The 52,733-nt window shown below is 65.5% G+C and carries 63 protein-coding genes and 1 tRNA gene (2 of these 64 only partly in view); 26 read left to right on the top strand and 38 right to left on the bottom strand.

Annotated elements, in window-relative coordinates:
- A protein-coding gene (gene leuD / locus VGU00_RS00915) for a 3-isopropylmalate dehydratase small subunit (protein WP_327464550.1) crosses the window boundary here: on the bottom strand, positions 1 to 295 show its beginning. It extends 296 nt beyond the left edge of the window; the window shows 295 of its 591 coding nt (coding positions 1-295); it begins with the start codon at positions 293 to 295; its stop codon lies beyond the left edge, outside the window.
- Positions 292 to 1,722, bottom strand: a complete 1,431-nt coding sequence (leuC, locus tag VGU00_RS00910) for a 3-isopropylmalate dehydratase large subunit (protein WP_327464548.1) — start codon at positions 1,720 to 1,722, stop codon at positions 292 to 294. Before leuC ends, leuD begins: the two co-directional genes overlap by 4 nt.
- A 92-nt stretch (positions 1,723 to 1,814) precedes the next feature.
- Here leuC and VGU00_RS00905 point away from each other — a divergent pair, with 92 nt between their 5' ends.
- Positions 1,815 to 2,333 (top strand): sterol desaturase family protein, encoded by a 519-nt coding sequence (locus tag VGU00_RS00905; protein ID WP_327464546.1) that lies wholly within the window; start codon positions 1,815 to 1,817, stop codon positions 2,331 to 2,333.
- On the opposite strand, the gene VGU00_RS00900 is transcribed toward VGU00_RS00905, so the two are convergent.
- From VGU00_RS00900 to VGU00_RS00870, 7 genes are all read right to left on the bottom strand, one after another.
- The gene (locus tag VGU00_RS00900; RefSeq protein WP_327464544.1) at positions 2,330 to 3,010 is read right to left on the bottom strand and encodes a glutathione S-transferase family protein; all 681 of its coding nucleotides are present in this window, start codon (positions 3,008 to 3,010) and stop codon (positions 2,330 to 2,332) included. The genes VGU00_RS00905 and VGU00_RS00900 overlap by 4 nt on opposite strands.
- Positions 2,998 to 3,975: an NAD(P)-dependent oxidoreductase gene (locus VGU00_RS00895; RefSeq protein WP_327464542.1), complete on the bottom strand. Its 978-nt coding sequence runs from the start codon at positions 3,973 to 3,975 to the stop codon at positions 2,998 to 3,000. The genes VGU00_RS00900 and VGU00_RS00895 overlap by 13 nt, the downstream gene beginning before the upstream one ends.
- A 49-nt stretch (positions 3,976 to 4,024) precedes the next feature.
- Positions 4,025 to 5,305: a serine hydrolase domain-containing protein gene (locus VGU00_RS00890; protein ID WP_327464540.1), complete on the bottom strand. Its 1,281-nt coding sequence runs from the start codon at positions 5,303 to 5,305 to the stop codon at positions 4,025 to 4,027.
- Positions 5,306 to 5,387: 82 nt separating this feature from the next.
- Entirely contained in the window at positions 5,388 to 5,837 is a 450-nt protein-coding gene (locus tag VGU00_RS00885) for a hypothetical protein (protein WP_327464538.1), read from the bottom strand.
- Positions 5,830 to 6,465, bottom strand: coding sequence for a CoA transferase subunit B (locus VGU00_RS00880; RefSeq protein WP_327464536.1), 636 nt, complete (start codon positions 6,463 to 6,465; stop codon positions 5,830 to 5,832). The genes VGU00_RS00885 and VGU00_RS00880 overlap by 8 nt, the downstream gene beginning before the upstream one ends.
- Positions 6,465 to 7,346 carry an HAD family acid phosphatase gene (locus VGU00_RS00875; protein WP_327464534.1) on the bottom strand — a complete coding sequence of 294 codons (882 nt, stop codon included), beginning with the start codon at positions 7,344 to 7,346 and terminating at the stop codon, positions 6,465 to 6,467. Before VGU00_RS00875 ends, VGU00_RS00880 begins: the two co-directional genes overlap by 1 nt.
- Positions 7,346 to 8,056, bottom strand: coding sequence for a CoA transferase subunit A (locus VGU00_RS00870; protein ID WP_327464532.1), 711 nt, complete (start codon positions 8,054 to 8,056; stop codon positions 7,346 to 7,348). The genes VGU00_RS00875 and VGU00_RS00870 overlap by 1 nt, the downstream gene beginning before the upstream one ends.
- A 91-nt stretch (positions 8,057 to 8,147) precedes the next feature.
- Between VGU00_RS00870 and VGU00_RS00865 the strand changes: the two genes are divergently transcribed.
- A complete protein-coding gene (locus VGU00_RS00865) occupies positions 8,148 to 9,041 on the top strand; it encodes a LysR family transcriptional regulator (RefSeq protein ID WP_327464530.1) in 894 nt (297 codons plus the stop codon).
- Between the two features lie 33 nt (positions 9,042 to 9,074).
- Here the strand turns inward: VGU00_RS00865 and VGU00_RS00860 are convergent, their stop codons facing one another.
- Complete coding sequence (locus VGU00_RS00860; protein ID WP_327464528.1) at positions 9,075 to 10,415, bottom strand: acyltransferase; 1,341 nt, start codon at positions 10,413 to 10,415, stop codon at positions 9,075 to 9,077.
- Positions 10,416 to 10,513: 98 nt separating this feature from the next.
- Between VGU00_RS00860 and parC the strand changes: the two genes are divergently transcribed.
- Positions 10,514 to 12,811 (top strand): DNA topoisomerase IV subunit A, encoded by a 2,298-nt coding sequence (gene parC / locus VGU00_RS00855; protein WP_327464526.1) that lies wholly within the window; start codon positions 10,514 to 10,516, stop codon positions 12,809 to 12,811.
- Between the two features lie 89 nt (positions 12,812 to 12,900).
- Complete coding sequence (locus VGU00_RS00850; protein WP_327464524.1) at positions 12,901 to 14,580, top strand: bifunctional diguanylate cyclase/phosphodiesterase; 1,680 nt, start codon at positions 12,901 to 12,903, stop codon at positions 14,578 to 14,580.
- On the opposite strand, the gene VGU00_RS00845 is transcribed toward VGU00_RS00850, so the two are convergent.
- From VGU00_RS00845 to VGU00_RS00830, 4 genes are read right to left on the bottom strand one after another with little or no spacing between them, the layout of a single operon-like run.
- A complete protein-coding gene (locus tag VGU00_RS00845) occupies positions 14,553 to 15,749 on the bottom strand; it encodes a CCA tRNA nucleotidyltransferase (protein WP_327464522.1) in 1,197 nt (398 codons plus the stop codon). The two genes, VGU00_RS00850 and VGU00_RS00845, sit on opposite strands and share 28 nt — an antisense overlap.
- Positions 15,746 to 16,330, bottom strand: coding sequence for a CoA pyrophosphatase (locus VGU00_RS00840; RefSeq protein WP_327464520.1), 585 nt, complete (start codon positions 16,328 to 16,330; stop codon positions 15,746 to 15,748). The genes VGU00_RS00845 and VGU00_RS00840 overlap by 4 nt, the downstream gene beginning before the upstream one ends.
- Complete coding sequence (locus VGU00_RS00835; RefSeq protein WP_327464518.1) at positions 16,330 to 16,914, bottom strand: DUF1285 domain-containing protein; 585 nt, start codon at positions 16,912 to 16,914, stop codon at positions 16,330 to 16,332. Before VGU00_RS00835 ends, VGU00_RS00840 begins: the two co-directional genes overlap by 1 nt.
- Positions 16,915 to 16,960: 46 nt before the next feature.
- Complete coding sequence (locus VGU00_RS00830) at positions 16,961 to 17,464, bottom strand: GNAT family N-acetyltransferase (RefSeq protein WP_414713469.1); 504 nt, start codon at positions 17,462 to 17,464, stop codon at positions 16,961 to 16,963.
- A gap of 79 nt (positions 17,465 to 17,543) precedes the next feature.
- Between VGU00_RS00830 and VGU00_RS00825 the strand changes: the two genes are divergently transcribed.
- Both VGU00_RS00825 and VGU00_RS00820 read left to right on the top strand, forming a co-directional pair.
- Positions 17,544 to 17,915, top strand: a complete 372-nt coding sequence (locus VGU00_RS00825; protein WP_327464514.1) for a dihydroneopterin aldolase — start codon at positions 17,544 to 17,546, stop codon at positions 17,913 to 17,915.
- Positions 17,912 to 18,673 carry an SDR family oxidoreductase gene (locus tag VGU00_RS00820; protein WP_327464512.1) on the top strand — a complete coding sequence of 254 codons (762 nt, stop codon included), beginning with the start codon at positions 17,912 to 17,914 and terminating at the stop codon, positions 18,671 to 18,673. The genes VGU00_RS00825 and VGU00_RS00820 overlap by 4 nt, the downstream gene beginning before the upstream one ends.
- 1 nt (position 18,674) lies before the next feature.
- On the opposite strand, the gene VGU00_RS00815 is transcribed toward VGU00_RS00820, so the two are convergent.
- The gene (locus VGU00_RS00815) at positions 18,675 to 20,108 is read right to left on the bottom strand and encodes an NAD-dependent succinate-semialdehyde dehydrogenase (protein WP_327464511.1); all 1,434 of its coding nucleotides are present in this window, start codon (positions 20,106 to 20,108) and stop codon (positions 18,675 to 18,677) included.
- Between the two features lie 49 nt (positions 20,109 to 20,157).
- Positions 20,158 to 20,757 (bottom strand): TIGR02466 family protein, encoded by a 600-nt coding sequence (locus VGU00_RS00810; RefSeq protein ID WP_327464509.1) that lies wholly within the window; start codon positions 20,755 to 20,757, stop codon positions 20,158 to 20,160.
- A gap of 46 nt (positions 20,758 to 20,803) precedes the next feature.
- Here VGU00_RS00810 and VGU00_RS00805 point away from each other — a divergent pair, with 46 nt between their 5' ends.
- From VGU00_RS00805 to VGU00_RS00795, 3 genes are read left to right on the top strand one after another with little or no spacing between them, the layout of a single operon-like run.
- Positions 20,804 to 21,724 carry an SMP-30/gluconolactonase/LRE family protein gene (locus tag VGU00_RS00805; protein ID WP_327464507.1) on the top strand — a complete coding sequence of 307 codons (921 nt, stop codon included), beginning with the start codon at positions 20,804 to 20,806 and terminating at the stop codon, positions 21,722 to 21,724.
- Positions 21,725 to 21,750: 26 nt separating this feature from the next.
- On the top strand, positions 21,751 to 22,215 hold the full coding sequence (locus tag VGU00_RS00800) for a heme-binding protein (RefSeq protein WP_327464505.1): 465 nt from the start codon (positions 21,751 to 21,753) through the stop codon (positions 22,213 to 22,215).
- A gap of 36 nt (positions 22,216 to 22,251) precedes the next feature.
- A complete protein-coding gene (locus tag VGU00_RS00795; protein WP_327464503.1) occupies positions 22,252 to 22,941 on the top strand; it encodes a VIT family protein in 690 nt (229 codons plus the stop codon).
- Here the strand turns inward: VGU00_RS00795 and VGU00_RS00790 are convergent.
- Complete coding sequence (locus VGU00_RS00790; protein ID WP_327464501.1) at positions 22,938 to 23,321, bottom strand: DUF488 domain-containing protein; 384 nt, start codon at positions 23,319 to 23,321, stop codon at positions 22,938 to 22,940. The genes VGU00_RS00795 and VGU00_RS00790 overlap by 4 nt on opposite strands.
- Before the next feature lie 57 nt (positions 23,322 to 23,378).
- Between VGU00_RS00790 and VGU00_RS00785 the strand changes: the two genes are divergently transcribed.
- The 5 genes from VGU00_RS00785 to VGU00_RS00765 all read left to right on the top strand — a co-directional run bounded on the left by VGU00_RS00785 (position 23,379) and on the right by VGU00_RS00765 (position 27,456).
- On the top strand, positions 23,379 to 24,488 hold the full coding sequence (locus tag VGU00_RS00785) for a DUF2855 family protein (protein WP_327464499.1): 1,110 nt from the start codon (positions 23,379 to 23,381) through the stop codon (positions 24,486 to 24,488).
- The gene (locus VGU00_RS00780) at positions 24,482 to 25,222 is read left to right on the top strand and encodes a glutathione S-transferase family protein (protein WP_327464497.1); all 741 of its coding nucleotides are present in this window, start codon (positions 24,482 to 24,484) and stop codon (positions 25,220 to 25,222) included. The genes VGU00_RS00785 and VGU00_RS00780 overlap by 7 nt, the downstream gene beginning before the upstream one ends.
- Positions 25,223 to 25,253: 31 nt before the next feature.
- Positions 25,254 to 25,916 carry an HAD-IA family hydrolase gene (locus VGU00_RS00775; protein WP_327464495.1) on the top strand — a complete coding sequence of 221 codons (663 nt, stop codon included), beginning with the start codon at positions 25,254 to 25,256 and terminating at the stop codon, positions 25,914 to 25,916.
- A gap of 242 nt (positions 25,917 to 26,158) precedes the next feature.
- Positions 26,159 to 26,641, top strand: a complete 483-nt coding sequence (locus VGU00_RS00770; protein WP_327464493.1) for a hypothetical protein — start codon at positions 26,159 to 26,161, stop codon at positions 26,639 to 26,641.
- Positions 26,641 to 27,456 carry a ferredoxin--NADP reductase gene (locus VGU00_RS00765; RefSeq protein ID WP_327464491.1) on the top strand — a complete coding sequence of 272 codons (816 nt, stop codon included), beginning with the start codon at positions 26,641 to 26,643 and terminating at the stop codon, positions 27,454 to 27,456. Before VGU00_RS00770 ends, VGU00_RS00765 begins: the two co-directional genes overlap by 1 nt.
- Here the strand turns inward: VGU00_RS00765 and VGU00_RS00760 are convergent.
- Positions 27,453 to 28,865, bottom strand: coding sequence for a M20/M25/M40 family metallo-hydrolase (locus tag VGU00_RS00760; RefSeq protein WP_327464489.1), 1,413 nt, complete (start codon positions 28,863 to 28,865; stop codon positions 27,453 to 27,455). The genes VGU00_RS00765 and VGU00_RS00760 overlap by 4 nt on opposite strands.
- A gap of 122 nt (positions 28,866 to 28,987) precedes the next feature.
- Here VGU00_RS00760 and VGU00_RS00755 point away from each other — a divergent pair, with 122 nt between their 5' ends.
- From VGU00_RS00755 to VGU00_RS00740, 4 genes are read left to right on the top strand one after another with little or no spacing between them, the layout of a single operon-like run.
- Positions 28,988 to 29,620, top strand: coding sequence for a lysophospholipid acyltransferase family protein (locus VGU00_RS00755; RefSeq protein WP_327464487.1), 633 nt, complete (start codon positions 28,988 to 28,990; stop codon positions 29,618 to 29,620).
- Positions 29,617 to 30,435: a DUF1295 domain-containing protein gene (locus tag VGU00_RS00750; protein ID WP_327464485.1), complete on the top strand. Its 819-nt coding sequence runs from the start codon at positions 29,617 to 29,619 to the stop codon at positions 30,433 to 30,435. Before VGU00_RS00755 ends, VGU00_RS00750 begins: the two co-directional genes overlap by 4 nt.
- Positions 30,411 to 30,815: a ribose-phosphate pyrophosphokinase gene (locus tag VGU00_RS00745; protein ID WP_327464483.1), complete on the top strand. Its 405-nt coding sequence runs from the start codon at positions 30,411 to 30,413 to the stop codon at positions 30,813 to 30,815. Before VGU00_RS00750 ends, VGU00_RS00745 begins: the two co-directional genes overlap by 25 nt.
- Before the next feature lie 26 nt (positions 30,816 to 30,841).
- Positions 30,842 to 31,513 (top strand): site-2 protease family protein, encoded by a 672-nt coding sequence (locus tag VGU00_RS00740; protein ID WP_327464481.1) that lies wholly within the window; start codon positions 30,842 to 30,844, stop codon positions 31,511 to 31,513.
- Between the two features lie 10 nt (positions 31,514 to 31,523).
- On the opposite strand, the gene VGU00_RS00735 is transcribed toward VGU00_RS00740, so the two are convergent.
- Entirely contained in the window at positions 31,524 to 32,453 is a 930-nt protein-coding gene (locus tag VGU00_RS00735) for an isopenicillin N synthase family dioxygenase (protein WP_327464578.1), read from the bottom strand.
- 133 nt (positions 32,454 to 32,586) lie between these two features.
- Here VGU00_RS00735 and VGU00_RS00730 point away from each other — a divergent pair, with 133 nt between their 5' ends.
- Positions 32,587 to 33,012 (top strand): EVE domain-containing protein, encoded by a 426-nt coding sequence (locus VGU00_RS00730; RefSeq protein ID WP_327464479.1) that lies wholly within the window; start codon positions 32,587 to 32,589, stop codon positions 33,010 to 33,012.
- A 21-nt stretch (positions 33,013 to 33,033) separates the two neighbouring features.
- On the opposite strand, the gene VGU00_RS00725 is transcribed toward VGU00_RS00730, so the two are convergent.
- The 9 genes from VGU00_RS00725 to VGU00_RS00685 all read right to left on the bottom strand — a co-directional run bounded on the left by VGU00_RS00725 (position 33,034) and on the right by VGU00_RS00685 (position 38,370).
- Positions 33,034 to 33,357, bottom strand: a complete 324-nt coding sequence (locus tag VGU00_RS00725; protein WP_327464477.1) for a PilZ domain-containing protein — start codon at positions 33,355 to 33,357, stop codon at positions 33,034 to 33,036.
- Between the two features lie 88 nt (positions 33,358 to 33,445).
- The gene (locus VGU00_RS00720) at positions 33,446 to 34,033 is read right to left on the bottom strand and encodes an SOS response-associated peptidase family protein (RefSeq protein WP_327464475.1); all 588 of its coding nucleotides are present in this window, start codon (positions 34,031 to 34,033) and stop codon (positions 33,446 to 33,448) included.
- A 53-nt stretch (positions 34,034 to 34,086) separates the two neighbouring features.
- Positions 34,087 to 34,257 (bottom strand): hypothetical protein, encoded by a 171-nt coding sequence (locus VGU00_RS00715; protein WP_327464473.1) that lies wholly within the window; start codon positions 34,255 to 34,257, stop codon positions 34,087 to 34,089.
- A gap of 58 nt (positions 34,258 to 34,315) precedes the next feature.
- Entirely contained in the window at positions 34,316 to 34,717 is a 402-nt protein-coding gene (arfB, locus tag VGU00_RS00710; RefSeq protein WP_327464471.1) for an alternative ribosome rescue aminoacyl-tRNA hydrolase ArfB, read from the bottom strand.
- Positions 34,710 to 35,393, bottom strand: coding sequence for an RNA pseudouridine synthase (locus VGU00_RS00705; RefSeq protein ID WP_327464469.1), 684 nt, complete (start codon positions 35,391 to 35,393; stop codon positions 34,710 to 34,712). The genes arfB and VGU00_RS00705 overlap by 8 nt, the downstream gene beginning before the upstream one ends.
- Positions 35,394 to 35,490: 97 nt before the next feature.
- Positions 35,491 to 36,291 carry a class III extradiol ring-cleavage dioxygenase gene (locus VGU00_RS00700; RefSeq protein WP_327464467.1) on the bottom strand — a complete coding sequence of 267 codons (801 nt, stop codon included), beginning with the start codon at positions 36,289 to 36,291 and terminating at the stop codon, positions 35,491 to 35,493.
- 4 nt (positions 36,292 to 36,295) lie between these two features.
- The gene (gene wrbA, locus VGU00_RS00695; protein WP_327464576.1) at positions 36,296 to 36,898 is read right to left on the bottom strand and encodes an NAD(P)H:quinone oxidoreductase; all 603 of its coding nucleotides are present in this window, start codon (positions 36,896 to 36,898) and stop codon (positions 36,296 to 36,298) included.
- A gap of 67 nt (positions 36,899 to 36,965) precedes the next feature.
- Positions 36,966 to 37,562 (bottom strand): FMN-dependent NADH-azoreductase, encoded by a 597-nt coding sequence (locus VGU00_RS00690; RefSeq protein WP_327464465.1) that lies wholly within the window; start codon positions 37,560 to 37,562, stop codon positions 36,966 to 36,968.
- A gap of 112 nt (positions 37,563 to 37,674) precedes the next feature.
- Positions 37,675 to 38,370, bottom strand: coding sequence for a pirin family protein (locus VGU00_RS00685; protein ID WP_327464463.1), 696 nt, complete (start codon positions 38,368 to 38,370; stop codon positions 37,675 to 37,677).
- 141 nt (positions 38,371 to 38,511) lie between these two features.
- Here VGU00_RS00685 and VGU00_RS00680 point away from each other — a divergent pair, with 141 nt between their 5' ends.
- Both VGU00_RS00680 and ctrA read left to right on the top strand, forming a co-directional pair.
- A complete protein-coding gene (locus VGU00_RS00680; RefSeq protein WP_327464461.1) occupies positions 38,512 to 39,459 on the top strand; it encodes a LysR family transcriptional regulator in 948 nt (315 codons plus the stop codon).
- Between the two features lie 185 nt (positions 39,460 to 39,644).
- On the top strand, positions 39,645 to 40,352 hold the full coding sequence (ctrA, locus tag VGU00_RS00675) for a response regulator transcription factor CtrA (protein WP_058804653.1): 708 nt from the start codon (positions 39,645 to 39,647) through the stop codon (positions 40,350 to 40,352).
- 73 nt (positions 40,353 to 40,425) lie between these two features.
- Here the strand turns inward: ctrA and VGU00_RS00670 are convergent, their stop codons facing one another.
- From VGU00_RS00670 to VGU00_RS00640, 7 genes are all read right to left on the bottom strand, one after another.
- On the bottom strand, positions 40,426 to 40,881 hold the full coding sequence (locus VGU00_RS00670; RefSeq protein WP_327464459.1) for a PilZ domain-containing protein: 456 nt from the start codon (positions 40,879 to 40,881) through the stop codon (positions 40,426 to 40,428).
- Between the two features lie 500 nt (positions 40,882 to 41,381).
- The gene (locus VGU00_RS00665) at positions 41,382 to 41,936 is read right to left on the bottom strand and encodes a hypothetical protein (protein WP_327464457.1); all 555 of its coding nucleotides are present in this window, start codon (positions 41,934 to 41,936) and stop codon (positions 41,382 to 41,384) included.
- 183 nt (positions 41,937 to 42,119) lie between these two features.
- Positions 42,120 to 42,650, bottom strand: a complete 531-nt coding sequence (locus tag VGU00_RS00660) for a hypothetical protein (protein ID WP_327464455.1) — start codon at positions 42,648 to 42,650, stop codon at positions 42,120 to 42,122.
- Between the two features lie 193 nt (positions 42,651 to 42,843).
- Complete coding sequence (locus VGU00_RS00655; RefSeq protein ID WP_327464453.1) at positions 42,844 to 43,680, bottom strand: glycine zipper 2TM domain-containing protein; 837 nt, start codon at positions 43,678 to 43,680, stop codon at positions 42,844 to 42,846.
- A gap of 197 nt (positions 43,681 to 43,877) precedes the next feature.
- Positions 43,878 to 44,297 (bottom strand): addiction module antidote protein, encoded by a 420-nt coding sequence (locus VGU00_RS00650; RefSeq protein ID WP_327464451.1) that lies wholly within the window; start codon positions 44,295 to 44,297, stop codon positions 43,878 to 43,880.
- A gap of 233 nt (positions 44,298 to 44,530) precedes the next feature.
- Positions 44,531 to 45,013 (bottom strand): bacterioferritin, encoded by a 483-nt coding sequence (gene bfr, locus VGU00_RS00645; RefSeq protein ID WP_327464449.1) that lies wholly within the window; start codon positions 45,011 to 45,013, stop codon positions 44,531 to 44,533.
- A gap of 101 nt (positions 45,014 to 45,114) precedes the next feature.
- On the bottom strand, positions 45,115 to 45,288 hold the full coding sequence (locus tag VGU00_RS00640; protein WP_327464574.1) for a (2Fe-2S)-binding protein: 174 nt from the start codon (positions 45,286 to 45,288) through the stop codon (positions 45,115 to 45,117).
- A 179-nt stretch (positions 45,289 to 45,467) separates the two neighbouring features.
- Here VGU00_RS00640 and purS point away from each other — a divergent pair, with 179 nt between their 5' ends.
- The gene (gene purS, locus VGU00_RS00635) at positions 45,468 to 45,698 is read left to right on the top strand and encodes a phosphoribosylformylglycinamidine synthase subunit PurS (protein WP_327464447.1); all 231 of its coding nucleotides are present in this window, start codon (positions 45,468 to 45,470) and stop codon (positions 45,696 to 45,698) included.
- A gap of 13 nt (positions 45,699 to 45,711) precedes the next feature.
- Positions 45,712 to 46,377 carry a phosphoribosylformylglycinamidine synthase subunit PurQ gene (gene purQ / locus VGU00_RS00630; RefSeq protein WP_327464445.1) on the top strand — a complete coding sequence of 222 codons (666 nt, stop codon included), beginning with the start codon at positions 45,712 to 45,714 and terminating at the stop codon, positions 46,375 to 46,377.
- On the opposite strand, the gene VGU00_RS00625 is transcribed toward purQ, so the two are convergent.
- Positions 46,339 to 46,728 (bottom strand): hypothetical protein, encoded by a 390-nt coding sequence (locus VGU00_RS00625; protein ID WP_327464443.1) that lies wholly within the window; start codon positions 46,726 to 46,728, stop codon positions 46,339 to 46,341. The genes purQ and VGU00_RS00625 overlap by 39 nt on opposite strands.
- 4 nt (positions 46,729 to 46,732) lie before the next feature.
- A complete protein-coding gene (locus VGU00_RS00620; protein ID WP_327464441.1) occupies positions 46,733 to 47,482 on the bottom strand; it encodes a queuosine precursor transporter in 750 nt (249 codons plus the stop codon).
- A 71-nt stretch (positions 47,483 to 47,553) separates the two neighbouring features.
- On the opposite strand from VGU00_RS00620, the gene VGU00_RS00615 reads away from it, so the two are divergent.
- Positions 47,554 to 47,630 (top strand) — tRNA-Arg (locus VGU00_RS00615).
- Positions 47,631 to 47,689: 59 nt separating this feature from the next.
- On the opposite strand, the gene VGU00_RS00610 is transcribed toward VGU00_RS00615, so the two are convergent.
- The gene (locus tag VGU00_RS00610; protein ID WP_327464439.1) at positions 47,690 to 49,405 is read right to left on the bottom strand and encodes a hypothetical protein; all 1,716 of its coding nucleotides are present in this window, start codon (positions 49,403 to 49,405) and stop codon (positions 47,690 to 47,692) included.
- Positions 49,406 to 49,587: 182 nt separating this feature from the next.
- Here VGU00_RS00610 and VGU00_RS00605 point away from each other — a divergent pair, with 182 nt between their 5' ends.
- The gene (locus VGU00_RS00605) at positions 49,588 to 50,943 is read left to right on the top strand and encodes an EAL domain-containing protein (protein ID WP_327464437.1); all 1,356 of its coding nucleotides are present in this window, start codon (positions 49,588 to 49,590) and stop codon (positions 50,941 to 50,943) included.
- A 62-nt stretch (positions 50,944 to 51,005) separates the two neighbouring features.
- Positions 51,006 to 52,733, top strand: partial view of an FdhF/YdeP family oxidoreductase gene (locus VGU00_RS00600; protein WP_327464435.1) — the 5' portion only. It continues 546 nt past the right edge of the window; 1,728 of the gene's 2,274 nt are visible here — the first part of the coding sequence; it begins with the start codon at positions 51,006 to 51,008; its stop codon lies off the right edge, out of view.

The raw sequence follows: 52,733 nt of genomic DNA, 5'->3' as shown, positions 1-52,733 counted from the left end.
CCGAATAGCTGGGAGCGATCACGACGCGGATACCAAGGTCGCCAAGCGCCCAAGCGGCATGCTCGCGGCTCGACCCGCAACCGAAATTGTCGCCCGCGATCAGGATCGGCGCGCCCTTATATTCGGCGCTGTCGAACAGATTGTCGGGATCCTTGCGGATCGCCTCGAACGCGCCGCGGCCCATGCCCTCGCGCGTCGTCGTCTTCAGCCAATGCGCCGGGATGATGACGTCGGTGTCGATATTCTTGAGCCCGAAGGGGATCGCGCGGCCTTCGACCTTGTCGAGCGGGGTCATGCCAGGAGCTCCCGTACATCGGTGAGCTTGCCGGTGACCGCCGCCGCCGCCGCCATCGCGGGGCTGACCAGATGCGTGCGTGCGCCGGGCCCCTGACGGCCGACGAAATTGCGGTTGCTCGTCGAGGCACAGCGTTCGCCAGCAGGCACCTTGTCGGGGTTCATCGCAAGGCACGCCGAACAGCCGGGTTCGCGCCATTCGAGCCCCGCGTCGGTGAAGATGCGGTCGAGCCCCTCGGCCTCGGCCTGCGCTTTCACCAGCCCCGAACCTGGGACGACGATCGCCCATTTGACATTGTCGGCTTTGTGGCGGCCCTTGATCACCGCCGCGGCGGCGCGCAGATCCTCGATGCGGCTGTTGGTGCAGCTGCCGATGAAGATATTCTCGATCGGGACGTCCTGCATCCGCGTGCCCGGTTCGAGCCCCATATAGGCGAGCGACTTGGCGGCCGCGGTCTGCTTCGACGGATCGGCGAAGCTGCCGGGTGCAGGGACGACGCCGGTGATCGGCACGACATCCTCGGGGCTGGTGCCCCAGGTCACGCTCGGTGCGATGTCGGCGGCGTCGATAACGACGGTCTTGTCATAGGTCGCGCCTGGATCGGTCGCGAGGCTCTTCCAGTACGCGACCGCCGCATCCCAGTCGGCGCCCTTCGGCGCATAGGGGCGGCCCTTGAGATAGGCGAACGTCGTTTCGTCGGGCGCGATCAGGCCCGCGCGCGCGCCGCCCTCGATCGCCATGTTGCTGACAGTCAGACGGCCCTCGATGCTGAGCGCGCGGATCGCGCTGCCGGTATATTCGATGACATGGCCGGTGCCGCCCGCAGCGCCGATGACGCCAGTGATGTGGAGGATGATGTCCTTCGCCGACACGCCGGGGCCGACCTCGCCCTCGACGCGCACTTCCATCGTCTTCGACGGCTGGAGCAGCAAGGTCTGCGTGGCGAGGACATGCTCGACCTCGCTCGTCCCGATCCCGAAGGCGAGCGCGCCGATCCCGCCGTGGCAGGCGGTGTGGCTGTCGCCGCAGACGATCGTCGTGCCGGGCAGCGAAAAGCCTTGTTCGGGACCGACGACATGGACGATGCCCTGCTCGGGCGCGACCGCGTCGATGTAGCGGATGCCGAACTCGGGCGCGTTCTTTTCAAGCGCCGCCAGTTGCGCCGCGCTCTCGGGATCGGCGATCGGCAGCTTGTTGCCGTTCGCGTCGAGCCGCGCGGTGGTCGGCACATTATGGTCGGGCACGGCAAGCGTCAGGTCGGGGCGGCGCACCGTACGGCCGCTCGCGCGAAGCCCGGCGAACGCCTGCGGGCTGGTGACTTCATGGACAAGGTGACGGTCGATGAAGATCAGGGCAGTACCATCGGGGCGCTGTTCGACGACATGCGCGTCCCAGATTTTCTCATAAAGGGTGCGGGGCCGAGTCATGCGGGTTCACTTACGCCTGTGGAACAACAATGCAAGCGAGTGGCGATCAAAAACGCAATTTTCGGTCGCGCCTGATCGGGTATAACAGGACCATGTCGACGCCCGCCATCATCCTTCTTGTGCTCGCCACCGTCGTGGCGATGGAGGGGGTCGCGTGGGCGAGCCACAAATATATCATGCACGGCTTCGGCTGGGCGTGGCACCGCGACCATCATGAGCCGCATGACAAGCTGCTGGAAAAGAACGACCTGTTTGCGATCTTCGGCGCCGCGATGAGCATTTCGATGTTCGTTATCGGCAGCCCGATGATCATGGGCGCCGATGTGTGGGAGCCGGGTACATGGATCGGGCTCGGCATCCTCTTTTACGGCATCATCTATACGCTCGTGCACGATGGGCTCGTTCATCAGCGCTATTTCCGCTGGGTGCCGCGGCGCGGCTATGCGAAGCGGCTCGTGCAGGCGCACAAGCTCCACCATGCGACGATCGGCAAGGAGGGCGGGGTCAGCTTCGGCTTCGTCTTCGCGCGCGATCCGGCGAAGCTGAAGGCTGAATTGAAGGCGCAGCGCGAGGCCGGCGTTGCCGTCGTGCGCGAGGCGCTTGCCGACTAGGCGGTGCGATAGTCGGCGGTAATCGCGCCCGCCGCCATCAGCTCGGCTTCATGGCTCTCCTCGCGCCAGCTTTCGGCGAGCGCCTGCCGTTCCCAATCCTGCATCGCGGGATGCGCGAGCAGATGATCGACCCATGCCTGTCCGGCGCCGACATCGAGGCCATAGGTGCGGATACGAAAGGCGACGGGCGCGAAGAACGCGTCGACCGCGGTAAACCGGTCGCCGGCGAGGAAGGGCCCGCCGAAACGCGACAGGCCTTCGGCGAACAATTCGCGAATGCGCGCAATGTCGAGCCGAAGCGCGCCCGACGGCGGCTTGGGTATGACGCGAACGCCGACATTCATCGTGCAATCATTGCGTAATGCCGAAAAACCGCTGTGCATTTCCGCCGCCGCGCATTGCGCCCAGGCGCGGGCATCGGGATCGGTCGGCCACACGCCCTCATGCCGGTCGGCAAGATAAAGCGTGATGCCGAGCGAATCATAGACCGTGCGCCCTTCGTCGAGCAGCGCGGGTACCTGTCCGGTCGGCGAAAAGCTCCGGAACTCGTCATAGTTGATCGGGTTGCTGAACGGTTCGATCTGGTCCTCGAACGCGATCCCAAGCGCGTGCATCAGCACCCACGGGCGGAGCGACCAGCTCGAATAATTGCGGTTGGCGGTGATCAGCACATACATGGCTGCTGCTCCTGTGCGATGATGGGGGAGGTATAATCGGGATCGTGCGCGAAAGGCAGCGCTGTGCCGTCGCGAAGGGCGGCAAGCACGCTGCCGAAGTCGCTCGCGGCGCGCCAGCCGAAGCGGCGTTCGGCGCGCGACGGGTCGTAAACACGGTCGATGCTATCGGGAAGCACCCAGCCCTTGGCGGCATAGAGATCGGCCGCGTCGGGATGGTAGCGCGCGATCACCGCGCGGGCGTCGCGGGCAAGTTCCTCGGCGTCTTCGCGCGCGAAGGGCGGCGGTGCCGAGAGGATGAAGGTGTCGCAGCCGATCTGCGGTGCAGCCTCCAGCGCGGCGAGATGCGCCGCGGCGGCATCTTCGACCGTCAGGCGGCGGTTGAGCAGTTCGTTCGCCTTCAAATTCTCGCCCGCCGGGGCTTCGTGCGTATCGTCATCCTCGGGGAAGAAGCGCCCGGTACGCAGGATCGCTAGGTTGATGCCATGTTCGCGGTGAACCAGCCGGCATGCTTGTTCGGCGGCGAGCTTGGTGATGCCATAGATGTTGCGCGGTTCGATCGGGCCGAAATCCTCGTCCATCCACCATGCGCCCTCTGCGCCCGCGCCGGCGCGCACGTCGCTGCGGATCATCAGCGAGGTCGTCGAGGTGAAGAGGAAACGGTCGTTCCCCGCCGCGACCGCCGCTTCGATCAGGTTCAGCGTGCCGGTCACATTGACGTCGACGAACGCCTGCCGCGGGTAGCGCACGATGTCGGGTTTGTGCAGCGCGCCGCCGTGGATCACCGCTTCGATGCCATATTCGCTCATCGTTCGGTCGATGAGCGCGCGGTCCGCGACGGTCCCGACGACCTGCGTATGTCGGCCGGGAACGACATCGAGCCCTGTGACTTCATGGCCGTTCCGGGCGAGCAGCGGCGCGAGACAGCGCCCGAGCCAGCCCGACGATCCGGTCAGCAGCACGCGCATCGATGATTCTCCCCTCGGGTTCGAATGCGCGCCTGATACACAGCGGCCGCTATTCTTTCAAATTCACGGTGGCGGGGCCGGTAGCGGCCGCGCTACCCGTCACCGGTGGCAATTCGCCGAGATCGAGCCAGCGGGAATCGGCGCGCTTGTGATAGCTGTCGATCACGGTGAACGGGATACGAAAGGGAAAGCCCCAGTCGCTGTTCCACAGCGCAACGACACCCGTCCGCGTCGACGGTTCGAAAATCATCGTTGCGCGATAGCCCGAAACCGCCCCCGAATGGCCGGCGAGCCGGTGTCCGGCATAGGTGAAATTGCGCCAGCCGAGCGCATAGGAGGCATCGCTGGTGGCCTGGCGCAGCGCCCCGCCATAGAGACGCGCGGTCCCGACGCGTGGCCGGTGGGCCAGTTCGAGTACCGGCGACGGCAGCACGTCGGGACGGGCGCCCATCATCGCCTGCATCCATGTCGCGAAATCGACGATATCGCTTTCGACGCCCGCGGCAGCCGGAACGCGCCAATAGGCTTCCTTGACCGGGCGAACCTGCAAGCCGCGATGCGGCCTTGCCCAATCCCTGGCATCGGTCAGCCGCTGCATCCCGTAGCCCGCGCTGACCATGCCGAGGGGCAGGAAAAAGCGATCCTCGACGGTTTCGGAAAAGGATTTGTGCGCCGCCTCGCCCAGTATCTCGCTCGCGGCGTCGAACGCTACGTTCTGATAAGTGTGGCAGGTGCCGGGGTCGCATTGCAGCGGCGCGAGCGCGAGGCTTGCGCGCAGCAGTTCGGGGCTTTGTCCCTCCTCCAGCTTTTCGTCATAGGCATTTTTGGTGAGGCCCGTGCGCTGGGCGAGCAGATCGTCCAGCGTCACCCGCTCCTCGCCGCCGCCCGGCAGACGCAGCGAGGTGTTCCAGCGCGTGAGGGGCCGATCGAGATCGATGCTGCCGTCACTGGCCAGCGCGGCGGCCAGAACACCCGTCGCGGTCTTGGAAACCGAGGCCCAGCGGAACAGCGTATGCGGCGTGACCGGCGCCCCGGTCGAGGCATCGGCGACGCCATAGGTGCGAACGAAGCGCAGTTCGCCGTCTTCGACCACCGCAACCGCCAGCCCCGCCATTTCGGGGCGCTGCGCCAGATCGGACAATTGGCGGTCGAGCGCCTTATAGTCGATTTTCCCGCGCCATTCCGCTGGCGTGTCGGGCAGGTCTTTGGGGGCTTTGATCGGGATCGCGACGCTCGCGAGCATGTGCCCGCCGCCGGAGACGTGAAGGCCGAACCAGCCCGTCAGGACCAGCGCGGCGACAGCGATCAAAACGATAAAAAAGCGCTTCATGGACTCGTGGCTGGACTGCGACCTTATATATGGGCGCCGTCTTAACCGCGACTTCGCCCGCCGTCACCCCCGGCGGGCGCATTCAGGGCACAAGATGGCGCCACGCCTTGCACATCCCGACAGCATATACGGCGCCATAGGCAAGCACGATCAGCGACGACCAGATTGCGAAGGCATCGCTATGTTGCGGCCGCCACAGATGGAGCGGCACAAAAACCAGTCCGCGGAGCAGATAAATGGCGGTGATGGCGACCAGCCCGGTCCTGAGCAGCGGCAGGCGCGGGAGCAGGCCGGCACCCGAAAAGGCATAGGCGCCCCAGACCAGCAGCACGGCGGCAATGGTCAGCGTGATCAATGTCGGTTGCAGGTCGCCGCGCGCCGCGGAGCGCGCCATCCTTTCGCCGGCACCGAAGAAACGGTACCAGTCGGGGCCGCCGAAGATGCAGGCGATATGCAGCAGCGCGGCCAGAACCGACAGCCACCCGCCGACGATCAGCCAGGTGGTGCCGGGATTGGTCGCGACATTATGCAATATAATGCGCCGTGGTCTTCTCGGCGACTTCCTCGGCCGTGACGCCCGGCGCAAGCTCGATCAGACGGAACGGGCTGTCATGGTCGTCGCGCTTGAACACGGCGAGGTCGGTGATGATCATGTCGACGACATTCTTGCCGGTCAGCGGCAGCGTACATGCGGGGATGAACTTCGGGCTGCCGTCCTTGGCATTATGTTCCATCACGACGATGATCTTCTTCACGCCGGCGACGAGGTCCATCGCGCCGCCCATGCCCTTGATCATCTTGCCCGGGATCATCCAGTTGGCAATGTCGCCATTTTCGGCGATCTCCATCGCACCCAATACGGTCAGGTCGATATGGCCGCCGCGGATCATCGCGAAGCTGTCGGCCGAGCTGAAATAGGCCGATTGCGGCACTTCGCTGATCGTCTGCTTGCCCGCGTTGATCAGGTCGGCGTCCTCGTCGCCCTCGAAGGGGAAGGGGCCGATGCCGAGCATGCCGTTCTCCGACTGCAGCGTCACCGTCATCCCGGCGGGAATATGGTTCGCCACCAGCGTCGGGATGCCGATGCCGAGGTTGACGTAATAGCCGTCCTGCAGTTCCTTCGCGGCGCGCGCCGCCATGTCATCACGCGTCCAGGCCATTATTTCGGCTCCCATTGCTTGTCGGAGGGGAAGGCGTCGTCCCAGCCCAGTTTTTCCCATGGGCCGTAGACGGGGTTGGGGAACAGGAACCAGCCCTTGTCCCAGAGTGCGGTGGCGGCAGTGCTCGTCGCGAGCGACATGCGCTGCGCCGCGGGCAGATCCTTGACGTTGAACTGCTGGCTGAAATCGCCAAGCTGGTCGCCGCCGAGGATGATCACGCAATATTTCGACGCGATCGCCGCGCGGCGGCCATCCTTGCTCGACCCGCTGCCGTCGTCGCCCATCAGGAACAGCGTCTCGCCATGCCTGAAATCGCCGAGCCCCGCGGCGCGCAGCGTATCCTCGCTGCCCCTGGCATTGGCGGCGCTGCGGTTGGTGTTGGCGATGACGGTGATCCCCGCGGCGCGGAGCTTGTTCACCATCTCGACCGAGCCGGGCATCGCGGCTGCTCTGCCCGCACCAGTCTTTTCCCACTGGTCCCAGATTTTCGGATCATAGGCGGATTGCGCGAAAATACGCATCGGGCCGAGGTTCCAGATCAACGTCTCGTCGGCGTCGAACACGGCTGCGAAGGGCTTGTTGCCGCACGGCGCGAACGCCGGCGCGTCCATCGTGGCACCCGCCGCGAGCACAACGCTGTCCTTTGGCCGCGCCTTGATCCGCCACAGGCCATAGTCGGCGATCCGCGCGTTGGTCGCGCGCACCGCCACCGCCGCTTCGGGCGAGCCATAGAGATATTGCAGCGCGACCGGCGGTTTGGCGGCTTCGGTCGGTGCGGGAGCCGGCAGAGGAGCGGGCGGAGCCGGAGCCGTTGCCACCTCTGCCGGCGCGCTCGCGCACCCTGCAAGGAGCAGCGCGGCGCCCATGGCGGAGCTCCGCATCACGCTGTCTCGCGCGGGCGCGTCGTACGGAACTCGATCTTCTTGTCGTAGGGCGCACCGAGAACGAGGCGCTTCACATAGATGCCGGGCAGGTGGATCGCATCGGGATCGAGACTGCCCGTCGGCACGATTTCCTCGACCTCGGCGACGCAGATTTTGGCCGCGGTCGCCATCGGCTGGTTGAAGTTGCGCGCGGTCTTGCGGAAGATCAAATTGCCGCTCTCGTCGGCCTTCCACCCCTTGATGATCGCAAGGTCGGCGAAGATACCGCGTTCGAGGATATAATCCTGCCCGTCGAAATTCTTCACTTCCTTGCCCTCGGCGACGAGCGTGCCGACGCCGGTCTTGGTGTAGAAGCCGGGAATGCCCGCACCGCCCGCGCGGCAGCGTTCGGCGAGCGTGCCCTGCGGGCAGAATTCGACCTCGAGCTCGCCCGCCAGATATTGCCGTTCGAACTCCTTATTCTCGCCGACATAGGACGAGATCATCTTCCTGACCTGCTTGGTGCGGAGCAGCTTGCCGAGGCCTTCGCCGTCGATCCCGGCGTTGTTGCTCGCGATGGTCAGGTCCTTCGTTCCGGCATCGCGGATCGCGTCGATCAGCCGTTCGGGGATGCCGCACAGGCCGAAGCCGCCCGCACAAATCTGCATGCCGTCGAAGAGGAGGCCGTCGAGCGCGGCTGCTGCGTCGGAATATTGCTTGTTCGCCATGAAGGAGCCTCCTTGCGGGAATGTCGAGTGCGACATTGGCGCATTTGATCCATCAATTCTAATTGTTCGATTTTTGGATTATACATAGACAATGTCTATCAATCGCGTCTCGCTCTATCACCTCGAAACCCTGCTCTGGATCGACCGCCTCGGCACCTTTTCGGCCGCGGCCGAGCGACTCAACACGACTCAGCCTGCGGTGTCGGCGCGGATGCGCGAACTGGAGCAGAGATTGGGCACGACATTGTTCCGCCGCGACGGCCGGACGATGTCGCTCACGGCGGCGGGGCGCAAGCTGGTGCGCGACTGCGACCCGCTGCTTCGCGACATGCAGGTCGCGCTGCTTGGCAGCGGCGGTTTCGCAGAGGCGAGCGGGGTGGTGCGGATCGGCGCGGGCGAGATCGCGGCGGCGAGTTGCCTTCCAGCCTTCGTCGCGAGCCTCAAGGCTGATATGCCGGGTGTCGGGCTCGAAATCGAAATCGACCTCACCGCGAATTTGATCCAGCAATTATTGACCGGGCGCACCGACATCGCCTTCGCCGCGGGGCCGATCGCGCATCCGGCGCTGAAAACGAGACCGATCGGCGCGGTCGAACTCGTTTGGCTCGCGAGCCCCGCCGTCGCATCGGCTTTTGCCGGCGGCGAGGCGATGCTGCCCGTCTGGTCGCTCGCCAGCCATTCGCCGATCCATGGCCGTATGCGCGAGGCGATCGAGGCGTCGCGCATCGCGCAGAAATCGCTGAATCTCTGCAACAACGCGCGCACGATGATCGACATCGCAAAGGCGGGCGGCGGCATCGGCATCTTCCCGCAGCCGATGGTGCGCGGGGAGGTGGCAAGCGGCACGCTGGTCCCGATCGCCGCCATGCCTGCGCTCGCTCCGGTCGAGTTTCACGTCGCGATGCGCGTTGCCGACACCGAACCGGTGCTGATGCAGATCTTCGAACGCGCCGCGAAGCTCAACCTCGCCAATGCCGCTACCTGAACCGAACGGCTGCTGACCACTCCAATGGCGACATCACGCCCGCGACTGCGCCAGCCGGTGCACCGGGCCGAACTGCGCGACCGCCGCGCCCACGAACGGCAGCGCGACGAGCCACAGCCGCACCCCGGTCACGCCCATCGGGCTCGCGATGCTGATCGCCGCGGTGGCGCCGAGCCCCGCGCAGATCAGCAGCAGCCCGACGATCAGCCGCCAGTGCGGCACCTCGCCGCTATCCTTGCTCGCGCGTTCGTAGCGCGCGAACGCCATGATCAGCGGAAACAAGGCGGCTATATAGAGCGCGAACCAGACCGGCCGCGCCAGCCACCAGGCCGCGCTCCCCGGCTGGACATCGAGCCCGATCCCGTCGAGCAGCCACGCCGCGACCATGACGAGCACGAAGGCGGTGAGGTGCCAGAGGTAGATCGTCATGATCATCCCGTTGACGAGCACGACGCTCGTCCAGATGCGGATATTGTCGAGCATCCGCCGCCCCGCGGGTTCGAGCGCGAGCGCGAAACCTGCCTGCGCGATGCCGAGCGCGAGCAGGGCAAGCGTCGGCGGCATCGAATTGCTGAGGTCCGATCCCGGCACGCCGATCATCGCGACCGGATAGGGGCCGAACCCGACGAGCAGCGCCAGCGCGATCGATCCGCTCAAGCCCCACAAAAGCGCCTTGCGCGGCGCCAACCGCCCCTCGCTCCACGCGAAGCCGAGCTGGTGGATCGCGAGCCAGACGAAAGCGAAGTTGAGGAAATTGACGTAGGGAACATCGAAGCGCAGCGCCGCGACGTCGATCGCGACAGCGCCTGCGACAAGCGCCCAGAAGGAGGCGAAACCCCAGCGTTTCCACGCACGCCAGGTCAGCGGCACGACCGCCGCGACCATCAGATAGACCGACAGGAACCACACCGGGATCAGCGCGAGCTGCGCCGCCATCGCGACCACCCCGCGCTCGATCCCCGCCAATGTTCCGAACATCGCGACGAGCGTCCAGATCAGGAACAGCGGCAGAACGGGATTGATCAGCCGCTGCAATCGCCCGCTGTACCAGCTTTCGTAACTGCCGCCCCTGCGCTGCGTCGCCGCCCACGACATGCCGTTCGAGAAACCGCCGACAAGGAAGAAGAGCGGCATCACCTGAAAACCCCAGGTCAGCCACTGCGTCCATGGCAGGATGCCGAGCAAATGCCCGCCCTCGACCGCGCCATCCTTCATATAGGGCGCGGCGACGAGCCAATGGCCGACCACGACGGCAAGAATCGAGAGTGCACGGAGAAAGTCGACGTAGCGGTTGCGTTCGGGCGGCGCCTGCAACGCCATCTCCATTGCCCGCGACCAGATGCTTTTGCGAACGGCGCCAGTGGTTTCGGTCAAGATGTCATCGCTCCGCTGTGGATATGCCAAGCTAGTGTCGCGCCGCGTCAACGCAAGCCTTTGCCTTGGCGCGCCAGCCTTGCTATCGGCTCTGCGCAATGGCGACCACCAACGACGATCTTCCTCCTTCCGAGCCCGGCAATATCGATACCCCGTTCGACAGCGCGCTGTCCGAACGCTATCTCGTTTATGCGCTGTCGACGATCACCGCGCGCTCGTTGCCCGACCTTCGCGACGGGCTGAAACCCGTCCATCGCCGCCTTTTGTGGGCGATGCGCGCGATGCGGCTCGACCCGAGCCAGGGCTATAAAAAGTCCGCGCGCGTCGTCGGCGACGTCATCGGTAAATTCCACCCGCACGGCGACACCGCGGTGTACGACGCGATGGTCCGCCTCGCGCAGGATTTCTCGCTCCGCTACCCGCTCGTCGACGGCCAGGGCAATTTCGGCAACATCGACGGCGATAATGCGGCCGCCTATCGTTATACCGAAGCGCGGCTGACGCGCGTCGCGATCGACCTGATGCAGGGGCTCGACGAGGGCACCGTCGATTTCCGCCCGACCTATAATGGCGAAGACGAAGAGCCCGAAATCATGCCGGGGCTGTTCCCGAACCTGCTCGCCAATGGCGCGAGCGGGATCGCGGTCGGCATGGCGACGAACATCCCGCCGCACAACGCCGCCGAGGTAATCGGCGCCGCCTTGCTGCTCATCGAGAACCAGAACGCCGAACTGTCGGAGCTGCTCGAACATGTGAAGGGGCCAGATTTCCCCACCGGCGGCATCGTGGTCGACAGCCCCGAGACGATCTTCCACGCCTATGAAACCGGGCGCGGCGGCTTCCGTGTCCGCGCGCGTTTTTCGACCGGCAAGCTCGGCGACGGCAGCTGGGAAGACAGCGGGATCGAAAAATTGTCGGGCGGCACCTGGCAGCTCGTGATCAGCGAAATCCCTTATGGCGTCGCCAAGGGCAAGCTGATCGAACAGATCGCCCAGCTCATCGCCGACAAGAAGCTCCCGATCCTCGAGGATGTGCGCGACGAAAGCGCCGAGGATTTGCGCATCGTGCTCGAACCCAAGAGCCGCAACGTCGATCCCGACGTCCTCAAGGACAGCCTGTTCCGGCTGACCGACCTCGAAAGCCGTTTCGCGCTCAATCTGAACGTCCTCGACGCGACGCGCACGCCGAAGGTGATGGGGCTGAAACAGCTGCTCACCGAATGGCTGCAGCACCAGATCATCGTGCTCGTCCGCCGTGCGCAGCATCGCATCAACAAGATCGACGACCGGCTCGAACTCGTCGCCGGCTATATCATCGCCTTTTTGAACCTCGACCGGATCATCGAGATCATCCGTACCGAGGACGAACCCAAGCCGGTGATGATCGCCGAATTCATCCTGACCGACCGGCAGGCCGAAGCGATCCTCAACATGCGTTTGCGCAGCCTCCGCCGGCTCGAGGAAATGGAGCTGAAGCGCGAGCAGGCCGACCTGACTGCGGAGCGCGAAGAGCTGGCGAAGCTCGTCGAAAGCCCCGCGCGGCAAAAAACCCGGCTGCGCAAGGATCTTGAGAAGCTGCGCGAAGTCTATGGCCTCGAAACGCTGCTCGGCGCGCGCCGCACGACAATCGCCGAAGCCGCACCGACGCGCGAGATTCCGCTCGACGCGATGATCGAGAAGGAACCGGTGACGGTGATCCTCTCGAAGCGCGGCTGGATCCGCGCGCAGCGCGGCCATGTCGCGCCCGACCAGTGGGGCGAATTCAAGTTCAAGGAAGGCGACGAGCTGTTGTTCGCTGCGCACGCGCAGACGACCGATAAGCTGCTCGTTGCTGCAAGCGACGGGCGCTTCTTCACCGTCGGCGCCGACAAATTGCCCGGCGGCCGTGGTTTCGGCGAGCCATTGCGGCTGATGGTCGACATCGATCCCGAGGCACGAATCGTTGCGCTGATCCCGGCGAGCGCCGAAGGCCGCCTGCTGCTCGCCTCGACAAGCGGCCACGGCTTTGTTGCGCAAATGGCCGAAGTCGTTGCCGAAACACGCAAGGGCCGCAATGTCGTCAACCTGAAGCCCAAGGCGTCGCTTGCGGTCGTCCGCCCGATCGCATCCACCGACGACAGCGTCGCGGCGGTTGGAGAAAATCGCAAGCTCGTCGTTTTCCCGCTTGGCGAAGTGCCGGTGATGGCACGCGGTCAGGGCGTGATGCTGCAACGCTATCGCGACGGCGGCCTGTCCGACGCGATCAGCTTCGCCTTTGTCGAGGGTCTGAGCTGGGCGATGGGCGGCGATACGGGGCGCACGCGGACCGAAACCGACCTTGCGCCCTGGCGTGTCGCACGCGGTGCGGCCGGGCGGATGCCGCCAACGGGCTTTCCCCGCAACAACCGCTTCAACTGACCGTATTTTGGTGTTGCCGTAAATAGCTTCTTTACTCCCCGGCAACTACGCAAGGACCAATGGGGAAAGGTCGCTTAAAACCCGCTGTTATGCCTATTGATCGAACCGGTGAAGACCGGCCCTCGCTGTTTGTCGGATGGATCGACGCCCTGCCGGTCCCGGCGGCGCTCGTCCGCCCGCTGGGCCGCGGCAATTTCCGCCTGCATGCCAGCAATGCCGCCTTCGACCGGCTGAAACTGTCTCCCGCCGGCGTCGATGCCCCGATCGAGATGCTCCGCGCGATCGAACGGGCCGCGAAACATGCCGACGAGGCACAGGAATTTTCCTGCCAGCTGGGCGACGGCCCCGCCGCCCGCGACCTGCGCGGATCGATCGGCCCGCTGCCCACCGAAGCGGGCAACGAAGGGCTGTTCCTGCTGACGCTGATCGATCGCACACAGGAAATGATGACCGAGCGCAACCTGCGCCGCGAACTGGTGTCCGACAGCCTGACCGGCCTGCCCAATCGCGCCGGATTCGAGGAGCTGGTCGAACAGCGCACGGCTGCCGAGGGCGCCGGCGCCGATCATGCGATCCTGCTGCTCGACCTCGCACGCTTTTCGCGCATCAACGAACATATCGGCCCGATGGCGGGCGACGAACTGATCATCACGGTCGCAAGGCGCCTGAAATCCAGCCTGCGTAGCGGCGACATATTGGCGCGCACGGGGGGCGACGAATTCGCCATTTCGTCGCGGGTCACCGGCGGGCGCGCCGATGTGCGCGAAATGGCGCGGCGCATCCGCGGATGCTTCGATCACCCCTTCCGGATCGGCGAATTGAAAGTCAGCGTGGACTGCGCGCTCGGCTGCGCAATACAACCGGCGGCTGACACCGATGTCGCCGATCAGATCCGCCATGCCCAGATTGCATTGAAGCGCGCGAAGCAGACCGATCGTATCGAAATTTACGAACCCGAAGCCGCGATGCTTTCGGACAACCGCTTCGGGCTCGAAACCGAGCTCCGCAACGCGATCGAGGAGGATCGGCTTCACCTCGCCTTCCAGCCGCTGATCGAAATGTCGAGCGGACGCGTCGCGGGGTTCGAGGCGCTCGCGCGCTGGGACAACAGCAACGGCCATTCGGTTTCACCCGCCGAGTTCATTCCCATCGCCGAGGATTCGGGGCTGATCGTCCCGCTCGGCCAATGGGCGATCGGCAAGGCGGCAGCGACGCTTGCCGAATGGGACGGCCAGAACGGCACGATCGTCGACGCCTATTTCTCGGTCAATGTCTCGGCGATCCAGCTCGTCCGCGACGATGTCGCGGGCGTCGTGCGCGAAGCGCTCGAAAAGCATCGCATCGGCGGCGAACGGCTGATGATCGAACTCACCGAAAGCGCGATCATCGGCGACCCCGACCTCGCGCTGTCGGTGCTCAGCCAGCTGAAGGCGCTGCACGCCCGCGTCGCGATGGACGATTTCGGCACCGGTTACTCGAACCTCGCTTATCTTCAGCGTCTGCCGATCGACGTGCTCAAGATCGACCGCAGTTTTGTCGAGCATATGGTCGACGACCGCGACAAGGTCGCGATTGTGAGGACCATCCAGAGCCTTGCCGAGGTGCTCGGCATGCGCACCACCGCAGAAGGCGTCGAGACCACCGATCAGGCACGTTTGCTGTCGGCGCTCGGCTGCGACTTCGGACAGGGGTTTTTGTTCGCGCGGCCGATGGATAGCAAGGCGGCGCTCGATTACTGGCGTCAGTCGCTGGTGCGCCCGATCTTCTGATCGACAAGCTCGGCGACCCGGGCGGCGTCCGGAAAATCTTCTGCCACCCACGCGGCCTCGACCGCTTTCAGGATGCGCGCGACATCGGGCCCGGCGGCGACCCCGCGCGCGACGATATCCCCGCCCTTCACCGGCAGCGAGGGCACCGCCCATCCCGCGAGCGCCCGCACCGCATCGGGATACCCCGCGATCAGGTGAACATCGCACGCCGCATCGATTCCGATCGCATGCGCAAGCTGCCGCGCGGGCTGGACGACATCGCCGCGACGCGCCGCGAGCGCGGCCAGATGCTTGCGTTGCCGCGTCGACAGCCGCAGCCGGCTCGCCACCTGTTCGGCGATTGCGGCGTCGGCGGGAAGCAGCACCGACAGGCGGCGTAGCGGCGCCGGCGCTGCGTCCACGGCCGTTTCATTGGCCAGCAACCGGTCGAACGCCGTCGCAAAGGCGGGATCCAGTTCGGGCAACAGCACCTCGAAAATGCCATCCGCCGCCATCTGGCCGACGATCACGCGCGGGTCGGGCAGCGACAATATCTTCAGCAATTCGTCGGCGATCCGCTCGCGCGACAGGCTTTTGAGCGACTGGCGCGCGGCGATCACCGCGGCATGGCTGGCGGGCTCCAGCGGACCGCGGCCGAAGCGCGCGGCAAAGCGATAGAAGCGCAGGATACGCAAATGATCCTCGGCAATCCGCGTCGCGGCATCGCCGATGAAGCGCACACAGCCATTCTGCAGATCGTCGATCCCGCCGAACCAGTCGTCGATCCGGCCAGTGTCGGGATCGGCGTAAAGTGCATTGATCGTGAAGTCGCGCCGCGCCGCATCGTCGCGCCAGTCGTCGGCGAATGCGATCGTTGCGCGGCGCCCGTCGGTTTCGACGTCGCGGCGCAGCGTCGTGATCTCGTGATGATCGCCGCTCGCGATCGCGGTGACGGTGCCATGCGCGATCCCCGTCGGAATCACCTTGATATCCGCCGCCGCGAGCCGCCGCGTCACCTCGTCGGGCAACAGCGGGGTCGCGAGGTCGATATCGGCGACGGGCAGGCCGAGCAGCGTATCGCGCACCGCGCCGCCGACGAGCCGCACCGCGCCGCCGTCGGCGGTCAGCGCCGCGACGATGCGACGCAGCCCGGCGCGGTCGCGCCACCCGGCGTCGGGCAACTGAGTCACCGGTGCCACCCTGCGGGCAAGCGCCGCGCCAGATTGATGATGATTCCCGCCGTCACGCCCCAGATCCGCCGTCCCTGCCAGTCCATGTCGTAATAATGGCGGTCGTGCCCCTGCCAATTCGCATGCTGGCGCGCATAATTGCCCTCATCGAACAGGATGTCGAGCGGCACCTCGAACCAGTCCTCGACCTCTTCGGGGTTGGGGTCGAACGGCAGGTCGGGCGGGATGACGCCGAGCACAGGGGTGATCAGATAGCCACTCCCCGACCGATAGGCCTCGGTCGCCCCCGCAATCATCACATCGCGGCGGTTGAGCCCGATTTCCTCTTCGGCCTCGCGCAGCGCGGCGTCGATCGCGTCGCGGTCGCCCGGATCGACCTTGCCGCCGGGAAAGGCGACCTGCCCCGCGTGGCTGCGCAGCCATTGCGGCCGCTGGGTCAGGATCACGCCGGGATCGGGTCGGTCGGTGAAGGCGATCAGCACTGCGGCATCGCGCAGTGTCGGCATGCCGAGATAGGTTTCATCCTCGCCCGCCTCGGGCAGCAGATTGTCGAGCGCGGCGCGCAGCTTGTCGGACAGCATCAGGCGTCGACCAACGGAAAACGGGCGCCGTTCGACCAGATCGCGGGCGGCTCTTCGCCCGCAGCCAGCGCCAGTTCGACGAGCTCGTAATAGAGCGCACGGTCGATGCGGGCCTCCAACCCGTTGCCGATCGCGCCGCGGACGTGCAGCCGCGGGTCGGGGTTTTCGGGGTCGCTGCCGAAGCTGAGCGGATGTTCGGCGCCCGCCAGGACAAGATCGTCGGTGTCGAGCCGGAAGACGAGCTTGCGCGCGCTCCCTTCGCCCTCGCTCTTCATCTCGACCGCGCGGAAAGGGGTGTCCTCGACCGCGATGCCCAGCTTTTCGGCAGGGGTTATGAGCACATGGCTCCCGTCGGCCTCGCGGCGGAGGATCGTCGAGAAGAGCCGGACCATCGCGGGGCGGTTAATCCGGCCGCCCTCATGATACCAGCTGCCGTCGCCGCGAATCTCCATTGCGCTGTCGCCCTCGCGCTCGGGATGCCAGCTTTCGACCGGCGGCAGCTTGCGCGCCGCCAGCAGTTCGGCCGCCTCGGCCAGCGAAAGCTGCGAGAAGGCCTTGGGAAGCGAGGGCGCAGGGCTGACCATCCCTCCGACATAGGGGGGCGCGCGCGCCGCGCAACCCCATGCACGATCAGCGCGGCCCGATCATCCCAGCGCCCGCCGGCAGGTCGTGCCCGTTCACCGCCCGCGCGAGCAGGCGGCGCTTCTCATAGGGGCCGGGCAAATCCCATGCGCCCGTTGCGTCGGCGGTGAAACCGAAGAAGCGGCCGTAATATTCGGGGTCGCCGATCATCATCAACGCGCTGTCAGCCTTCGTTTCCGCCGCTTCGAGCATCTGTGCCATCAGCATCCGGCCATGCCCGCCACGCTGTGCGTCGGGGCGCACCGCCACGGGCCCGACCATCACCAGCGTCGTCGTCGTGCCATCCGCCGCGCGATGGGCGACCGGCCAGCACTGGATCGTGCCGATCAGCGCGCCATGCTCGACCGCGGCGAAACTCAGGGCCGGAACCGCATCCATGCCTTGACGGATGCGGTAGGCGGTTCGTCCAAAGCGATCCGATCCGAAAGCGGCGTCGAGGAGATCCTCGACCGCCTGCGGCTCGATATCGGACAATGGAAGTAGCTCGACCAACGCATACCCTTTCGCTAATGCGGCGGCGCTTTAGGGACCGGGGGAACGCTTGCAAACCCCCGACGGACAGGAATTTCTTGTGACCGATACATTGTGGCTGGAAGTGAACGGGCTGACCGTCGACATATTGACCGGCATCTATTCCGAAGAAACCCACCTGCCGCAGCCGCTACGCATCTCGGTGCGCGCAAAGCTGGCAATGGCCGATCATTATGAGCCGACGACACCGCTCAGCCGCTCGAAGAATTATATGCACCTCAAATTCGCGGCGACCGAGGGCATCCCAAAGGATGTGCATTTCGTGCTAATCGAAAGCGTTGCCGACCATATCATCGATACTTTGTTCCTGCAGGACGAGAAGGTCGAGGAGGTCGAGGTGAAGATCGTCAAGCTCGCGATCGCCGAGGAAGGCGAAGAGATCGGCATCACGATGCGGCGGGTCCGCAAGTGACGCAAAAGCTCGCTCTGGTCACGGGCGGGCTGCACCGCGTCGGCGCCGCGATCGCGGCGCGGCTCGCGCGCGAAGGTTATGCGCTGGCGATCCACAAGCGCAGCCCCGGCGACGCCGATCCGGTGCTGGCCGAGGCGCTCGCCGAGACCGGTGCGCCGAGCCATCGTTTCGCCGCCGACCTCGCCGACCCGGCGGCGGTCGACGCGCTGATCCCTGCGGTGATCGAAAAATTCGGTCGCGCGCCCGACCTGCTCGTCAACAACGCGGCGCTGTTCGCCGAGGGCGAATGGACCGACCTCTCGGCCGCAACGCTCGCCGAGATGATGCAGGTCAATCATCACGCCCCGGTGATGTTGGCGAAGGCATTGGTCACACATAGCGAAGGCAAACGCCCGGCGATCGTCAATATCGTCGATCAGCGCGTCGTCCATCCGGTGCCCGACCAGATCGCCTACAGCCTGTCGAAATCGGCGCTGTGGCAGGCGACCGCAACGCTCGCCGTCGCGTTCGGAAGTCGCGCGCGGGTCAATGCGGTGGCGCCCGGGCTGACAATGGCGACCGACGATTATTCGGCGGCGCAGGTCGAGCGGCTTGCGAAGCGGATGCCGCTCGGCGCATTGCCAACGCCGGGACAGATCGCCGACGCGGTCGTGTATCTGGCACGCGCCGAAGCCGTGACCGGACAGACGACCTTCGTCGACGGCGGCGCACACCTCGCGCCGATGGATCGCGATTTCGTCGCGCTGGAGCGCGACTAGCTCAGTAAATATGCACCGCCTTGGTGACGAGATAGCCGTCGAGCCCTTCGGGCCCGCTTTCGCTGCCGAAGCCCGATTCCTTGATGCCGCCGAACGGCATGTCGAGCGTCGAGATCACGAAGCTGTTCACGCCGACCATGCCGCTCTCGATCGTGTCGACGATGCGGTTGATGCGGCGGCCGTTCTCGGTGAAGGCGAAGGCGGCGAGACCGTAGGGTAGCCGGTTCGCTTGCTCGAGCGCGTCATCCTCGGTGCCGAACGGACGGATCAGCGCCATCGGGCCGAAGGGTTCGTTGTTCATCGCATCGGCCTCGATCGGCACATCGGCGATGGCGGTCGGCTGGAAGAAATAGCCGTTGCCCGTCGCCTCGCCGCCCGCGATTACGCGCGCGCCTTTCGCCTTGGCGTCGGCAACCAGCGCTTCCAGCGCGGGGATGCGGCGCGCGTTGGCAAGCGGGCCCATCTGCGTATCGGCGTCGAGGCCGCTGCCGATCTTCACCTTTTGGGTGCGTTCGGCAAAGCCCTTCACGAAGGCGTCGTAGATGCCCTGCTGGACATAGAAACGCGTCGGCGAGATGCAGACCTGCCCGGCGTTGCGGAACTTCTGCCACACGACCTTGTCGAGCGTCGCTTCGAGGTCGCAATCGTCGAAGATCAGCACCGGGGCATGGCCGCCGAGCTCCATCGTGATCCGCTTCACCCCGTCGGCCGCGAGCTTCATCAGATGCTTGCCAACCGCGGTCGAGCCGGTGAAGCTGACCTTGCGGATCACCGGGCTGGCGAGCAGGTGGCGGCTGATCTGGTCGGGGTCGCCGTAGACAAGCTGGACGACGTTACCCGGGATGCCCGCATCGGCGATGCAGCGCATGATCGCGCTGGTACAGCCCGGGGTTTCCTCGGGCGCCTTGGCGATCACGACGCATCCCGCGGCGAGCGCGGGGGCGATCTTCTTGATCATCAGATTGACCGGGAAGTTCCACGGGCTGAAGCCCGCGACGGGGCCGACGGGATGTTTGGTGACCATCGCGCGCTGGCCGAGCGGACGCTGGAGTACGCGGCCCTCGATGCGTTTGCCCTGCTCGGCGAAATAGTCGAACAGCCCAGCCGCCGACAGCACTTCGCCGCGCGCTTCCGCGATCGGCTTCCCCTGTTCGAGCGTCAGCAAGGTCGCGATATGCTCGGCGCGTTCGCGGATGATGCCCGCAGCCTTGTGCATCAGCGCGGCGCGCTCGTCGGCGGTTTTGGCGCGCCATACGGGCCAGCCGCGGTCAGCAGCGGCGAGCGCTTCGTCGAGGTCGGCGGCGGTCGCGACCGGCAGTTCGGCGATCGTGCCCGCGGTCGCGGGGTTATAGACCGGCCGCTCGTCGCGTCCCTCGCCGCTCCGCCAGGCGCCGTTGATGAAGAGCTGAAGGTCGGCGTCGTAGGTCGCGGTCATATAAGATCCTTGCGCAAGGAAATGGGGGATGGCGCCCATATAAGGCCGCTCAGCGATAGTTAAAGCTGATGCTGATCCGTTCGCCCTTGCCCGAATGCGGCATCACCTCGTGACGCAGCCAGCTTTCCCACAAGAAGACGCGGCCCGCCGAGGGCTCGGCGTAGACGAAGGGCAAAAGATGCTCGGGCGCTTCGTCGGTGCGGCCGGGCGCCGCCATCAGCATCGCGAGGCGCGGGTCTTCGAGCTTGAGCGCGCCCGATCCGGACGGGACCGCGACGTAGAAGGTGCCCGATACGATGCTGTGTGGATGGATATGCCCGCTGTGCGTGCCGCCGGGTTTCAAGATGTTGACCCACAGGCTGTCGAGCTTGAGCGGTTTCGCGAGATCGAAGTGGCACGCCTTGGCGAACGCCTTCACTTCCTTGTCGAGCAGCTTCTTGAGGTCGTAAAAGGCCGGATCGCGCTCGGGCAGATCGCCGAGGCTCGCGTAGCTGGTATAGCCTTTGTAGCCGTGGTCACGGCTCCACGCCTTCCCCGCGCCATCCTCTTCGGCGAACAGGCGGCAGCTCTCCTCCAGCTCTTCGAGCAGGTCGGATGAGCCGATATCGGCCTCGTAAAAATTGGTGGCGAAGAGCGTGCGAACGGGCATGATGCGCGCAAAGCACAGCCAAAGTGCAAGAGCAAGGGAGACGAGGATGGCCGAGTTTGAACTGATCGCCGACGGATTGCGCTTTCCCGAGGCGCCGGTGGTGATGGACGACGGCAGCGTCATCGTCGTCGAGATCGAGGCGAAGCGGATCACGCGCTGCTGGCCCGGCGGGAAGAAAGAGGTCATCGCGACACCCGGCGGCGGCCCCAACGGGCTGGCGATCGGCCCCGACGGCAAGCTTTATTGCTGTAACAACGGCGGGTTCAACTATGTCGAATCGAACGGCTATCTCGCCCCGCACGGCATCGCCGACGATTATTCGGGCGGGCGGATCGAGCGGATCGATATCGAGACGGGCGAAGTCGAGATCCTCTACAAATCGGGCGACCATGGCGTGACGCTGCGCGGCCCCAACGACATCATGTTCGACGCACATGGCGGCTTCTGGTTCACCGATCATGGCAAGGTCGATTATGCCGCGCGCTGCCACGACATCGTCGGCATCTTCTATGCCAAGGCCGACGGCAGCTTTATCGAGGAAGTAATCTTCCCGAGCTATAATCCGAACGGCATCGGCCTCTCGCCCGACGGCACCAAGCTGTATGCCGCCGAAACCTACACCTGCCGCCTGACCCAGTTCAACATCGTCGCGCCGGGCAAGGTCGACGATGCTGCCGGCCCCGGCGGACCCGGCATCCCGCTCTATCGCCCCGCGGGCTATAAATTCTTCGACAGCCTCGCGATGGAGGCGAACGGCAATATCTGCGTCGCGACGATCGGCGAGTGCGGCATTTCGGTCGTCGGCCCCGATGGCGCGCTCGTCGAATTTGTCGCGACCGACGATATCTTCACCACCAACATCGCCTTCGGCGGGTCCGACCGGCAGGATGCCTATATCACCCTGTCGGGGACGGGCCGGCTCGTGAAGACGCGCTGGGCCAGGCCGGGGCTGCAACTGCAGTACTGACCCCGCGCCCCATTGGGGAGGCGAGGATGAGGGTGATACTGGTGGCGGCGCTGCTGATCGCGGCGCCCGCGAATGCCCAAATGCTGAACGCCGAACAGGCCGATGCGATCGTCAAGGGCTGCGCCGCGCATGCGCGCGCCAAGGGGCAGGGCCATGCGATCGCGGTCGTCGACCTGGGCGGGCACCCCGTCGCGATGTGGCGGATGGACGGCAATGCCTTCGGGATGATGGACTTCTCGCTCGAAAAGGCCCGCGCGGTCGCGGCGTGGGGTTTCCCGACGAGCGGGATGGAAGAAGCCGCCAAAGGCACGCCCGGTTTCGCCGATGCGCCGCATGTCGTCACGGTCGCGGGCGGCGTGCCCATCTTCAGCGCCGATGGCCGCACGCGGCTTGGCGGGGTCGGAGCCTCGGGCGAAGCGCCCGCCGACGATGCCGCTTGCGCTGCCGCCGGGATCGCGGCAGCAGGGCTCAAGTCGGAGCGCGCCCGCTGACCTCGTGGCGCCTCCCCACAGCAGGGAGCGCCGCAGATGCACGAGGAAACCCACGCCGTTACGCGGATCGGCTGGCTGCGCGCCGCGATCCTTGGCGCCAACGACGGGATCGTGTCGACCGCAAGCCTGATCGCGGGCGTCGCGGCGGCGGGCGTGTCGCAATCGTCGATCCTCGTCACCGGCACTGCGGGACTCGTCGCGGGCGCAATGTCGATGGCGGCGGGCGAATATGTGTCGGTGAGCTCGCAGGGTGATGCGGAGAAGGCCGATGTCGAACTGGAGAAGCGTCATCTTGCCGCCGACCCCGAGTTCGAGCTCGAGGAACTGACCCTGATCTATCAGGATCGCGGACTCGATCGCGCGCTGGCCGAACAGGTCGCGGCGCAACTGACCGCGCACAATGCGCTCGACACCCATCTGCGCGACGAATTGGGCCTGACCGACGCGATGGCGGCGCGGCCGGTGCAGGCGGCCGCAGCCTCGGCCGCGAGCTTTGCGATCGGCGCCGCGCTGCCGCTCGCGACCGTGCTGGTCGACAGCGGCGACTCGCTGCCGTGGACGGTGTCGGGGGCTTCGCTCCTGTTTCTCGCACTCCTCGGTGCGCTCGGCGCGCGGGCCGGCAATGCACCGATGCTGCGCCCCGTTGTTCGCGTCACCTTCTGGGGTGCGATGGCCATGGCCGCGACGATCGCGATCGGATCGCTGCTGGGAACGACGGTGGGCTAGCGCCGCTCCAGCCATTCGCGCAGCGCGATGGCATTGTTCCGCGCCTCGCTTTTCGCGGCATAGAGCAATGTCACCGGCCCGGCCTGCACCGCGGCATCGAGCGTGAAGAGCGCCGCCTTCACCTCCACGCCGCCCGCGTCGAGTTCGGCGAAATAGTCGAGCCGGAACGCATCCCATGCTTCGTCCGAATCGGCGGTTTCGCCATGGAATTGCTTGCGCAGGTGATCGCTCGGCGACAGCGGTTTGAGCCAGGCGGCCAGCGCCGCTTTCTCCTTCGACACGCCGCGCGGCCACAGCCGGTCGACAAGGAAGCGCGTGCCATCCCCGGGACCGGCCGGTTCGTGAATGCGTTTGACCGCGATTGTCAGGGGCGGTGCCATCTGTATGACTATCGGACATCCCGCGACCGCGGGCAAGTCAATCGGAGGGGTCCGGACATGAGCGCAACGAGCTGGGCGATCGACATCGATCGCGACGATATCACGCAAGCAAGTCTGGTGAGCGATCCCGATACGCCGCTCGCGCCGGGACAGGTACGCGTCCGGATCGACAGCTATGCAATGACCGCGAACAACATCACCTATGCGGTGTTCGGCAAGCCCGCCGGCCTGTTCGGTAACGACCAGGGCTATTGGGATTTCTTTGCCGAGCGCGATACGCCCGGCCGCCTGCCCGTGTGGGGCTTTGCGACAGTGACCGAAAGCACGGCCGAGGGCGTGGCGGTCGGCGACCGCTTCTACGGCTATTATCCGATGGCGAGCGATGCGGTTCTCAATGTCGGCAAGGCGGGCCCGGGCGGCTTCGTCGATGTCACCCCACGGCGCACGACGCTGCCGCCGATTTACAACAATTATCAGCGGATCGGGGCGCTGCACGATTATCGCGCCGCCGACCATGATTATTGGCCCGTCTTCCGCCCGCTGTTCCTGACCGGCTGGCTGATCGCCGACCAGTTCGAGGATGAGGGCGATTATGGCGCCGACCAGATCCTGATCGCGAGCGCGTCGAGCAAGACCGCGATCGGGCTTGGCTTCTCGCTCGCGCGGCGCGCGGGCCATCGCCCCGAAACGATCGGCCTGACCAGCAAGGCGAATGTCGCCGACCTCGATGCGCAGCGCATCTATGACCGGGTCATCGCCTACGACGACATCATGACGCTCAATCCCGCCTCATCCTCGGCACTTGTCGACATGGCGGGCAATGGCGCGGTGACGCGCGCGGTGCACAGCCATTTCGGGGGCAATCTGAAAGCCTCGATCATCGTCGGCAAGTCGCACTGGGACTCCGATGCCGGCGAGGCCGCGCTCCCCGGTCCCGAGCGGCAGGGCTTTTTCGCACCCGGCCGCAGCCAGAAGCGTATCGCCGACTGGGGTGGCGCGGCGTTCGCGCAAAAGATGGCCGAGGCCTGGCTCGCCTTCATGGACGTCGCGCCGCGCCTAGCGACGATCGACAAACGAACCGGCGGCGAAGCAGCCCTCGGCGCCTATCGCGAGATGCTCGCCGGCAAGGCCGACCCGAAAGCGGGGATCGTGATATCGCCATGCTGATCGTCGGCAGCCCGGTCTCACCCTATGTCCGCAAGATCCTCGCGATCCTGCATCTGAAGGGCCTCGATTACGAACTCGACCCGATCACGCCCTTTTATGGCAATGACGATTTTTCGAAGCTGAGCCCGCTGCGCCGGATCCCGGTGCTGATCGACGGCGACCTTGTCGTGAACGATTCGACGGTGATCGCCGAATATCTCGACGAGGCGTACCCCGATGTCCCGGTGCTGCCCGACGGCCCGCGCGAACGGGCGCAGGCGCGCTGGATCGAGGAATATGGCGACAGCCGCCTCGGTGATCTCTGCATCTGGGGCCTCTTCTTTCCGAAAGTCGTGGCACCGCATGTGTTCAAGCGGCCGCCCGACGAAGACGCGCTCGCGAAGGTCACGAACGACGACCTGCCCGAGGCGATCGACTGGATCGAGGCGCACGCGCCGGCGGCCGGCTTCCTGTTCGGCGATAGTGTGGGCGTCGCCGACCTCGCCATCGCCTGCCCGCTGCGCAACGCGGCGATCGCCGGCTGGACGCCCGATCCCGCGCGCTGGCCGAAGACCGCGGCCTGGCTCGACCGGATTGCCGCGCTTCCCTGCTACGCGCGCACCATGACGTTCGAACCCGCGATCCTCGCAACGCGCGCCGACGGGCGCCGCGCCGCGCTCGAAGCCGCCGGCGTGCGCGTCGCCCAACAAAGCTTCGGCACCGACACACCGCGCGCCAGCATCATGCTGCGCTGATCTTTCACTCTCCCGACGACAGGAACCATCTATGGGTCGCTTCACGACCGTGATCTTCGATTTTGGCGGCGTCATCACCGCCTCGCCCTTCGAGGCGTTCAACCGACTCGAGGAGGAGCGCGGCCTGCCGCGCGACTTCGTCCGCCGCGTCAACGCGGCCAACCCCGACGACAACGCCTGGGCGAAGTTCGAGCGCGCCGAGATCGACGCCGCGGCGTTCGACACGCTGTTCGCCGAAGAAGCGCGCGCGCTGGGCCATGAGCTGGAGGGCGAAGCGGTGCTGGCGGTGATCGCGGGGGCGGTGCGGCCAGCGATGGTCGCGGCGCTCGACACGCTGAAGGATCGCGGCTTCACCATCGCCTGCATCACGAACAACGTCCCCGGCGGCAAGATGGGAATCCAGGGCGCGGGCATGACGCGCAGCGCGGAAGCCGCGATCGAGGTCGCCGACATCATGGCGCGCTTCGCCCACGTCATCGAATCGAGCAAGGCCGGGGTTCGCAAGCCCGACCCGCGCATTTACCAGATGATGTGCGAGACGCTGGGCGTCGAACCGGGCGAATGCATCTATCTCGACGACCTCGGCATCAACTGCAAACCCGCGAGCCAGCTCGGCATGCACGCGATCAAGGTGACGAGCGGCGAACAGGCGCTCGCCGACCTGTCGGCGGCACTGGGGATGCCGCTTCCCTGAGACTGCACCCCGCAGGACAGCCCGGGGGCCGTCAGCCGCCACACCCTCTCTCGCTTTCGTCACCCCGGACCCTGATCCGGGATTCATCGCGGCGCCGAAATCATGGACTCCGGATCAGGTCCGGAGTGACGATGCAGGATAGATGAGCTTCTGGTCGGAAAGGTCGTTTCGCCAAAACGCAAAAACGAAATTCTAAATTGCAAATGACTCGCAATAACATATAAGCCCCCCGGTGCCGCATCATGCGCGCGCTGGAAAGGGAATCGATGTACGCCTTTGTCGACCGGCCGGTGGAAAGTCTCTGCAACGGCGGGCGTTTCCTGCTCTGGGCGATGCGCGCATGGGTTTCGGCGGCCGAGCGCGGGCAATGCGCGCCGCAGATGCTCTATCGGGGTTTTACCGCCGTCGAGGTGCCCGGCGCGCTGCCCGACTTCCATATCGCGATGGCGCTGCTCGCCGGCGATTCAGTCGAAACGCTGGCGCTTGCGCCGATGCCATGCCTCCAGATTTCAGAGGATGAAGCAATTCTGCTTGGACTCTGGCGCGATTTTTCGCTTGAGAGCGCCGCAAATGCCCATGCGACCCTGGCCTTGCTCGCCGAGGACGGCAGCGTCGGCCCGATCGCAAGAGCGATGGGGGCGACGGTCGACCGGCTGGTCGCGGCGGGATTCGATATGCCGGCCCTCGCGGCCGGCGCCATGACACATCAGGAAAGTTCAAAGTGATGAGTGACCGTATTGCCGAAGCCGCCAAGCTGGCCCCCTCCGCCTCGCTGACCGTCGAGGAGGTGCGTTCGGTGCGCCACTGGAACGAGCATCTGTTCAGCTTCACCATCACCCGTCCGCCAAGCTTCCGCTTCCGCTCGGGCGAATTTGTGATGATCGGCCTGCCGGGTGAAGGACGCCCACTGCTCCGCGCTTATTCGATCGCCAGCCCCGCCTATGCCGACGAGCTCGAGTTCCTGTCGATCAAGGTGCCCGACGGCCCGCTGACCTCGCGCCTCCAGCTCATCCAGCCGGGCGATCCGGTCTATCTCGGCCGCAAGCCGACCGGCACGCTTGTTGCCGACGCGCTGACCCCCGGCCGGCGGCTGTTCATGCTCTCGACCGGCACCGGCCTCGCGCCCTTCCTCAGCCTTGCGCGCGATCCCGATATCTATGATCGCTTCAACCAGATCGTGATCGTGCACTGCGTGCGGCAGGTCAGCGACCTCGCGTTCCGCGACGAGCTCGAAAGCCAGCTTGCGGGCGACCCGCTGGTGCAGGATCAGGCGTTGCTGCAGTTCCACTACCTGCCGACGGTGACGCGCGAACCCTTCCACACGACGGGCCGCATCGATGCGCTGATCGACGATGGTTCGCTTTTCGGCCACCCGCTGACCGGGCCGACGCAGTTCGACCCCGAAACCGACCGTATCATGATGTGTGGCAGCATGGCGATGATCCGCGACCTTCAGGCACGGTTCGAGGAGCTGGGCTTCAAGGAAGGCTCGAACGCCGCGCCCGGCGACTTTGTCATCGAGCGCGCATTCGTCGGCTAGGGCTTGTCCGCGTAAGCTTTGACCAGATCGAACATATAGTCGCGCCCGACATAGACCGAGCGCACTTCCATGCGTTCGTTGAGGCCGTGCGCCCCATTGCCGTCGGGGTCGCCCCACATGCCGGGGATGCCATAGGTCGGGATGCCGACCGCGCCGAGGAAGGTCGCGTCGGTATAGCCATTGGCCATCGACGGGATGACTTTCAGTCCCGGCCAATATTTGTCGACCAGTTTCTGCATCGGGCCGATGATCCTGGGGTCGAGCGGTGGCGCGGGCGGCGCGGGGCGCTTGGGCGGAAGCTGGGTGATCGTGACGCCCGGATCGCCGATCACGCGCCCGAGTTCATCCTTGATCGATTCGATGCTGTGCCCCGGAAAGATGCGGCAGTTGATGTTCGCGCCCGCGCGCTGCGGCAGCGCGTTCGGCGCGTGGCCGCCGTCGAGCAAGGTCGCGACGCAGGTGGTGCGCAGATTGCTGTGGAGGAACGGGTCCTTGTTGACGATCGCCTCGGCCGCCTTGTCGGCGGGGTTCTTCGCCAGCGCGACCATCGCGCGGCCGGTCTCGTCGCCGCGGGCGGCACCCGCCTCGGCAAAGAAACGCCGCGTCGTGTCGGTCATCTCGACCGGGAAGTCGTAATCGTCGATCTTCGTCAGCGCGCGCGCGAGTTCGTAGATGGCGTTGTCGGGCACGGGCGCCGAGCTGTGCCCGCCGGGGTTGCGCGTTTCGAGGCGGAAATTGGCGAAGGTCTTTTCGCCGACCTGCACCGACTGGCCGAGCACCTTGCCCTTGCCGTCGCTGTCGCCGCCGCCGCCCTCGTTCAAGGCAAATTCGGCGTCGATCAGGTCGCGCTTGTTCGCGGCGAGCCATTCGACGCCGTTGAACGCGCCATTGGTTTCCTCGCCGCAGGTCAGCGCCATTTTCACGGGGCGCTTGGGCTTGTAGCCGGCCTGCTGGAACCGGATCAGGGTGTCGACCCACACCGCCGCCTGTGCCTTGTCGTCGGCGGTGCCGCGGCCATAGAAATAGCCATTTTCCTCGACCATCACGAACGGGTCGCGTTCCCAGTCGGCGCGTTTCGCCTCGACGACGTCGATATGCGCGACGAGCAGGATCGGTTTGGCTGCCTTGCTGGTGCCCGGATAGACGGCGACGAGGCCGCCTTCCTTCGGATTTTCGGGAGTCGCGAACAGGGTGAGCTGGCTGTCGGGGATGCCCGCCGCCTTCAGGCGCGCCGCCATGCGTTCGGCGGCAAGCGTGCAGCTTCCCGACGACAGCGTCGTGTTCGTTTCGACCAGTTCCTTGTAGATTTCGCGGAAGGCGAGCTGATCGGCGCGCGGTTGCGCCTCGGCGGCGAGCGCGGGCGCGGCGAGCAGCATGGCGGACGTCAGCAACGCGGACAGCGTTTTCATCGATTTCTCCCCTGTTTGTAGACGCAAGGAGCAGAAAGACGGCGGCGCTGCAAGCCGCGATGCGCGTGCCCCTTGCGCCGCGGCGGGCTTTGGCGCAATCGGGGCGGGGGAGAGGAGCCGAAGTGACCAAAATCGATGACAACCCACCGGGGTTGGTGGCGCGCGGCGTGCGCCGGCTGTTGCTCCTGCTGTACCGGATGCGCGGATGGAAGGCCGAGGGCAGCGTGCCCGAACAGCGGCGTTTCGTGCTGATCGCCGCACCGCATACGAGCAATTGGGACTTCGTCAATTTCCTCGGGCTTGCCGGCGACCTTGGGCTGAAGCCCCATTTCATGGGGAAATTGTCGCTGTTCCGCTGGCCGCTCGCGGGCTTCATGAAACAGATGGGCGGCATCCCGGTCGACCGGCGCGGCGGCACCAATGTCGTGCAGCAGATGGTCGACGAGTTCGCGCGCCGCGCCGAATTCATCCTGACCGTCGCGCCCGAGGGAACGCGCGGCAAGACGAAGAAATGGCGCACCGGATTCTACCAGATCGCGCTCGCCGCCAAGGTGCCGCTCGTCGTGGGTTTCATGGACTACAGCAAGAAGACCGGCGGGCTCGGCCCGCTGATCTGGCCCACCGGCGACTTTCGCGCGGACATGCTGAAGGTGCTCGAAACGTATAAAGGCTGCATCCCCAAATTTCCCGAGCGGGCGGTGCAGTCGATCGATGATATAGTCGGGGTCGAAGAGGAACGGGATTTGCGCGCATGATCGACGCCCTTTTGCTGCTCGGGACCAATTTTGCCGGATTGATCGGCGTCATCCTGATTCTGTGGGGCATATCGGTCGTCATCCGCGACGTGTCGTTCATCGACGCCTTCTGGGCGTTCGGCATGGTGCTGCTTGCATGGGGCGCGGCATGGCAGGCGGGGTTCGACGCGCCGCACGCGAAATTGCTGCTCGGCCTCACGACCTTGTGGGGCCTCCGGCTCGCGATCCATCTGACCGTCCGCTGGGCGCGCCATGGCGAGGACCCGCGCTACCGGAAGATCCTCGCGCATACGGTGGAGAAGCGGAAATGGGGCTGGGCGAAGGCCGCGCTGCTTACCGTTTTCCTGACGCAGGCGCCGCTGCTGTTCATCACCTGCTTGCCCGCGCAGCTCGGCATCTGGGCGAGCGCGGGCGATCCCGCAGCCGGCGTCGGTGCGATCGGCTGGATCGGCGCTGCGGCCGCCTTGATCGGCATCGCGTTCGAAAGCATCGGCGACGCGCAGCTCGACGCCTTTCGCAAGAATCCCGCGAACAAGGGCAGGGTGCTCGACACCGGCCTGTGGCGTTATACGCGCCACCCCAATTATTTCGGCGACGCGCTGGCGTGGTGGGGCATCTGGCTCGTGACGCTCGACCTCGGTTGGGGGCTGGCGCTTGCGAGCCTGATCGGGCCGGTCTTCCTGACCTTCACCCTCACTCGGTGGTCGGGCAAGGCGCTGCTCGAAAAGGGGCTGCACAAGACGCGGCCCGATTATGCCGCCTATGTCGCGCGAACCTCCGGATTCATCCCTTGGCCGCCAAAGACCAAGGCTTAGGTGGCGAGGAACGCCCGGCCGATGTGTCGGCGCTCGGCGATGCGCCGCGCATCCGCGCGATCCTGACCGCGGCGGCGCGCGAGGGGCGCAGCGTCAGCTATTCCGAACTGCTCGGCGACCTCGGCTTTCGCTTCACCCGCCCCAAGATGCGCGCGGTGTGCCGGACGCTCGAGGAGGTCGATCGCCTCTGCGCGCTGGACGGCGAACCCGACATGGCGGTGCTGGTGGTACGCGAAAGCGACCGGCTGCCGGGGCAGGGCTGGTGGGTCGGCGGAACGGCGCTGCTGCTCGGCTATGACGGCCCGTGGGAGGGCGCGGCAGCGACGCGGTTTATCCGCGAGCAGCAGCAGGCGGTGTTCGATTATTGGGCAGAGCGATAAATATGGGCGCATTCGGATTTTCCATTTTGCGCCTCATCCTCACGCTGATGCTGATCGGTGGGCTGCATGAATATGCTCCGCCATCGTGGGGTGCCTATGGCGTGCTGATCGCCTTTCTCTGCCTGTCCTTTCTCGTGACGATGGTTCACGAACTCGGCCATGCGCTGGCGGTATGGGGGCAGCGCGGAACGGTGATCGAAATATCGGTTCTCGGCCTGACCTACGCGCCGCCGTCGAGGCGCTTTGCGCTGAAGGCGCTCCCGAAGGGCGGCGATCTGGGAGGGTATGTCGCCTACCGTCCGCCCGCGGAAGACTGGACGCGGCGGCAATATGGTATCGTCGCCGCGGCTGGACCGCTTGCCGATGCGGCACTTGCGCTGGTCGCGCTAACGACCGCGATGTGGTTTGCGCCGCCGATCGCCGCATCGCCTGCCCCGGTCGTCGCGACCGTCGTGGACGAGGCGTCGGCAAACTCCGTGAGAATCCGAAGCAACCTGCCGTCGACGGAGGAACATGAACGCATCGTCGCCGAAATTTCGGCCGGTGAGCGAGGGAAAGGCGCGGCGGCGTTGGCGTCGATGCTGATGGTCGTCGCCTTTGTATCGGCGCTCGGTAACCTGCTTCCCTATCATGGCAGCGACGGGGCCAGGCTGCTCCAGCTGTGGCGCGGGCGGAACCGCTTCGCGCGAACGCGCTGACGCCGCTCCCTTACTTCTTCAAGCCGATCTCGCGCAGCCGCTGTTGCAGATAGTCGTCCGCGGTAATCGGCGTCGGGTAGAGGTTCGGGTGCGACGCGTCGACGCAGCTTTCGAGCGTCTCGATCGGATAGTCCGAGCGGAAGTGCAGGAAGAAGGGCATCGAGTAACGCGCGACGCTCGCGCGGCCCGCGTCGGGATTGCGGACGCGGTGGGTGGTCGAGGGCAGCTTGTTGTTGGTCAGCCGCTGCAGCATGTCGCCGACATTGACCGCCATCGCGCCCGGCGGCGGCGAGACGGGGAGCCAACTGCCGTCCTTGTCGAGGATCTCCAGCCCCGCCTCTTCGGCGCCGAGCAGCAAGGTGATCGTGTTGATATCCTCATGCGCTTCGGCGCGGATGCCCTTGGCGGGGGCTTCGACGGGCGGATAGTGGAGCAGGCGCATCACGCTGTTGCCGTCGGCGACGGTGTCGTCGAAGAAATCGGGCGCAAGGCCGAGGTAGCGTGCGATGCCCGAGAGCAGGCGGCCGCCGACGCGGTCGAATTCGGCGAAGAGTTTGTCATAGGCGGTGCGGAAGCCTTCGACTTCCTTTGGCCACACATTGTTCGGCTGCTGCGCGGCGAGGCGGTGGCCGGCGGGCAGGTCGCGGCCGACATGCCAGAATTCCTTGAGGTCGACTTCCTTGGCGCCCTTGGCGATCTCGGTCCCGAACGGCGTATAGCCGCGCGCACCGCCGCCGCCGGCGATATGATAGGCACGCTTGGTTTCCTCGGGCAGCGCGAAGAAGGCTTTCGCCTTGTCCCACGCTTCGTCGATCAGCTCGGGGTCGATGCCATGGTCGGTGATCATCGCGAAGCCGAAGCGTTCGAACGACGCCCCGAAATCCTTCGCGAACTGATCGGCGGGAAGCGACATGGAAATGACGGGAACGGCAGCGGTCATGAAAGATAGGTCCATCTGATAGGGGCGGCGCCCGTCGGGGCGCGTCATGAGTCGCGATTTAGGCGCTGCGCGGCTGCGGTTAAAGGGAAAAAGGCGGTTTCGTCCCGCGCGCGGCTCGGCTAAGCCCCCGGCCATGGCAAAGCAATATTGGCTGATGAAATCCGAACCCGACGCCTATGCGTGGGAACAACTCGTCAAGGACGGCACGGGGATGTGGGACGGGGTGCGCAACCACACCGCGAAGCTCAACCTGATGGCGATGAAGCTCGGCGACGAGGCGCTCTTTTATCACAGCAATATCGGCAAGGAATGCGTGGGGATCATGACGATCACCGAGACCGCCTCGCCCGATCCGACCGCGGAAAAGGGATCGCCGTGGGTGATCGTTCGCGTCGCCCCGGTGCGGGCGCTGAAGCATCCGGTCACGCTCGCGGCGATCAAGGCCGATCCGGCGCTCGCCGACATGGACCTGATCCGACAGTCGCGACTGTCGGTCGGGCGCGTAACGCCCGCCGAATGGAAACATATCCTCAAAAAATCGGAAAAGCCCGCCGGCTGAACCCGGGTGCAATGCGGGCGATTATTTCGCCAGCTTCGCCTTCAGATGGTCGGCCACCGACGGGTGCAGTGGATTGACGAATTCGCAGCCGTAATTGTTGCCGTCCTGCCGGCGCACCACGGCTTCGACCGGCTGCAGCCCGGGCAGGTTCACCCAGATATGCTTGCCGATCGCCTGGCGCGAAAAGGTGAACATGCGGAAACCGTTCGCCGACAGGTCGAATAGTTCGGCATCGAACGGATTGGATCCAGCTTCGCGAAAGCGGGCGCGGCCGTCGACCGACGTGCGTTCGTCACGGCGGGCCGATGGAGGCGCCTTACTGGCTTCGAGGGTGCGATTTCCCAACACTGCTTTGGTCCCAGCGTACTCTTGATTCGACTTCTCTTACGCCGCCGTTGGTTACCTTAAAGTGAAGGAATATGGTGAAAATCGGCTATATCGGTGGCCGGTCCCCGACCGCCATCAAATGGCTGGGAAAGGGCGTGACAAGCTGTGCCGCATCGCGCCATTCGGCGGTCAGCCAGCGCTCATGATCCTCGGCATGCAGGATCAGCGGCATCGCGCCGGGGCCCAGGCGTTCGAGCAGGCCGTTCGGATCGGTCGTGAGCATCGCGAAGCCCGGCCAGTCGTCATTCTGGCGCTGGATGCCCGCGAAGGCGAAGATCGACCGGCCCGAAACCGACGCCCAGCGCTGGCGCCGCGCGCCCGCCGGCCCCGACCACAGGGCGAAGCTCGTCGCGGGGATCAGGCAGCGAAGCTCGGGATGGCGCAGCGTGCCGATCCAGAAGGGGCTCGACAGGTTGCGGACCGTCGCGACGGGCTGCGTGCCCTGCGGCGGGGGCGGGACGCCCCACAGCTTCGGGCGCAGGTAACGGCGCGGGCCGCCGCGATTGTCGGGAGCGATCACCGGTGCGGGACGCCCCGGCGTGACATAGTCGCCCGCCCAGGGATCGTCGCCCGCATCGACGCCAAAAGTCGCGGCGATCGCGCGCGCCGGGGCATCGAGACGATAGAGGTTCATGCGGCCTGATTGCCGCGCGGCGCTGCGCTGTCAATCGGCGCGCTGCGCCGCTTTCACTTGTCCCAGGGCGACTTTTCGGCGGGTTTCGATTCGCCGAGACTTCCGCGTTCGGCGGCACGGTCGGCGGCGACCATCACCCCGGCGCCCATCATGCTGCACCCGACGAAGCCGAGGATCGTCAGGCATCCGAGCCCCATCAGGATCGATTTCATCATATCGGCCATCGTGCCGCTCCGTCGTTGTTCCGGCGGCAGGGGTAACGGCTATGCGTAAAAATCGTGTTTACTGATCGGGTCTTACGCGGCCGCGGCCCGCCTTGATGCTCGCGCGCGCCTTCTTGCTGTCGACGCGTTTCGCCTTCGCTGCCTTGCTGGGTTTGGTCTTGATGCGCCGTTCGGGGCGGACAAGCGCGGCGTCGACCAGTTCGTTCAGCCGCGCGCGTGCGTCGGCGCGGTTCGCTTCCTGCGTGCGGAAACTGCGCGCGAGGATGACGAGTTCGCCCGTGGCGGTCATCCTGCTTCCCGCCAGCGTCTTGAGCCGCCGATAGGCATCGGGCGCGAGCCCCAGCGCGAAGACATCGACGCGCAATTGGCATGCGGTCGCGACCTTGTTGACATTCTGGCCCCCCGGGCCCGACCCCGCGAGGAACTTCTCGCTGATCGCGCTTTCGGGGATCTCAGCCACGCGTCGGCTCCGCTCCCTCCGGCGCCGCAAAGCCCATCGCGATGAAGCTGTCGGGGAAGGGCGCCTCGGCAATTATTGGCGGCTTGACGTCACGTTTTACCATCAGCCTTTCGGCATGGAGCAGGGTTCGCGTTTTTGTCCCGCCACGGCCGTAGACGGGATCGCCGACAAGCGGAAAGCCGAGCCCCTCGAGCGCATGGACGCGCAGCTGGTGCGTGCGGCCGGTTTCGGGGCGGAAGCGGAGCAGGGCGCGATCGCCGACGACAGCGAGCTTTTCCCAATGCGAGATCGAGGGCTTGCCTTTCGGATCGCCGACCATGCGCCAGCCCTCTTCGGCCGTCGAAACTTTTGAAAGCGGCAGGTCGATCGTACCGCCGTCGCCGTCGGGCACGCCGTCGACGATCGCGAGATATTGCTTCTCGACCTCGCGGCTCTCGAACGCGCGGGTGAAGCGGCCGTGCGCCTTGGGATTGCGCGCGAGGAGCAGGCAGCCCGAGGTGTCGCGGTCGAGCCGATGAACCGCGAGCGGCCAGCGTTTGAAACCGAACTTCAAGAGGTCGAGATGGTTTTCGAGGCTGAGGCTGCCGTCGCGCGGAGCGTCGACGGGCAGGCCCGCGGGCTTGTCGATGACGAGGGCCTCGCCATCGAGGAACAGGACACGGTCTGAAAGGAGCATGGCGCGCTATAGGGCCTGATCGGTTGAGGGGGAAGCGCCTCGCGCTTTTGCCGATACCGTGAATCCGGCCCTCAACGAAAATGCGCGGGCCTGCCGGTCAGTCGAAAGCGTAAACGTCCATCGCGAGCAGGCCATAGGTGACGCTGTGGTGCAGCCGTTCGGCCTTCAACGGTACCGCGCCCGCGCCCATCGCCACGAACAGCGGCAATATATGGTCTGCCGTCGGGTGATTGTCGCGCCCGTGCGGCGCGCGGTCGACGCTGTGCAGCACGTCGTCGAGGGCCCCCGCGGACATCCGTTCCGCGATCCAGTCGGTAAAGTCGGTAACCCACGCCGGCGCGGGGGCATCGATCGGCAGGCGGGCGGAGAAGAGCGCGCGCAGATTATGCGTGATGCTGCCCGATCCGACGATCAGCACCTCTTCGTCGCGGAGCGGTTCCAGCGCCTGTCCCAGCGCGAAATGCCATTCGGGCGAAGCGTTCGACGCAATCGAAAGCTGGACGACGGGAATGTCGGCATCGGGGTAGATGAGCGACAGCGGCACCCACGCGCCATGGTCGAGCCCGCGTTCGGGATCGGCGGTGACGGCAAGGCCATGCCCGGCCAGCAGGTCGACGACGCGCTGGGCCAGCGCCGGGTCGCCCGGCGCGGGATAGCGCATCGCGAACAGCTCGTCGGGAAAGCCGCCGAAATCGTGGATCGTCGGCGGCGCGGGCGACGCGGTCACCGTCGCGCGGCCGCCCTGATACGCCGCATCATGATGCGCCGATACGAGCAGGATCGCGCGCGGGCGCGGCAGTCGGGCACCCAGCCCGGCGAGGAAGTCCCGCGCCGGGCTGGGCTCGAGCGCCATCATCGGCGAGCCGTGCGAAAGGAAAAGGCTCGGGAGACGGCGCATCGGTTCAGGCGATCAGCTTGGCGGCGGTGCGCGCGACGCGCTCGCCGAGATAGCGGGCACCGGCAAGATCGGCTTCGCCCGGCTGGCGCGAACCGTCGCCGCCGGCGATCGTCGTCGCGCCATAGGGGGCGCCGCCCTTCACTTCATCGACGCCCATCTGGCCGGAAAAGCCATAGTCGAGGCCGACGATCGTCATGCCGAAGTGGATCAGGTTGGTGAGGACCGAAAAGAGCGTCGTTTCCTGACCGCCATGCTGCGACCCGGTCGAGGTGAAGGCGGCGCCGACCTTACCGTTGAGCTTGCCCTGCGCCCAGACGCCGCCGGCGGTGTCCCAGAAGCTTGCCATCTGGCTCGACATGCGGCCGAAGCGCGTCGGCGTGCCGACGACGATCGCGTCATAATCTGCGAGTTCGTTCGGGTCGCTCAGCAGCGGGTGCGCGGTGTCGGTCTTGAAGCCCGCGGCCTGAACGACCGCCGCGGGGGCGGTTTCGGCGACGCGGCGGATTTCGACGTCGGCGCCCGCGGCGCGCGCGCCCTCGGCGACGGCGTCGGCCATCTGTTCGACATGCCCGTAGCTCGAATAATAGAGCACCAGTACCTTGGCCATCATTCAGTCCTTTCTTTCACAATGAAACCGCCGCCGCGCGGGAGGAAGGCGCGGCGGCGGCGGGGTATCAGGCGGCCTGCTTCAGGCCGTCGATTGCGGTGGTCGCCTGATTGATCGCTTCGCCGTTCATCATCTGCTGGTCGGCGGCGATGATGTGGACATCGGTGATGCCGACGAAGCCGAGCACGTGGCGCAGGTAGCCGGTGGCGAAATCATAATCGCTGCCGACGGGCACGCCGCCCGAGGTGACGACCAGATAGGCCTTCTTGCCCTTGAGCAGGCCTTCGGGGCCCGCTTCGGTGTAGCGGAAGGTCCGGCGGGCGCGGGCGATCAGGTCGATCCATGCCTTCAGCGAGGCGGGGATGCTGAAATTATAGATGGGCACGCCGATGACGATCGTGTCGGCGGCTTCGAGTTCGGCGATCATCTCGTCCGACGCGGCAAGCGCCGCCTTCTGGTCGTCCGAACGGTCGGCGTCGTCGGTGAAATTGGCGCCGACCCAGTTTTCGGTCAGCAGCGCGGGCGGCGTATCGGCAAGGTCGCGGCGGGTGACGCTGGCGCCATAACCCTGCTCGACCAGACGGGTCACGAGCTGGTCGGTGAGCTGGCGGCTCGTTGAACCGGTATGGCGGGCACTCGAATCGATGCGGAGAATATGGCTCATTGTCTTGTTCCTTGATTTCGGAAGGGAGGGGGTGCCGCGAGCTTCGAAGGGAAACCCGCGGCACGGGGTGGGTCGCCGCCGGGGAGGGGGATGGCGACGACCCGGGGGCTCTTTAGAGGCTGTCGACGAGGACCAGTTCGGCGTCGTCGAGCGCTTCGACCTCGATCTTTCCGACATCGCGGAGTGCGATGCCGTCGCGGGGATCGGCGTCCTCGCCATTCACCCGGATCCGGCCCTTGGCGGCGACCAGATAGGCGTGGCGTCCGGGTTCGAGGTCGTAGGAGACGCTTTCCCCGGCCCCCACCGTCGCGGCAGCCACACGGGCATTGGCGCGGATCGGCAGCGCTTCGTCGCCGTCGATGCCGCTCGCCAGCGTCACGAACTGGCCCGACCGGTCGGCCTTGGGGAACTGGCGCGCGCCCCAGCCCGGATTGCCACCGTCGCGGTCGGGCATGATCCAGATCTGGAACAGCGTCGTTTCCTCATCCTCGAGGTTGAACTCGCTGTGCGTCACGCCGGTGCCGGCGCTCATCACCTGGACGTCGCCCGCCGCGGTGCGGCCGCTGTTGCCCATGGAGTCGCGGTGCGTAATCGCGCCGGTGCGGACATAGGTGATGATTTCCATGTCGCGGTGCGGATGCGGCGGGAAGCCCGACTGGGCGGCGATGGCATCGTCGTTCCAGACGCGCAGCGCGCCCCAGCCCATGCGATCGGGCTCGTAGTAATTGGCGAAGGAAAAGTGGTGACGGGCGTCGAGCCAGCCGTGGTTGGCGTGGCCCAGCGTGTCGAATTTGCGGATGTCGATCATTGGCCTTGTCCTTTCGTATCTTGTCGATCGCTGCGCATATCGGTGGTGCCGGTGCGCTGGTGTTGAGGACAAAATAGGCTCTTGGATCGTTTCTAAAATAGCGTAGATGGAAAACCATCGTTTCCAATCAGGAGCTATTGCGTGGCGCTTCCCGACTATGAAGGCTGGGCCTGTTTCGTCGCCGTTGCCGACGGCGGCAGCTTTACCGCTGCCGCCGCCGCGCTCGGCCTGTCGAAGGCGAGCGTGTCGAAGGCGGTGACGCGGCTCGAGGCGTCGCTGGGGATCACGCTGCTGCATCGCAGCTCGCGCGTCGTCGCAGTGTCGACCGCGGGCGCGGGCCTGCTCGACGAAGCGCGCGCGATGGTCGCGGCGGCGACCGCGGCGACCGAAGCCGCGCGCGGCGACCGCGTCGACCTCGCGGGGCCGATCCGCCTTGCCGCGCCGATGAGCTTTGGGATCAAGGTGCTCGGCCCGCCGCTCGCAGCCTTCCTCGACCGGCATCCGGCGGTCGAGATCGAAGTGCTGCTGAGCGATGCGCGCAACGATCCGGTCGCGGAGGGGATCGACCTGACGCTGCGCATATCGCCGCTCGCCGATTCGAGCCTGCTCGCGCGCACGATCGCGCCGGTCGCGGCGTCGGTGATCGCGAGCCCCGCCTATCTGGAAAAGCACGGCACCCCGAAACATCCGCTCGACCTCGCGGGGCACCGGCTGATCGGTTACGGCCACCGCCAGCGCGCGATGCCGATCCATTTCCATCGCAAGGGCGAGGAAGCGACCGTGCTGCCGACGGGCCCCTTGTTCGCGAACAATGGCGATGTCGCGGTGCCGCTGGTGGTCGCGGGCGTGGGCATTGCCGCCTTGCCCGATTTCATCGCCGCCGACGCGTTGGCGTCGGGCGCGGTCGTCCCGATCCTGGCCGACTGGTCGTTGCCGCAGTCGCATCTGCACCTGTTGTCGCCGCCCTCGCGGCTGCGCCCCGCGCGCGTCCGCGCGCTCTCGGACCATCTGGTCGACACGCTCAAAATGTCCTGTACCGGGGCACATGATCGCTATGTGGCGCTTCACCATCATCCCAAAACGCCGTGACCGACTGTTGCAAATAGGGCGCGACTCGCGGAGTTCTGCGGGTTAAATCAAAATTAACCTTTTCCCTTCATTAGTTTCGTGGTTAATGTTCCGGCAGTCCTGCAACGGGGGTTGGTCGGTGACATCCTTGATAGTCATGCGATCGGTTCGCGGGATTATCGTGGGAAACAGTCAAGGGGTGCCTAATGCGCGTACTGCTGATCGAGGACGAGCCGACGACCGCGAAAGCGATCGACACGATGCTCACGACCGAAGGCTTCAACGTCTACACCACCGATTTGGGGGAAGAGGGCTTGGACCTTGGCAAGCTCTATGATTACGACATCATCCTGCTCGACCTGAACCTGCCCGACATGCACGGCTATGACGTGCTGAAGAAGCTGCGCACCGCCAAGGTGCAGACGCCGGTGCTGATCCTGTCGGGCATTTCGGAAATGGATTCGAAGGTGCGTTCGTTCGGCTTCGGTGCCGACGATTATGTCACCAAGCCGTTCCACCGCGACGAGCTGGTCGCCCGCATCCATGCGGTCGTCCGCCGGTCGAAGGGTCACAGCCAGAGCGTCATCAAGACGGGCAAGCTCGCGGTCAATCTCGACACCAAGACGGTCGAGGTCGACACGACGCGCGTGCATCTGACCGGCAAGGAATATCAGATGCTCGAGCTGCTCTCGCTGCGCAAGGGCACGACGCTGACCAAGGAAATGTTCCTGAACCACCTGTATGGCGGGATGGACGAGCCCGAACTGAAGATCATCGACGTCTTCATCTGCAAGCTGCGCAAGAAACTGGCGCTGGCCTGTGGGGGTGAAAATTATATCGAGACGGTCTGGGGCCGCGGTTATGTCCTTCGCGACATCGACGACGAAGGCAACGAGGTGCGCCGCGTCGCCTGACGCCGGACACTGAATTTAGAACACCGGGGGAGCCGGCGCGGAGCGATCCGCGCCGGTTTTCCTTTGCGCGTCGCTATTGCGGTTTGCTGGTCCAGACGCTGCGCCCGAAATGCGCGGGCTGTGCCGCACCGAGGACGAGGCCGGGCCGGCGCGCCGGCGCGGTGGGCGGCGGGATGATTTCGAACCCGGAGGCGACGGCGTGCGTCGCCGGCGCGGCGCCGCCGTGCGCGGCGCGCAGCAGGCTGGTGTCGATCGCGCGATCGGTTTCGATCCCGAATTTCTTGTCGACGACCCAGCGGACGGTGCCGAGCATCGGGTCGTGGCCCGGAAGGAAGACGGTGATCCGTTCGCCGATATGCAGCGCGGCGGGCCCCTGGCCGCCGATGCCCGTTTCGGAGACGTTGCGGATCGTGATGTCGAACTGTCCGAGTCGCGAGCAGGCGAGCGCCGCCTTCACCAGGCGCGACTGGCGCGGCTGGCGCTTGTCGGAAGGAGCGGAAGAGGCCGGGGAAGCCTCGGGATTCGACATGCGCGACTCATCTCTGTCGCCCGACCCCCACGTCGACCGATGATTATGGTCCCGGCACAACCGTAACCGCTGAAGGTAAATTTTCGTTATAGATGTCTGGTGACAATTGGGGCGGCGGCGCGTTTGTGTTCCGTTGCGGGACTGTCCGGCGGCGTCGGTTATGGGGTGAGGAGCGGACGTTCGCGGTTCTTATGTGCACCCCGGCGAAAGCCGGGGCCCATCTTCCCACGGCGCTACCGGGCCCCGGCTTTCGCCGGGGTACACAACTCTATCGGCTGCTTCTTTCTCTCCGTCATCCCGGGCTTGACCCGGGATCCCGCTTTTGAGGCGCTGATTGCCTTTGATCTCAAGCGGGACCCCGGATCAAGTCCGGGGTGACGATGATGGATGGGGCTGCTTCCGGTCGAAACCGGCCATCCGCAATTCGGATCGCGGCCCAAAAAAGAGGCCCGCCGCATGCCGGGGCATGGGCGGGCCGAAAGCCGTTTCCGGTGACCTGATCAACGCAGGCCCGAAAATTTCACATCCTGGACGCGGCCGTAGCGGACGTCGCAGCTGAACTTGCCATTGTCATAATTGCCGCCGCGGCCCCAGCGTCCGCCAAAGCCGTCGCGGACGACGACGCGGCCCTTGACCTTGTACCCGTCGCGCTTGCGGTCGATGCTCGTCACTTCGGTGACGTCGGTGCGGCCATAGCGGCGGCTGCCGCGTTCGACGGCATTGACGCACTGGCTGACCGCGCTGCGGCTGTTGCCATAACGGTTATAGTCATAGCCATAGCCGTAGCGCGCGTCGTTGTAGCGGCCGCGATCGCGATAACGATCGCCATAGCGGTCGTTGTAGCGGTCGTCGTAACGATCGTAGCGGTCGTTGTCCGATGCCGACAGGATCGCGGCAAGCCCGCCGATCACGACGGCGCCGGCGATGATTTCGCCCGCGCTGATCCCGTCGCGGTCATAACGGTCACGCGCTGCGGCGGGGGCGGCGCTCATCAGCATCGCGCCGGCGGTGGCCGCACCAATTGCGGCCTTGGTCAGGTTCGTCTTAATAGCCATGGTTCGGTCTCCTCAAAAAGCGCAGGCGGCGTATCGCGGCCTGTTGAGGATGGTTTAACGGACGCGCGGTGACGCCGTGCTGAACCCCGCGCTTATCTGGCGTTCAGCCTTGGTTTTGCTGGCGTTCATAAAGAAATGGCCCCCCGCCGGTGGGCGGGAGGCCTGGCTGTCGCTCCGGCAGGGTCAGCCGAAATTGACGTCGACGACGCGTCCGTTGCGATAGCTGCAGCCAAAGCTCCGCACCTCGCCGCCGAGGCGCGACGCGGTGCCCGTGACGTACCAGCCGCCGCCCGAGGCTTTGGTGCCGGTGATGCTGTCGACGCGTGCATCCTCGCCCATTTCGCCCTCGACCGCCCAGCTGCACGCGTCGGCGGCGCGCGCTTCGGCCTCGCCGCGCCCATAGGCGCCGGGGGCGGCGGCGTCCGGCGCGTCGGGCTCGTAGCGCGGCACCTCCTGCCGTTCGTCGTCGCGGTACGGCGGGTCGTACCGATAGTCGGGCGCGCGATCGCGTTTGTCCTTGCTCGCGGCGCTGGCGATCGCGGCGATGGTGCCGATGATGAGCAAGCCGCCGAGCACGTCGCCGGTGCTGATGCGGTCGTGGTGGCGATAGCCCCAGCCGCCATGGCGGCTGCGCGCTTCGGCGGGGGTGGCGGCAAGGCCGACCGAGGTCAGGACGATCGCTGCAGCAGTGGTCAGGCTGGTGAGTTTACGCATCGAGGAAAGCTCCCCTTCGGCGGGGCCCTGGACGGTCCGGCCCCCTCTGTCCCCGCCCTAGGCGCATCATGCTTTCGCGCCGCTGAACCGTTGCCGATGCGCGGCGAAGCGAGTCCCGGAACGCGAAAGGCCCGCCATCCACGGGGACGGCGGGCCTTCGACCAGATACAGGTGACCAGACCTATATGGGCAATCAGCAGACGCAGCGCGGCTTGGGTTTCGGTTTCCACTTCTTCTTCGCCACATAGCGTTTCCGCACCGGCACATTTTCATAATAGGTGCGGGTCGATGTTTCGACGGTTTCGGTCACCACCGGCGCGCCGTTCGTGATGATCGTCGTGACGACGACGCCCGGGGTGTAATAGCCATAGCCGTAACCATAGCCGCCGTGCTGGTAGGTCGTCGCATAGCCGCCGGGATATGGGCCACCGGGATAGGGGCCGCCCTGATAATAGCCGCCGCGATACCGCTCGCGGCTCGCCATCCATTCGTCGCACTTTTTCTTGTCCGAGGCATTGCCGATCGCGCCGCCGGCGAGCGCACCGAGTCCGCCGCCGATCAGCGTGCCTTCGGTGCGGTTGCCGCGCCCGGCGATGCGGTTGCCGACGATGCCACCCACGACACCCCCGACAACCGCGCCGCCTACCGTGCCCCCCCGGCCACAGCGGCGTGCCATATCTTCGTCGTAGCGCGGGTCGTACCCGCCGCCATAATAGGGATCATAGGCGGGCGGCGGCGGATAGCCGGCGCCATGGCCTTCGACCGTGCCTTCGTAGCGGCCGTCGTAACGGCGGCCGTCGGGCGCTTCATAGGTACCGTTCCAGGTTCCGGTCCAGCGGCCCTCGGCATCATAGGTGCCGTTGACGGTGCGATAGTCGACTTCGCTCGGCACGCGGTCGGGATAGCCGGTGTAGACGCGGACGTCGGGATCGGCGGGAGTGCCATAATCGAGCGCGGGCGCTTCGGCGCGGGCGTGCCCTGCCAGCAACAACGACCCTGCGGCCATACCCAACAAGACGATCGTACGCATGCTAAACTCCCTGTTCCCCCGGCCTGAACCGATTGGTTAACAGCTTGTTAGCAAAATCGTCGCGTTTCGGCGAATCCGTTAACCGTGATGAATCTGTCCCGATTTGGCGCAGGTTGGAGCCGGCCGGCGCTTTTGGGGCAGGACCGGTTTCGCGCGGGCAGGGCCTTCGGTCTCTCCCGCTGCTTGCGGGAGCGAGATCAGACGCGCCCCGGCGCGCGTGCCCGGATGAAATTTTCCAGCGCGACGAACAGCATTTCGCGCGCATCGCTGCCCAGCATTTCGGCGGTCAGCCAGTCGAAATGGACGCGGTCGCGGCGCGTCGAGGCCCCGACCATCGCCGCGAGCAGCGCTTCGTCGAAGCTGACGCGCGGGCAGCAGGGCGGGGCGACGGCAAAGGGTTCGGGCCAGACATGGCCGATCGCCTCGACGACGAGGCGATAGCGGCGCGCGGCGAGGATATTGCCCCAGCGCCGTTCGAGTTCGGGCATCGGGTCGCGTTCGCTGCGGCGGCAGAGGATGCAATAGCGGAGTGCCAGCACGGCCTGCGCGGCTTCGACGGAGAGATCGCGCACCAGCGGCTGCTGCGTCAATTGGCGGATCAGCGTGCTGCTGTGCATATGGTTTCTGTCTCCCGGCCCTTGCAATTCCCCGGTCCGTTTCGCCCCTTTTCGGGAAAAAGATGCCGGCCGCTTTAAAGCGCAGCTTTAAGATGCAGCGGCCGGCAGGAGGGGACTGCCCCACCTTGCTATTGAGAATTATTCGCAAATACAAGCGAAAAAAGAGGCGCCCGAAAGCGCCTCTCTTATCAACGGCTTAGCGAGTGGACGTCGCCTGGGCGCCGCCGAATCACTCAGTCGTCGCTGACGGGCTTCGACTGGAGCTGGATGTAATTTTCGATACCCATGCGCTCGATCATCTCGAACTGCTTTTCCAGCTCGTCGACATGATGCTCTTCGCTTTCGAGGATGTCGGCGAACAGGTCGCGGCTGACATAGTCGCGCACGCTTTCGCAATGCGCGATCGCGTCCCTCAGCAGCGGGATCGCTTCCTCCTCGACCGCGAGGTCGGCGCGCAGGATTTCCTCGACCGTCTCGCCGACGCGCAGCCGCCCGAGGAGCTGGAAGTTGGGGAGGCCGCCGAGGAAGAGGACGCGGTCGGCGAGCTTGTCGGCATGCTTCATCTCGTCGATCGACTCTTCGCGTTCGAACGCGGCGAGGCGTGCGACGCCCCAATTGTCGAGCATGCGATAGTGCAGCCAATATTGGTTGATCGCGGTCAGCTCGTTCTTGAGCGCCTCGTTCAGGAAATCGATGACTTTTTCGTCGCCCTTCATGGTGTCAGTCCTGTCATTTCTGTCTTGGAATGGAGTGGGCGCATTATAGGCGCCCGGCCCCCATCAGGCCAAGGTCAAAAATGGCGGAAAACCAAGAAAAATCAGGCGGTCGCGGCGACGTCGCTGATGATATTGCGAGCGAATGACAGGCATTGTCCGCACTTGGGTTTGCGACCCAATTGCGCATAGGCCGCCTTCGCGCACCGCAATTGGCCATTCCGCGCGACATCGCGCAGCTGGCTTTCCCTTATTGCGTTGCAGACACAGACGACCATGTGCGAATCCTTCTCAACAAGGCTGATGTAGGGATAGTGCGAGGGATTCGCAACAACAAAGATGCGATTGGTTCGCAATGTGAACAGCGACTTTTTCGCCGTTGCGGCCCTTGCCCGAAAAGTGATTCGCGGGCATAGGCGCGCCCATCTTCCCGCCCGCACAGCAAAGGTCCGCCCCGATGAAAGTGAATGTCTATGTGACGCTCAAGCCGGGGGTGCTCGACCCGCAGGGCAAGGCGATCCATCATGCGCTCGAGGGGCTCGGCTTCGGCGGCGTATCGGACGTTCGCGCGGGCCGCTTCATCGAACTCGACGTCGCCGACGGCACGAGCGATGCCGATCTCGACGCGATGTGCTCGAAGCTGCTCGCCAACACGGTGATCGAAAACTACCGCATCGAACGCCCGTAAAGGAGCAGGGCCCATGAAGACCGCCGTCATCGTCTTTCCCGGCTCCAACTGCGATCGCGACATGGCGGTTGCGCTGGAGCAGGTCACCGGCCGCGCGCCCGCGATGGTGTGGCACCGCGAGACCGAACTGCCCGATGGCATCGACTTCATCGCGCTCCCCGGCGGCTTCTCCTACGGCGACTATCTCCGCTCGGGCGCGATGGCGGCACGCTCGCCGATCCTGCGCGCCGTTTCGGACGCCGCCGGCCGCGGCGTTCCCGTGCTCGGGGTGTGCAACGGCTTCCAGGTGCTGACCGAGGCGCAGCTGCTGCCCGGCGCGTTGATGCGCAACGCAGGGCTCAATTTCGTGTGCCGCACCGTGCCGCTCACGGTCGAGAACAGCCAGTCGCTGTTCACCGCGAGCTATAATGCGGGCGAGCGGATCGACATTCCCGTCGCGCATCACGACGGCAATTATTTCGCCGACGCCGAAACGCTCGACCGGATCGAGGGCGAGGGGCGCGTCGCATTCCGCTATGCCGACAGCGTCAACGGCTCGGCGCGCGACATCGCGGGCGTACTCAATGCCGCGGGCAATGTGCTCGGCATGATGCCGCACCCCGAACGCGCGATCGACCGCGCGCATGGCGGCACCGACGGCCTACGCCTGTTCGAGGCCGCGCTCGGCGTCCTCGCCTGATACCTGCGCGTCGGCCGGGGGTTTTTCCGGCGACTGAAGCCAGCGCCCGACGAGCAGCAGCACCGTCGGCCAGAAGATCGTGTTCCAGATGTCGTGCCAGTGCGCGGCGTCGGGCTGGATCGCCGCCCGGCTCGCCTCGGCGGTCATGTCGAGCCATTCGCCGCCGCAGGCCATGGCGAGCACCGCCAGCCAGGCCGCGAGCCACCCGCCGCGCCGTCGCCACATCAACCGGACGGCGACGAACAGCGCCAGCCCGAAATAGATATGCAGCGCGTCCTTGCTGAGTTCGGTCGACGCGACCAGCCAGCTCTTCTGCTGCGTGAACAGCGCCGCCAGCTCGATCGGGGTCATCGCATCAGACCTTCGCCTTGAACGGACTGAAATCGGTGCCCTCGTCGAACACGTCGACCCCTTCGCGGCGCTTGAGCGCGCCGACGACGACATAGGTGACGGGGGTCAGCGCGGCTTCCCACGCGGTCTTGATCAGCCATTGCGACAGCACGACCTCGTAAAGCTGCTCGGGCGGCCAGCCGGCAAGGCCGTAAAAGGCGAGCGGGTAGAAAATCAGGCTGTCGAGTCCCTGGCCGACGACCGTCGACCCGATCGTGCGCGCCCATAACTGCTTGCCGCCGGTCCACAGCTTCATCCGCGCGAGGACATAGGAGTTGGCGAATTCGCCAACGCAAAAGGCGGTCATCGATGCGATGACGATGCGCCAGCTGTTGCCGAAGACGAATTCATAGCTCGCCTGTCCCGGCCAGCCGTCGGCGGGCGGCAGCGCGACGACGATCCACGCCATGAACGCCATGAAGGCGAGCGCCGCAAACCCCGTCCAGATGACGCGCCGCGCCCGGGCATAGCCATAGACCTCGGTCAGCACGTCGCCGATGATATAGCTGATCGGGAAAAAGAGGACGCCGGCGCCGAAGGCCCATTGGGCGCCGTCCGGCAGCGTGACGAAGCTCGGCTTCGATGCGCCGATGATGTTCGACAGCAGCAGGATCGCGACGAACGCCGCCATCAGCAGGTCGTAATAACGGAAATGCCGCACGCTGGCGGCGTTGACCTGAACCGGTCGGTTCGTCGGGGACGGGGCGTCAGTCATCAAACGGCTGCTTAACGCGCTTTGCAGCCCGCGCAAACCGCGCTATTCGCGCTGCCCGCAGCCTTGCGCACGCGCCCGTAGCTCAGCTGGATAGAGCACCCGCCTTCTAAGCGGGTGGTCGCAGGTTCGAATCCTGCCGGGCGCGCCATTTCCCGAACGGGACGCTGCGGGCCGTGCCATGCTTCGGGATGGCGGCGCATTTCCCCCTCAGGTCCAGCCGGACGTCCGCGCATAGGCGTCCAGTTCGCCAAGCATGATGGCCAGAATCGATCGATGATATCCCAGCCCGCGAAGATAGTTCGCGGCGCTCTCATGCGAATCCATCGAGCGCGTTTTGAGGAAGCGCCGGCCTTCTTCGATCATATGGTCGTCGCCGGCCCGGCGCCCGACCATGATCAGCCATAAGCCGTCGAGCGGGTTGATCAGCGACTGGCTTTTCTGAAGCCGGCGATGGGCGTCGGCCCATCGCCCATCGACGATCAGGTTACCGAGTTCGGCATATTGATACTGCGGCTGCGATCCCGAGATAGCGACGGCGTTCTCGATAAGTGCCGCCGATTCCGGCCAGTTTCCGAAATAATATCCCTCGGCCATCGCCGCCTGATTGAGCATGTTCGCGTTTCCGGCGCAGTGACGTTTGGCCGACCGGATCGTCGCGGCGAGCCGGTCGAGGTCGGGTGGAAGGCTGCGCCGATACTCGCGCATTCGCGCGGTCAAGGCGCCGCAGTCGGCGGGATCGATCGCAAAGGCCTGTGCCAGCGTTTCATTGTACCTGGCGCGCAGGGCGCCCGGATCGCGCGGTTTCCTGCCGCTTCTTTCGAGCAGTTGGATTTGTACGATCATCGCATAATGGCTGAATATGTCGGCATAGGCTCCCGGCTCCTTCATCGCGGTTTCGAGGCATTGCAGCTCGTCCGCAGGATCGTCGGTCAACCTGTTGATAAAATAATAATGAGCTGAAATCCGGCAGGCATAGTCGCGTTTGGCTTCGTCGCTGCGCCATGGCAGCTGCAGCGCCTTTTGCGGCAGAACCCCCTCGGGCGATGCGACAAGATAGAGGGCGCGGGCGATCAGCAGATCGGGGGCAGCCGCCGCATTTTCATGAGCGATGATTTGCGACCAATAGGGAGTGGTCTCGCCGTCCCGATAGAGCGAAGCGCGGATATCCTGCCCCGCGCCGGGCGACGATGCGGGCTTGAGCTCAAGTCGGTGCCGCATCGAGGTGCAAGCGTCCCCCTCGCGTCCGTTCCTGACGAGGGGATAGGCCTGCAGAAAGGCGTTGAAGCTTCCCTGAAGCGGGACGATCTCACGCCCGGGAAAGTCGAGCAGGCGCAGCGTCAGATATGGGCGGCTGCAATTCCCCGACGTCCTGTTCGGGAAAAGGTCCGCCGCAAGCATCGACCCGATCGCGAGTAAAAGCGCGATGCCCGCAAACGCCCATTTCGCCTGCGCACCCGCGAGCCGGCGCTTCGCCCACTGCGCCAGTCTCGGTCTCGGAGCCGCAGGCTGCCGGCTTGTCCGGAAACGGGGGCGATAGCTGCCCTTGTCGAAATAGATTGTGAGCGGAGCGCTATTTTCCGCCGAGGCGTAATATTCCTCGAGCGCCTTGCGGAGCCGCATCATCTCGACCCGCACATGGCTGTCGATCGACGGATCGAAGTCTTCGCCACGCCGCAAGACGTCGACGGCGATCGCATAGCCTTTCAGCCGTTCGCCGCGGCCCGCCATCTCCTCCCCGACCAGATATCGCAAAAGCGTCGGCAACCGCCCGCGCCCCAATGCGCCCGCCTGTTCGATCCGGTCGAGGCTTTCCGCGATCTGGTCGGGATCCGGGTGCGGTGCATCGCGAGGGGGGGCATTGTTGCCGTTGTCGGGACCGCTGCCGGCCGGCGGCTCGCGATGCGTATCGTCGGGCGGGAGCATCGTTAACGCCCCCGTTTAACGTTGTTTAACATCGCCGCTAACTGGCAGTCGCGGGCATTTCTGCCGACGGGAAAGCGATGTTCACTGCATCTGACCACGCGCTCGACCCCTTCCCACAGATTCGCGTCTCGCGTCTAACCGCAACGCGGTCCGCTTCGCCGGACATCGTCTAGGGGCGGCCGATGAACAGCCACGGACGATTCCCTCCATATGATTTCGAAAGCTGTTTGGTCCCTGCGAAATCGGGCATCCTTTCGTGCGTCGCCGCAACGGCCCTGCACAAGGATGCCTTCGAACTTCATTATCAGGATATTGTATCCATTGCCAATTCTCAAACGGTAGCGCGCGAGGCGTTGCTGCGATGGCGTGATCGGGACCAGCCGCCCCCGTGCACTATTGCCGCGCTTCTGGAAGCTGCCGAGAATGGAGGCCAGATCATCGAGCTGGGCTCGCGCATCTTGGAAAGCGCCTGCCGCGATGCCGCCGGCTGGCCAGACCTTTCCCCCGTAGCCGTCAATGTGTCGCCGCTCCAGTTGCTCGCAGGCGATTTCGCCGACAGGACCTTTGCCATCCTGTCCGAAACCGGACTTCCGCCCGGGCGGCTCGTGATCGAGATTACCGAAACGGCGGCGCTGGCAGCCACAGGCGATGTGATCGACCAGATCGCCAGGTTGCGGGCGGCGGGAATCGAGCTGGCGCTCGACGATTTCGGCTCCGGCTATTCGTCGCTGCGCAATCTTCAATTCCTGCCATTCGACAAGATCAAACTCGACAGCTGCTTCATCCGGGAAGCGCTCGACGACGAGCGGAGCCGGAAAATCATTGCTGCGGTGGTAGGGCTCGGCCGTGAACTCGGCCTCGATGTCGTCGCGGAGGGCATCGAAACATATGAACAGCTCGACCTCGTCAAGTCCGCGGGCTGCGATCTTATTCAGGGCTATCTGTTTTCACGGCCCCGTCCGAACCCGGAGGTGCTGACGGAGGCATTGCGGAAACGGGCCATGCGTTCGTCGCGTGGACGGCCTCGAACCACGGCTGGCCGCGCTGTCAAATCGGGCGAGGAATCGATCGTTATACCCGTTCGCTTCGTGGCCGACCTCGCCGCGTCGGTGGGACAGGACGAGATGCTCGATGCGATCGTGCGATGGAGCGGGCAGCTTTTGTCCGCCGATCGTGCGTCGATCGCGCTTCGGCACGACGATGCATATTTGAAGATCGTATCGGCGCACGGCGTCGAGCCTTTGCTGAATGGCCAGCTGGTTTCGGTAGAGAAGACGCTGATCGGTCGCGTCTTCAGCGCGCAATGGCCGGAGGTCTGCAACGACATGGCCAGATCGGCGGACGTCGACTGTCAAATGCTCCACCGCATCGGACTGGTGTGCTGCCTCGACGTCCCCCTGGTGTGCGGGGAGCATTGCTATGGGACGTTGAACGTCGCGCGCCTCTCCGGCGTATTCGAACAGCACGAACTCGAACGGCTCCAGTCGCTCGGCAAATGGCTCGCGCTGCAGATCAGCATGTATTCGATGTCGTCATGAGCGAAATGCCGGTTCGCCAAACTCCGATGGCCATGCCGACGCCTATGCATTAACCTGCTGCGATGGTGCAGGATAAACCCCGATACAAGACGTACGACAGCCCCGCCGGCGGTTGGGGCGCGGCGGCGGCGACCGCGAAGGTGCTGCTCGAACAGAGCGTCGTGACCAAGGGGTCGCGCGCGCTCCTGTCGATGAACCAGCCCGGCGGTTTCAAGTGCCCGAGCTGCGCCTTTCCCGATGCGCATTGCACCAAAAAGCTCGAATTTTGCGAAAATGGCGCGAAGGCGCTCGCGCATGAGGCGACGAAGTTTCGCGTCACGCGCGAATTCTTCGCCGAGCACAGCGTCACCGACCTGATGGCGCAGTCCGATTACTGGCTCGAAATGCAGGGCCGGCTGACCGAGCCGATGCGCTACGACGCCGCGACCGACCATTATGTGCCCGTGAGCTGGGACGATGCCTTTGCGTTGATCGGCCGGCATCTGCGCGCGCTGGCAAGCCCGCACGAGGCTGAATTCTATACCTCGGGCCGCACGGCGAACGAGACCGCCTTCCTCTATTCGATCTTTGTGCGCGAGTTCGGGACCAACAATTTCCCCGATTGTTCGAACATGTGCCACGAGCCGACGAGCCGCGGGCTCCCGCATTCGATCGGGGTCGGCAAGGGCACGGTGATCCTCGAGGATTTCGACCATGCCGAGGCGATCTTCCTGATCGGCCACAATGCGGGGACCAACGCGCCGCGCATGATGACGCCCTTGGTCGAGGCGCGGAAGCGCGGCATCCCGATCGTCGCGGTCAACCCGATGCCCGAGCGCGCGCTGATCAAGTTCACCGAGCCGCAGGACATCGTCCAGATGGCGACCTTCAGGTCGAGCGCGATAACCAGCGAATTCGTGCATATCCGGATCGGCGGCGACCTCGCGCTTTTGAAGGGCATGATGAAAGTGCTGTTCGAACGCGAGGCCGCGGGCGAGACCGTGCTCGACCATGATTTCATCGACCGACATACGTCGGGCTTCGACGCGCTGAAGGCCGATATCGAGGCGCAGGCATGGCCCGACCTTGTCGCCGCGTCGGGGATCGACGAGGCGCAGATCCGGCGCTGCGCCGAAATCTATATCGCCTCGAACGCGACGATTATCTGTTACGGCATGGGGATCACCCAGCATCAGCAGGGATCGCAGCTCGTCCAGCAGATCGCGAACCTGCTGCTGCTGAAGGGTAATTATGGCAAGCCCGGCGCGGGCATCTCGCCGATCCGCGGCCATTCGAACGTGCAGGGCGACCGCACCGTCGGCATCGATGAGAAACCGGGGCAGGCCTATCTCGACCGGGTCCGCGATGTCTTCGGTTTCGAACCGCCGCGCGAGCATGGGCATCATACGGTGGAATCGGTCGAGGCGATGCTCGCGGGCACCGCCAAGGTCTTCATCGGCCTCGGCGGCAATTTCGTCCGCGCGGTGCCCGACACCGACCGCTCCTATGCGGCGATGCGAAAGCTCGACCTCACCGTCGGCATCGCGACCAAGCTCAATCGCGGCCACCTCGTCCACGGCAAGGATGCGCTGATCCTGCCCGTCGTCGCGCGCTCCGAACGCATCGAAACTGCGAAGGGCGAACAGTTCGTCACGATCGAGGATTCGATGTCGAACGTCACCGCCTCGCGCGGCGTGCTCGACCCGGCGAGCGAACATCTGCTGACGGAAACCGAAATCGTCTGCCGCATCGCGATGGCGACGCTACCGAACAGCAAGGTCGATTGGGCGCGCTACATCGACGATTACGAC

Source organism: Sphingopyxis sp. (assembly GCF_035944815.1).
Classification (GTDB): domain Bacteria; phylum Pseudomonadota; class Alphaproteobacteria; order Sphingomonadales; family Sphingomonadaceae; genus Sphingopyxis.
This window is presented reverse-complemented; position numbering and strand designations above follow the sequence as displayed.

Bases quoted from the DNA above. Each gene is read 5' to 3' on its own strand.
- leuC (WP_327464548.1), bottom strand. From the start codon at position 1,722: ATGACTCGGCCCCGCACCCTTTATGAGAAAATCTGGGACGCGCATGTC.
- VGU00_RS00905 (WP_327464546.1), top strand. From the start codon at position 1,815: ATGTCGACGCCCGCCATCATCCTTCTTGTGCTCGCCACCGTCGTGGCG.
- VGU00_RS00900 (WP_327464544.1), bottom strand. From the start codon at position 3,010: ATGTATGTGCTGATCACCGCCAACCGCAATTATTCGAGCTGGTCGCTC.
- VGU00_RS00895 (WP_327464542.1), bottom strand. From the start codon at position 3,975: ATGCGCGTGCTGCTGACCGGATCGTCGGGCTGGCTCGGGCGCTGTCTC.
- VGU00_RS00890 (WP_327464540.1), bottom strand. From the start codon at position 5,305: ATGAAGCGCTTTTTTATCGTTTTGATCGCTGTCGCCGCGCTGGTCCTG.
- VGU00_RS00880 (WP_327464536.1), bottom strand. From the start codon at position 6,465: ATGGCCTGGACGCGTGATGACATGGCGGCGCGCGCCGCGAAGGAACTG.
- VGU00_RS00875 (WP_327464534.1), bottom strand. From the start codon at position 7,346: ATGCGGAGCTCCGCCATGGGCGCCGCGCTGCTCCTTGCAGGGTGCGCG.
- VGU00_RS00870 (WP_327464532.1), bottom strand. From the start codon at position 8,056: ATGGCGAACAAGCAATATTCCGACGCAGCAGCCGCGCTCGACGGCCTC.
- VGU00_RS00865 (WP_327464530.1), top strand. From the start codon at position 8,148: ATGTCTATCAATCGCGTCTCGCTCTATCACCTCGAAACCCTGCTCTGG.
- parC (WP_327464526.1), top strand. From the start codon at position 10,514: ATGGCGACCACCAACGACGATCTTCCTCCTTCCGAGCCCGGCAATATC.
- VGU00_RS00850 (WP_327464524.1), top strand. From the start codon at position 12,901: ATGCCTATTGATCGAACCGGTGAAGACCGGCCCTCGCTGTTTGTCGGA.
- VGU00_RS00840 (WP_327464520.1), bottom strand. From the start codon at position 16,330: ATGCTGTCCGACAAGCTGCGCGCCGCGCTCGACAATCTGCTGCCCGAG.
- VGU00_RS00835 (WP_327464518.1), bottom strand. From the start codon at position 16,914: ATGGTCAGCCCTGCGCCCTCGCTTCCCAAGGCCTTCTCGCAGCTTTCG.
- VGU00_RS00815 (WP_327464511.1), bottom strand. From the start codon at position 20,108: ATGACCGCGACCTACGACGCCGACCTTCAGCTCTTCATCAACGGCGCC.
- VGU00_RS00810 (WP_327464509.1), bottom strand. From the start codon at position 20,757: ATGCCCGTTCGCACGCTCTTCGCCACCAATTTTTACGAGGCCGATATC.
- VGU00_RS00805 (WP_327464507.1), top strand. From the start codon at position 20,804: ATGGCCGAGTTTGAACTGATCGCCGACGGATTGCGCTTTCCCGAGGCG.
- VGU00_RS00800 (WP_327464505.1), top strand. From the start codon at position 21,751: ATGAGGGTGATACTGGTGGCGGCGCTGCTGATCGCGGCGCCCGCGAAT.
- VGU00_RS00795 (WP_327464503.1), top strand. From the start codon at position 22,252: ATGCACGAGGAAACCCACGCCGTTACGCGGATCGGCTGGCTGCGCGCC.
- VGU00_RS00790 (WP_327464501.1), bottom strand. From the start codon at position 23,321: ATGGCACCGCCCCTGACAATCGCGGTCAAACGCATTCACGAACCGGCC.
- VGU00_RS00785 (WP_327464499.1), top strand. From the start codon at position 23,379: ATGAGCGCAACGAGCTGGGCGATCGACATCGATCGCGACGATATCACG.
- VGU00_RS00780 (WP_327464497.1), top strand. From the start codon at position 24,482: ATGCTGATCGTCGGCAGCCCGGTCTCACCCTATGTCCGCAAGATCCTC.
- VGU00_RS00775 (WP_327464495.1), top strand. From the start codon at position 25,254: ATGGGTCGCTTCACGACCGTGATCTTCGATTTTGGCGGCGTCATCACC.
- VGU00_RS00770 (WP_327464493.1), top strand. From the start codon at position 26,159: ATGCGCGCGCTGGAAAGGGAATCGATGTACGCCTTTGTCGACCGGCCG.
- VGU00_RS00765 (WP_327464491.1), top strand. From the start codon at position 26,641: ATGAGTGACCGTATTGCCGAAGCCGCCAAGCTGGCCCCCTCCGCCTCG.
- VGU00_RS00760 (WP_327464489.1), bottom strand. From the start codon at position 28,865: ATGAAAACGCTGTCCGCGTTGCTGACGTCCGCCATGCTGCTCGCCGCG.
- VGU00_RS00750 (WP_327464485.1), top strand. From the start codon at position 29,617: ATGATCGACGCCCTTTTGCTGCTCGGGACCAATTTTGCCGGATTGATC.
- VGU00_RS00735 (WP_327464578.1), bottom strand. From the start codon at position 32,453: ATGACCGCTGCCGTTCCCGTCATTTCCATGTCGCTTCCCGCCGATCAG.
- VGU00_RS00730 (WP_327464479.1), top strand. From the start codon at position 32,587: ATGGCAAAGCAATATTGGCTGATGAAATCCGAACCCGACGCCTATGCG.
- VGU00_RS00720 (WP_327464475.1), bottom strand. From the start codon at position 34,033: ATGAACCTCTATCGTCTCGATGCCCCGGCGCGCGCGATCGCCGCGACT.
- VGU00_RS00715 (WP_327464473.1), bottom strand. From the start codon at position 34,257: ATGGCCGATATGATGAAATCGATCCTGATGGGGCTCGGATGCCTGACG.
- VGU00_RS00705 (WP_327464469.1), bottom strand. From the start codon at position 35,393: ATGCTCCTTTCAGACCGTGTCCTGTTCCTCGATGGCGAGGCCCTCGTC.
- VGU00_RS00700 (WP_327464467.1), bottom strand. From the start codon at position 36,291: ATGCGCCGTCTCCCGAGCCTTTTCCTTTCGCACGGCTCGCCGATGATG.
- wrbA (WP_327464576.1), bottom strand. From the start codon at position 36,898: ATGGCCAAGGTACTGGTGCTCTATTATTCGAGCTACGGGCATGTCGAA.
- VGU00_RS00690 (WP_327464465.1), bottom strand. From the start codon at position 37,562: ATGAGCCATATTCTCCGCATCGATTCGAGTGCCCGCCATACCGGTTCA.
- VGU00_RS00685 (WP_327464463.1), bottom strand. From the start codon at position 38,370: ATGATCGACATCCGCAAATTCGACACGCTGGGCCACGCCAACCACGGC.
- ctrA (WP_058804653.1), top strand. From the start codon at position 39,645: ATGCGCGTACTGCTGATCGAGGACGAGCCGACGACCGCGAAAGCGATC.
- VGU00_RS00670 (WP_327464459.1), bottom strand. From the start codon at position 40,881: ATGTCGAATCCCGAGGCTTCCCCGGCCTCTTCCGCTCCTTCCGACAAG.
- VGU00_RS00665 (WP_327464457.1), bottom strand. From the start codon at position 41,936: ATGGCTATTAAGACGAACCTGACCAAGGCCGCAATTGGTGCGGCCACC.
- VGU00_RS00660 (WP_327464455.1), bottom strand. From the start codon at position 42,650: ATGCGTAAACTCACCAGCCTGACCACTGCTGCAGCGATCGTCCTGACC.
- VGU00_RS00655 (WP_327464453.1), bottom strand. From the start codon at position 43,680: ATGCGTACGATCGTCTTGTTGGGTATGGCCGCAGGGTCGTTGTTGCTG.
- VGU00_RS00650 (WP_327464451.1), bottom strand. From the start codon at position 44,297: ATGCACAGCAGCACGCTGATCCGCCAATTGACGCAGCAGCCGCTGGTG.
- bfr (WP_327464449.1), bottom strand. From the start codon at position 45,013: ATGAAGGGCGACGAAAAAGTCATCGATTTCCTGAACGAGGCGCTCAAG.
- VGU00_RS00640 (WP_327464574.1), bottom strand. From the start codon at position 45,288: ATGGTCGTCTGTGTCTGCAACGCAATAAGGGAAAGCCAGCTGCGCGAT.
- purS (WP_327464447.1), top strand. From the start codon at position 45,468: ATGAAAGTGAATGTCTATGTGACGCTCAAGCCGGGGGTGCTCGACCCG.
- purQ (WP_327464445.1), top strand. From the start codon at position 45,712: ATGAAGACCGCCGTCATCGTCTTTCCCGGCTCCAACTGCGATCGCGAC.
- VGU00_RS00625 (WP_327464443.1), bottom strand. From the start codon at position 46,728: ATGACCCCGATCGAGCTGGCGGCGCTGTTCACGCAGCAGAAGAGCTGG.
- VGU00_RS00620 (WP_327464441.1), bottom strand. From the start codon at position 47,482: ATGACTGACGCCCCGTCCCCGACGAACCGACCGGTTCAGGTCAACGCC.
- VGU00_RS00610 (WP_327464439.1), bottom strand. From the start codon at position 49,405: ATGCTCCCGCCCGACGATACGCATCGCGAGCCGCCGGCCGGCAGCGGT.
- VGU00_RS00605 (WP_327464437.1), top strand. From the start codon at position 49,588: ATGAACAGCCACGGACGATTCCCTCCATATGATTTCGAAAGCTGTTTG.